This window comes from Variovorax sp. GW458-11-26-14-LB1 (assembly GCF_059423965.1).
On the sequence record NZ_JBWKYW010000002.1, the window covers coordinates 113583 to 170570 of the forward strand.

General features: G+C 69.0%; 49 protein-coding genes (2 of these 49 running past the window's edge). 18 read left to right on the plus strand and 31 right to left on the minus strand.

The window, feature by feature from the left end; genetic code table 11:
- The 7 genes from AC07YS_RS01935 to AC07YS_RS01965 all read right to left on the minus strand — a co-directional run.
- Positions 1-52, minus strand: partial view of a TolC family protein gene (locus AC07YS_RS01935; RefSeq protein ID WP_495267059.1) — the 5' portion only. It extends 1436 nt beyond the left edge of the window; 52 of the gene's 1488 nt are visible here — the first part of the coding sequence; it begins with the start codon at positions 50-52; its stop codon lies off the left edge, out of view.
- An 18-nt stretch (positions 53-70) separates the two neighbouring features.
- The gene (locus AC07YS_RS01940; RefSeq protein WP_495267058.1) at positions 71-1387 is read right to left on the minus strand and encodes an HlyD family type I secretion periplasmic adaptor subunit; all 1317 of its coding nucleotides are present in this window, start codon (positions 1385-1387) and stop codon (positions 71-73) included.
- 29 nt (positions 1388-1416) lie between these two features.
- Complete coding sequence (locus AC07YS_RS01945) at positions 1417-1818, minus strand: ATP-binding cassette domain-containing protein (RefSeq protein ID WP_495267057.1); 402 nt, start codon at positions 1816-1818, stop codon at positions 1417-1419.
- 115 nt (positions 1819-1933) lie between these two features.
- Positions 1934-6565, minus strand: a complete 4632-nt coding sequence (locus AC07YS_RS01950) for an Ig-like domain-containing protein (RefSeq protein ID WP_495267056.1) — start codon at positions 6563-6565, stop codon at positions 1934-1936.
- Positions 6566-6956: 391 nt separating this feature from the next.
- Positions 6957-8597: a 3-(methylthio)propionyl-CoA ligase gene (locus tag AC07YS_RS01955; RefSeq protein ID WP_495267055.1), complete on the minus strand. Its 1641-nt coding sequence runs from the start codon at positions 8595-8597 to the stop codon at positions 6957-6959.
- Between the two features lie 44 nt (positions 8598-8641).
- The gene (locus tag AC07YS_RS01960) at positions 8642-9856 is read right to left on the minus strand and encodes an ABC transporter substrate-binding protein (protein WP_495267054.1); all 1215 of its coding nucleotides are present in this window, start codon (positions 9854-9856) and stop codon (positions 8642-8644) included.
- A gap of 68 nt (positions 9857-9924) precedes the next feature.
- Positions 9925-11163: an ABC transporter substrate-binding protein gene (locus AC07YS_RS01965; protein ID WP_495262384.1), complete on the minus strand. Its 1239-nt coding sequence runs from the start codon at positions 11161-11163 to the stop codon at positions 9925-9927.
- Positions 11164-11337: 174 nt separating this feature from the next.
- On the opposite strand from AC07YS_RS01965, the gene AC07YS_RS01970 reads away from it, so the two are divergent.
- The 7 genes from AC07YS_RS01970 (at position 11338) to AC07YS_RS02000 (ending at position 17905) form a co-directional block, all read left to right on the plus strand.
- The gene (locus tag AC07YS_RS01970) at positions 11338-12591 is read left to right on the plus strand and encodes an acyl-CoA dehydrogenase family protein (protein ID WP_495267053.1); all 1254 of its coding nucleotides are present in this window, start codon (positions 11338-11340) and stop codon (positions 12589-12591) included.
- Between the two features lie 22 nt (positions 12592-12613).
- Positions 12614-13708 carry an acyl-CoA dehydrogenase family protein gene (locus AC07YS_RS01975; protein ID WP_492686508.1) on the plus strand — a complete coding sequence of 365 codons (1095 nt, stop codon included), beginning with the start codon at positions 12614-12616 and terminating at the stop codon, positions 13706-13708.
- A gap of 11 nt (positions 13709-13719) precedes the next feature.
- Entirely contained in the window at positions 13720-14919 is a 1200-nt protein-coding gene (locus tag AC07YS_RS01980; RefSeq protein WP_495267052.1) for a CaiB/BaiF CoA transferase family protein, read from the plus strand.
- A 2-nt stretch (positions 14920-14921) separates the two neighbouring features.
- Positions 14922-15590, plus strand: coding sequence for a nitroreductase (locus tag AC07YS_RS01985; RefSeq protein ID WP_495267106.1), 669 nt, complete (start codon positions 14922-14924; stop codon positions 15588-15590).
- A 14-nt stretch (positions 15591-15604) separates the two neighbouring features.
- On the plus strand, positions 15605-16135 hold the full coding sequence (locus AC07YS_RS01990; RefSeq protein ID WP_495267051.1) for a hypothetical protein: 531 nt from the start codon (positions 15605-15607) through the stop codon (positions 16133-16135).
- Between the two features lie 289 nt (positions 16136-16424).
- Complete coding sequence (locus AC07YS_RS01995; RefSeq protein WP_307584393.1) at positions 16425-16874, plus strand: hotdog family protein; 450 nt, start codon at positions 16425-16427, stop codon at positions 16872-16874.
- Positions 16875-16915: 41 nt separating this feature from the next.
- Positions 16916-17905 carry a Bug family tripartite tricarboxylate transporter substrate binding protein gene (locus tag AC07YS_RS02000; RefSeq protein WP_495267050.1) on the plus strand — a complete coding sequence of 330 codons (990 nt, stop codon included), beginning with the start codon at positions 16916-16918 and terminating at the stop codon, positions 17903-17905.
- Between the two features lie 22 nt (positions 17906-17927).
- On the opposite strand, the gene AC07YS_RS02005 is transcribed toward AC07YS_RS02000, so the two are convergent.
- From AC07YS_RS02005 to AC07YS_RS02015, 3 genes are read right to left on the minus strand one after another with little or no spacing between them, the layout of a single operon-like run.
- Positions 17928-18914 (minus strand): Bug family tripartite tricarboxylate transporter substrate binding protein, encoded by a 987-nt coding sequence (locus AC07YS_RS02005; RefSeq protein WP_157755190.1) that lies wholly within the window; start codon positions 18912-18914, stop codon positions 17928-17930.
- A gap of 40 nt (positions 18915-18954) precedes the next feature.
- On the minus strand, positions 18955-21075 hold the full coding sequence (locus AC07YS_RS02010) for an acetate--CoA ligase family protein (RefSeq protein WP_495267049.1): 2121 nt from the start codon (positions 21073-21075) through the stop codon (positions 18955-18957).
- A 20-nt stretch (positions 21076-21095) separates the two neighbouring features.
- Positions 21096-22088: a tripartite tricarboxylate transporter substrate binding protein gene (locus AC07YS_RS02015; RefSeq protein WP_495267048.1), complete on the minus strand. Its 993-nt coding sequence runs from the start codon at positions 22086-22088 to the stop codon at positions 21096-21098.
- 201 nt (positions 22089-22289) lie between these two features.
- On the opposite strand from AC07YS_RS02015, the gene AC07YS_RS02020 reads away from it, so the two are divergent.
- From AC07YS_RS02020 to AC07YS_RS02035, 4 genes are all read left to right on the plus strand, one after another.
- The gene (locus AC07YS_RS02020) at positions 22290-23843 is read left to right on the plus strand and encodes a long-chain-fatty-acid--CoA ligase (RefSeq protein ID WP_495267047.1); all 1554 of its coding nucleotides are present in this window, start codon (positions 22290-22292) and stop codon (positions 23841-23843) included.
- A gap of 87 nt (positions 23844-23930) precedes the next feature.
- Positions 23931-24296, plus strand: coding sequence for a hypothetical protein (locus tag AC07YS_RS02025; RefSeq protein ID WP_354344656.1), 366 nt, complete (start codon positions 23931-23933; stop codon positions 24294-24296).
- Between the two features lie 28 nt (positions 24297-24324).
- On the plus strand, positions 24325-25146 hold the full coding sequence (locus AC07YS_RS02030; RefSeq protein ID WP_495267046.1) for a helix-turn-helix transcriptional regulator: 822 nt from the start codon (positions 24325-24327) through the stop codon (positions 25144-25146).
- A 35-nt stretch (positions 25147-25181) separates the two neighbouring features.
- Positions 25182-26135: a DMT family transporter gene (locus AC07YS_RS02035; protein ID WP_495267045.1), complete on the plus strand. Its 954-nt coding sequence runs from the start codon at positions 25182-25184 to the stop codon at positions 26133-26135.
- Between the two features lie 22 nt (positions 26136-26157).
- Here the strand turns inward: AC07YS_RS02035 and AC07YS_RS02040 are convergent, their stop codons facing one another.
- The gene (locus AC07YS_RS02040; RefSeq protein WP_495267044.1) at positions 26158-26385 is read right to left on the minus strand and encodes a hypothetical protein; all 228 of its coding nucleotides are present in this window, start codon (positions 26383-26385) and stop codon (positions 26158-26160) included.
- A gap of 380 nt (positions 26386-26765) precedes the next feature.
- On the opposite strand from AC07YS_RS02040, the gene AC07YS_RS02045 reads away from it, so the two are divergent.
- The 5 genes from AC07YS_RS02045 to AC07YS_RS02065 all read left to right on the plus strand — a co-directional run bounded on the left by AC07YS_RS02045 (position 26766) and on the right by AC07YS_RS02065 (position 30381).
- On the plus strand, positions 26766-27086 hold the full coding sequence (locus AC07YS_RS02045) for a hypothetical protein (protein ID WP_495267043.1): 321 nt from the start codon (positions 26766-26768) through the stop codon (positions 27084-27086).
- Between the two features lie 285 nt (positions 27087-27371).
- Positions 27372-28031, plus strand: coding sequence for a hypothetical protein (locus AC07YS_RS02050; protein ID WP_495267042.1), 660 nt, complete (start codon positions 27372-27374; stop codon positions 28029-28031).
- A 311-nt stretch (positions 28032-28342) separates the two neighbouring features.
- On the plus strand, positions 28343-28828 hold the full coding sequence (locus AC07YS_RS02055) for a DUF2846 domain-containing protein (protein WP_495267041.1): 486 nt from the start codon (positions 28343-28345) through the stop codon (positions 28826-28828).
- Positions 28829-29517: 689 nt separating this feature from the next.
- The gene (locus AC07YS_RS02060; RefSeq protein WP_070062806.1) at positions 29518-29967 is read left to right on the plus strand and encodes a helix-turn-helix domain-containing protein; all 450 of its coding nucleotides are present in this window, start codon (positions 29518-29520) and stop codon (positions 29965-29967) included.
- Between the two features lie 21 nt (positions 29968-29988).
- A complete protein-coding gene (locus AC07YS_RS02065) occupies positions 29989-30381 on the plus strand; it encodes a VOC family protein (RefSeq protein WP_495267040.1) in 393 nt (130 codons plus the stop codon).
- Between the two features lie 42 nt (positions 30382-30423).
- On the opposite strand, the gene AC07YS_RS02070 is transcribed toward AC07YS_RS02065, so the two are convergent.
- From AC07YS_RS02070 to AC07YS_RS02125, 12 genes are all read right to left on the minus strand, one after another.
- Positions 30424-31455, minus strand: coding sequence for a phosphotransferase family protein (locus AC07YS_RS02070; RefSeq protein WP_495267039.1), 1032 nt, complete (start codon positions 31453-31455; stop codon positions 30424-30426).
- Positions 31452-32261 (minus strand): enoyl-CoA hydratase-related protein, encoded by an 810-nt coding sequence (locus AC07YS_RS02075; protein WP_495267038.1) that lies wholly within the window; start codon positions 32259-32261, stop codon positions 31452-31454. The genes AC07YS_RS02070 and AC07YS_RS02075 overlap by 4 nt, the downstream gene beginning before the upstream one ends.
- Before the next feature lie 37 nt (positions 32262-32298).
- Positions 32299-33516 (minus strand): ABC transporter substrate-binding protein, encoded by a 1218-nt coding sequence (locus AC07YS_RS02080; protein WP_495267037.1) that lies wholly within the window; start codon positions 33514-33516, stop codon positions 32299-32301.
- A 70-nt stretch (positions 33517-33586) separates the two neighbouring features.
- Complete coding sequence (locus tag AC07YS_RS02085; protein ID WP_495267036.1) at positions 33587-34870, minus strand: acyl-CoA dehydrogenase family protein; 1284 nt, start codon at positions 34868-34870, stop codon at positions 33587-33589.
- A gap of 3 nt (positions 34871-34873) precedes the next feature.
- Positions 34874-35248, minus strand: a complete 375-nt coding sequence (locus AC07YS_RS02090) for a DUF6285 domain-containing protein (RefSeq protein WP_495267035.1) — start codon at positions 35246-35248, stop codon at positions 34874-34876.
- Positions 35248-36264, minus strand: a complete 1017-nt coding sequence (locus AC07YS_RS02095; protein WP_495267034.1) for a phosphotransferase family protein — start codon at positions 36262-36264, stop codon at positions 35248-35250. The genes AC07YS_RS02090 and AC07YS_RS02095 overlap by 1 nt, the downstream gene beginning before the upstream one ends.
- Entirely contained in the window at positions 36254-37285 is a 1032-nt protein-coding gene (locus AC07YS_RS02100) for a branched-chain amino acid ABC transporter permease (RefSeq protein WP_495267033.1), read from the minus strand. The genes AC07YS_RS02095 and AC07YS_RS02100 overlap by 11 nt, the downstream gene beginning before the upstream one ends.
- A gap of 4 nt (positions 37286-37289) precedes the next feature.
- Positions 37290-38162, minus strand: coding sequence for a branched-chain amino acid ABC transporter permease (locus AC07YS_RS02105; RefSeq protein ID WP_056577629.1), 873 nt, complete (start codon positions 38160-38162; stop codon positions 37290-37292).
- A 13-nt stretch (positions 38163-38175) separates the two neighbouring features.
- Positions 38176-38895, minus strand: coding sequence for an ABC transporter ATP-binding protein (locus AC07YS_RS02110; protein ID WP_495267032.1), 720 nt, complete (start codon positions 38893-38895; stop codon positions 38176-38178).
- Entirely contained in the window at positions 38892-39710 is an 819-nt protein-coding gene (locus AC07YS_RS02115) for an ABC transporter ATP-binding protein (protein ID WP_062478152.1), read from the minus strand. The genes AC07YS_RS02110 and AC07YS_RS02115 overlap by 4 nt, the downstream gene beginning before the upstream one ends.
- A 95-nt stretch (positions 39711-39805) precedes the next feature.
- Positions 39806-40984, minus strand: coding sequence for an acetyl-CoA C-acetyltransferase (locus AC07YS_RS02120; RefSeq protein WP_495273874.1), 1179 nt, complete (start codon positions 40982-40984; stop codon positions 39806-39808).
- A 118-nt stretch (positions 40985-41102) separates the two neighbouring features.
- Positions 41103-42260 carry an acyl-CoA dehydrogenase family protein gene (locus AC07YS_RS02125; protein WP_495267031.1) on the minus strand — a complete coding sequence of 386 codons (1158 nt, stop codon included), beginning with the start codon at positions 42258-42260 and terminating at the stop codon, positions 41103-41105.
- A 168-nt stretch (positions 42261-42428) separates the two neighbouring features.
- Here AC07YS_RS02125 and AC07YS_RS02130 point away from each other — a divergent pair, with 168 nt between their 5' ends.
- Positions 42429-43220, plus strand: coding sequence for an enoyl-CoA hydratase (locus tag AC07YS_RS02130; protein WP_495267030.1), 792 nt, complete (start codon positions 42429-42431; stop codon positions 43218-43220).
- A 138-nt stretch (positions 43221-43358) separates the two neighbouring features.
- On the opposite strand, the gene AC07YS_RS02135 is transcribed toward AC07YS_RS02130, so the two are convergent.
- The 7 genes from AC07YS_RS02135 to AC07YS_RS02165 all read right to left on the minus strand — a co-directional run bounded on the left by AC07YS_RS02135 (position 43359) and on the right by AC07YS_RS02165 (position 51934).
- The gene (locus AC07YS_RS02135) at positions 43359-44633 is read right to left on the minus strand and encodes a hypothetical protein (RefSeq protein WP_495267029.1); all 1275 of its coding nucleotides are present in this window, start codon (positions 44631-44633) and stop codon (positions 43359-43361) included.
- Positions 44634-44964: 331 nt separating this feature from the next.
- Positions 44965-45747, minus strand: coding sequence for an SDR family NAD(P)-dependent oxidoreductase (locus tag AC07YS_RS02140; protein ID WP_062478161.1), 783 nt, complete (start codon positions 45745-45747; stop codon positions 44965-44967).
- 59 nt (positions 45748-45806) lie between these two features.
- Positions 45807-47957 (minus strand): fatty acid oxidation complex subunit alpha FadB, encoded by a 2151-nt coding sequence (gene fadB, locus AC07YS_RS02145; protein WP_495267028.1) that lies wholly within the window; start codon positions 47955-47957, stop codon positions 45807-45809.
- Positions 47958-48046: 89 nt separating this feature from the next.
- Positions 48047-48463: an EthD domain-containing protein gene (locus AC07YS_RS02150; RefSeq protein ID WP_495267027.1), complete on the minus strand. Its 417-nt coding sequence runs from the start codon at positions 48461-48463 to the stop codon at positions 48047-48049.
- Complete coding sequence (locus tag AC07YS_RS02155; protein ID WP_495262420.1) at positions 48460-49287, minus strand: acyl-CoA thioesterase; 828 nt, start codon at positions 49285-49287, stop codon at positions 48460-48462. The genes AC07YS_RS02150 and AC07YS_RS02155 overlap by 4 nt, the downstream gene beginning before the upstream one ends.
- The gene (locus AC07YS_RS02160; protein ID WP_495267026.1) at positions 49284-50696 is read right to left on the minus strand and encodes an enoyl-CoA hydratase-related protein; all 1413 of its coding nucleotides are present in this window, start codon (positions 50694-50696) and stop codon (positions 49284-49286) included. The genes AC07YS_RS02155 and AC07YS_RS02160 overlap by 4 nt, the downstream gene beginning before the upstream one ends.
- 29 nt (positions 50697-50725) lie before the next feature.
- Complete coding sequence (locus AC07YS_RS02165) at positions 50726-51934, minus strand: acetyl-CoA C-acetyltransferase (RefSeq protein WP_495267025.1); 1209 nt, start codon at positions 51932-51934, stop codon at positions 50726-50728.
- 138 nt (positions 51935-52072) lie between these two features.
- On the opposite strand from AC07YS_RS02165, the gene AC07YS_RS02170 reads away from it, so the two are divergent.
- The gene (locus AC07YS_RS02170; RefSeq protein WP_095746849.1) at positions 52073-54811 is read left to right on the plus strand and encodes a winged helix-turn-helix domain-containing protein; all 2739 of its coding nucleotides are present in this window, start codon (positions 52073-52075) and stop codon (positions 54809-54811) included.
- A 60-nt stretch (positions 54812-54871) separates the two neighbouring features.
- On the opposite strand, the gene AC07YS_RS02175 is transcribed toward AC07YS_RS02170, so the two are convergent.
- Positions 54872-56988, minus strand: partial view of an autotransporter domain-containing protein gene (locus AC07YS_RS02175; RefSeq protein WP_495267024.1) — the 3' portion only. 1723 nt of this gene lie beyond the right edge of the window; the window shows 2117 of its 3840 coding nt (coding positions 1724-3840); its start codon lies beyond the right edge, outside the window; it ends in the stop codon at positions 54872-54874.

A 56988-nucleotide genomic window follows, 5' to 3' on the forward strand; every position in this document is an offset into this window, starting at 1 on the left:
ACAGCAGCGCGCACACGCCCGGCTGCATGGATTTGTTCTTCTTCGTTTTCATGATGACTTCGACTCCTGCTCAGCGTTCGCGGAACGCTTCGCGCGCCTTGAGCACCGGCTTCAGCAGGTAGCTCAAAACTGATTTCTCGCCCGTGCGGATCTCGACCGTGGCGGTCATGCCGGGAATGATGGGGAACTCCTTGTCGCCCGCGCTCAAGGAGGCTTTGTCGGTGCGCACCAGCAGGCGGTAGTACGAGGTGTCGCCGCGCGCGCCCTGGCGTGCCTTCTCGTCGTCCTTCAGCGTGTCGGGGCTCAGGTGCTCCACCGTGCCGGTGAGGCCACCGTAGATGCCGTAGTCGTAGGCCGAGATCTTCACGGTGGCCGGCAGCGTCGGGCGGATGAAGGCCACGTCCGAGGGCTTGATCTTGGCTTCCACCAGCAGCTGGTCTTCCAGCGGCACGATCTCCATGATGTCCGCGCCCTGCTGGATCACGCCGCCGATGGTGTTCACGCGGATGTTCTTCACGGTGCCCTTCACGGGCGCCTTGATGGTGGTTCGCTTCATCACGTCCTCGCGCGCGCCCATGTTCTCCTTGGCCTGCGCCAGCTCGCCCTCGAAGCGCGTGAGCTCGGCGTTGGCCTCGGCCCGGTACTTGTTCTGGCGCTCGGCGATCTGCAGGCGGAACTCGTTGGCCTGGCGCTTCATGCGCAGGACTTCCACTTCCGACATCAGGCCGCGCGCCGACAGCGGCTCCGACAGCGAGATCTCGCGCTCGGCCAGCTGCAGGCTGCGCTGCAGCGCGCCCACGCTCTCGTTGAGCGTCTGGCGGCGTGCGTTGTAGGCCTGCGTCTCGTCGCGCACGATCGAGTCCACGCCCAGCACGTCCGGCGGAAACGCCAGCGGCTGTGCATAAGCCTCGGCGCGCAGGCGGGCAATGGAGCCCTTCAGCGCCTGCACCTTCGAGAGCCCTTCGCGGTACGACGCACCCGCGCGCGTCGGGTCGATCTCGAGCAGGATCTGCCCGCGCTCGACCACGTCGCCTTCGTGCACGTTCATCTCTTCCAGGATGCCGCCTTCCAGGCTCTGGATGATCTGCTCGCGGCTGGCCGGAATCACGCGGCCTTCGCCCTGCGTGATCTCTTCCACCTTGGCAAAGTGCGCCCACACGCCGCCGACCACGAGGATCGTCGCAATGAGGTACAGCACCGCCAGGCTGCCCGGCGTCTTCTGCACCAGCATCGCCTCGCGCAGGTCCTTCACGAAGGGCGAGTCTTCGTGGCGTGCCTGGCCGCTCGGGCCCGGGCGCTTCGCGGGCAGCTTCGCCACGGGGGCCGGCACCTTCGCCGGCAAGGCCGCGCCGGGCATGGGCCCCGCGGTGGTTTCATTCGTGTTCATGGCATCGTTTCCTTGCATCGGGTACGCGCTCACGCGGGCACCGCTTGTTCGTTCGGTTCATTGCCGGCCGCGCCGCGCAGGCGCGCCAGCACGGCGTCTTTCGGTCCGTCGAGGAACACCTTGCCGTCGCCGTCCATCACGACGATGCGATCGACCAGGTCGAGCACCGACAGCCGGTGCGTGGCCACCACCAGGGTCTGGCCCTGCGTGACGTGCGCCATGCGGCGCAAAAATTCGTGTTCGGTCTGCAGGTCCATCGAGCTGGTGGGCTCGTCCATCAGCAGGATGCGCGGGCGCAGCAGCAGGCAGCGCGCGAGCGCCACCAGCTGGCGCTGCCCGCCCGACAGGCCGTGGCCGCCCTCGCCGATGGGCATGTCGTAGCCGCGCGGATGGCGCGCCGCAATCGCGTCGATGCCGGTGATGCGCGCCACGTGCAAGAACTCTTCCGTGGTGGCCGAGGGGTGCCCCGCACGGGGGCACGCATGAAAAATGAATGAGAAAAAAGTGGGCCCTCGACGCCACGGCCGGGCGACGGGCCCCGTCGGCTTAAAGGATGGTCACGTGGACCTTGTCCTCGACCAGCAGTTCGGCCGTGCCGGCCAGGTTGGTGTAGACGTGGTACGTCACGCCGCCCACCGTGGCATTGCTGCCCTGGGTCCAGCCGTCGTCGCCGTGGGTGCCGCCGAGCAGGTCGACTTCGCCATTGGCGCCGTTGACCAGCATCTGCACCTTGCCGTCGGCCACGACCATGTCGCGCGCGCCACCGGCCAGCACGTCGTGCGTGCTCAGCGCCAGCGTGTTGCCGCCCGACCCGAGGTCGAACTTCTCCACGCCCTGCACCTTCGGGCCGAGGGCCGACAAGTCGATGTGCATCGCCTTGCCGTGCATCACCAGGGTGTCGATGCCCAGGCCGCCGTCGATGTGGGCGAAGTCGCCGCTGTGGACGCGGATGACGTCGTCGCCCGCACCGCCATGCACCGTGTCGCCCGTGCCCACCTTCATGAAGGTGTCGTTGCCCGCGCCGCCTGCGAGGCGGTCGGCGAAGCCGAGTTTGGCGATGAACGTCTCGTCGCTTTCGGTGTAGACCTGGGCCGGGCTGTCGATGATGTTGTCGTCCGTCATCTCCACAGGTTCGAAGACACCGAAGGTGCCGGCGGGGTAGGCCCAGAAGTGACTGGTCTTGTTGACGGGGACGGAGACAAAAGCCGTCAGGTTGCCCGCCGCATCTTCGAACGCCACCTTGATCGGGATTCCCGCCGGGATGGGGAGGTCCCGCCACACGCTGGTGATCGTTCCATCCCTGTGGCCCTCGGTGACCTGGAGGTAGTAGTCCTTCTCGATGTTGTTTTCGACGTAGCGAATGACGACCCGAGCCGCGTCCTTGACCCCGGGATTCTCAGCGACTGGAATGTCGAGGGCCCACCAGTACCACAAGTGGGCGTACGACAGATAGATGCCGCCCTGGGCAAGAACCGGCGGTGCCGTATCCACCGTGAACTCGAACGCACCCGAGGGCGCACTCGTGTTGCCCGCCTGGTCCGCCCCCGCCACCGTGATGCTGTGCGCACCTTCGCCCAGCGCCTTGGCCGGCGTGTAGGTCCAGTTGCCCGAGGCGTTGGCCTGCACGCGGTCGATCTCCACGCCCTTGTCGTAGATGATCACGGTGCCGTTCGCATCGGCCTTGCCGCTGAAGGTTGGCTTGGCGTCGTTGGTGGTGGTGCCGCTGGCAATGGCGCCTGTGATGGCCTCCACGTCGTCGATCACCGACACGATGGTCGGCTTGCCCGGCGGCGTGGTGGCCACCGTGAAGCCGAAGGCATCCGACGCCACGCTGGCGTTGCCCGCCTTGTCCACCGCCGTCACCGTGATGGTGTGCACGCCATTGCCCAAGGCCGTGGCCGGCGTCCAGCTCCAGTTGCCCGACGCATCGGCTTGCACCTGCGTGAGCTTCACGCCCTTGTCGTAGATGACCACGGTGCTGTTGGCCTCGGCCTTGCCCGAGAAGTCGGGGCGCGCGTCGTCGGTGGTGCCGTTGAGTGCCACGCTGCCCACGATGCTGCCGACGTCATCGACCACCGACACGATGGTCGGCCTGGCCGGCGGCGTCGTGTCCACCACGAAGTTCCAGCTGCCGCTGGCCTCGCTGGTCTGGCCCAGCGGATTGGTGGACGTGGCGGTGATGCCGTGCGCACCCTCGGCCAGATTGGCCAGGGGCGTGAAGCTCCACTGGCCCGAGGCGTCGGCGACGACCTGGCCCAGCAGCGTGCTGCCGTCGTAGAACTTGACCGTGTGGTTCACCTCCACACCGTTGTTGAAGACGATGACGGTGCTGTTGGCCTCGGCCTTGCCCGTGACCAGGGGCTGGGTGTCGTCGGTGAAGTCGCCGCTGTACAGGTCGCCCTGCTCGCCGCCCACGTCGTCGTACACCGACACGATGACCGGCTTGGGCGGCGGCACGGTGGACACCGTGAAGCCGAAGGCATCCGACGGCGCGCTGAGGTTGCCCGCCTGGTCGACGGCCTTCACGGTGATGGTGTGCACGCCGTTGTTCAGCGCCGTCGTCGGCGTCCAGGTCCAGTTGCCCGACGCATCGACAGGCACGCGCTTGACCTCCACACCCTTGTCATAGATGACCACGGTGCTGTTGGCTTCGGCCTTGCCCGTGAAGACGGGGCGCGGGTCGTCGATGACGCCGTTCAGCGTCACTTCGCCCTGGATGGTGCCCACGTCGTCGACCACCGACACGATGGTCGGCTTGGCCGGCGGCGTCGCGTCGACGGTGAAGTCGAACGCGGCCGAGGGCGCGCTCACGTTGCCTGCGGCGTCCGTAGCGGTCACGGTCACGTTGTGCGCGCCGTTGCCCAGCGGCGTGGTCGGCGTGACGCTCCAGTCGCCCGCGGCGTTGGCCGTGGTCTCGCCCAGCAGCGTGCCGCCGTCGTAGACCTTCACGGTGCTGCCCGGCTCGGCCTTGCCCTTGAACTGCGGCCGGGTGTCGTCGGTGACGCCGCCCTGCACCACGTTGGTGGTGAGGCTGCCCACGTCGTCGAGCACCGCCACGATGGTCGGCGCGCCCGGCGCGGTGAAGTCGACGGTGAAGTCGAACACCGCCGTCTTCGCGCTCTCGCCGTGCGCCGCCGTGGTCACGGTGGCGCTCAGTTCGTACGCGCCTTCGCGCAGCGCGGTGGCCGGCGTGAGGCTCCAGTCACCGTTGGCGTCGGCCACGACCGAGCCCAGCACGGTGGTGCCGTCGTACACCTTCACGGTGCCGCCCGGGGTGGCCTTGCCGTGCAGGGTCGGGGTGGCGTCGTCGGTGACGCCGCCCTGGGCGATCTCGCCGAGGATGTCGCCGGTGTTGCCCGTGGGGTCCATCTCGATGGCGGTGAACTCGTTCTTGCCTTGCAGGAGCGGCGTGCTCACCTGCAGCGTCCACTTGCCGTCGGCCTCCACGATCGCGCGGCCGAGCTCGCGGCTGCCCGTGCTGTCCTTGACGGTCACGATGATGGTGTCGCCGGCCGTGCCGGTGCCGCTGAGCAGCGGACGGCTGTCGTCGGTCTTGCCGCCCGAAGCCACGTTGCCCGTGACTTCGCCCACGTCGTCGGCCACGCCCGTGATGGCCAGCTTGCTGGCATCGGGCGGGGTCACGTCGATCTCGAAATCGAAGGGGTCGGAGGGCTTGCTCTCGTTGCCGGCCGGGTCGCGCGCGATGACGGTGATGGAGTGGTCGCCCTCCTTCAGGTCGGTCGAGGGCGTGAAGGTCCAGGCGCCGTTCTCGTCCACGTCGGTGGTGCCGATCACGGTGTCACCGTCCTTGATGACGATGGTGTCGCCCGGCGTGCCTTCGCCATGGAACTCGGGCTGGCGGTCGTCGGTGACGCCACCCGGGGTGATGGGGCCCTGGTACTCGCCCATGTTGTCGTTGGCGCCGCCCACCTGGGGCTGCGCGGGCGGGGTGATGTCGACGACGAAATCGAACGGGTCGGAGGGCTCGCTCTCGTTGCCCGCGGGGTCGCGCTCGACGATGGTGATGGAGTGCTCGCCCTCGCTCAGGTCGGTCGGCGGCGTGAAGGTCCACACGCCGTCCCCGTTCACTTCGACGCGGCCGATTTCCTTGCCGTGGTCCTGCACGATGATGGTGTCGCCCGGGGTGCCCTGGCCGTTGAACTCGGGACGCTGGTCGTCCGTCGCGCCGCCCGGGGGCACGCGGCCCTTGATGGGGCCCACGTCGTCGATGACGGCGCCGGGGCCTTCGCTGCTGCCGCCGTCCCACTCGGGCTTGGGCGGCGGGGTGGTGTCGACGGCGAACTCGAACGGGTCCGAAGGCTCGCCTTCACGGCCGGCCGGATCGCTCTCGGTGATGGTGATGGAATGGTTGCCCTCGCTCAGGTCCTTCGGTGGCGTGAAGTGCCACGCGCCGTTGCCGTCCACGAGGGTCTTGCCGATTTCTTTGCCGTTGTCGTACATGGTGATGGTATTGCCGGGGGTGCCGGTTCCGAAAAAATCAGGTCGCGTGTCGTCGGTCTGGCCGCCGGGTTGGATCTGGCCCTGGATGGGGCCGACGTCGTCGTAGGCACCGCCAATGCCGTCGAAGCCGGGCTTGCCGGGAGGACGCACGTCGGGCGGGGGCAGCACAGGCGGAAGGCTGGGCGCGGTCGCGCCATCGCTGCCGCTGGCCGCGGCAATGGCGCCCAGGCCGAGCGCGGCCAGGCCGCCGGTCATCAGCAGGGGCAGCATGCCGCCGAAGACGTCGTTGCCGGCGGCCGCTTCGGTGCCGGCCAGGTACGGCGCACCCGCGCCGTACGAATCGCCGCCCAGCGCCACGGGCGCCGACTGGCCTTCGGCCAGCGCGTAGATGTCGCCCGCGCCATCGGTGCGCGCATACGCATACAGCTGGCCGTCCTCGGCCACGCCATACAGGCCCACGGGTTCGGACTGCGCGTAGTAGCCCTCGAGCACCAGGCCCGGGCTCGTCTCGCCTTCGAGCGTGATCTGCAGGTCGTTGCCCACGCGCGTGAGCGTCACGTTCTCGGGCGCAAAACCGTCATCGCCCTTGAGCAGGTACTTCGCACCCTTCTGGACCTTGATGCGGACCGGCGCCTTGCCGTTCGTTGCCGCTTCCACCGTGTGATCGATGTTCCTGCCGTTGCTGTTGACGACGACCTTCGTCTTCTTCGTTGCCATGTGATTCCTAGTGCTGGAGAGATAAATCGGGACCGGACGAGCACGCGAAATGCACGCGACTCGATCAAGCGGTTTCTTGATCGATGACTTTAGGAAGGCGGTCCCGTTCGATCCATCGGACGAGTCCGAAAGCACTAGCCCCCGGGATAGGCGCAGGGCGAAACTGTGAACAAAGCCCCCGGAAGTACCTACAAAGCAGAAAGGCCCTTGCAAGTCGACGACTCGCAAGGGCCTTGGGGGGAAAGAACGTGGTGGGTGAAAAGTGCCGGGGAAAATCCAGCCTGCTCAATCAGTGAGCAACGTGGTGCGAAGCCGCGCCAATGCTCGCTCTGCTGGCTCGCCTCCTCAAGCAACCCACAGAGTTATGCACAGAAAGAACGAACAACTGTCATCAAGTTGACTTGGCCGCGACGTAGCCCTTGAACTGCTCGCGCAATTTGGTCTTCAGCAGCTTGCCGGTGGCTGTATGCGGCAGGCTGTCGACGAAAGCCACGTCGTCGGGCAGCCACCACTTGGCCACGCGCTGCGAAAGAAAAGTGAGCAGTTCCTCGCCCGTGACCTCTGCGCCTGCACGCTTCACGACGATCAGCAGGGGCCGCTCCTGCCACTTCGGATGCGCGATGCCGATCACCGCCGCCTCGGCCACGGCCGGGTGCGCGCTGGCCGCGTTCTCCAGGTCGATCGACGAGATCCACTCGCCGCCCGACTTGATGACGTCCTTGGCGCGGTCGACCAGCTGCACATAACCGTCGGCGTCGATGTTGGCCACGTCGCCGGTCGGAAAGAAGCCCTCGGCATCGAGCACGTCGCCGCCTTCGCTGCGGAAGTAACCGCTCGCAATCCACGGGCCGCGCACATGCAGGTGGCCGAAGGCCACGCCGTCGTGCGGCAGGCGCTGGCCGTTCTCGTCGACGATCTTGAGCTCCACGCCCCACACGCCGCGGCCCTGGCGCATCTTGACCGTCGTCTGCTCCTCTTTCGGGAGCGCGAGGTGCTTGGGCAGCAGGTTGCCGATCACGCCGATGGGGCTGGTCTCGGTCATGCCCCAGCCTTGCACGAAGTCGGCGCCGAAGTCGCGCTCGAAGCGCTCGATCATGGCGCGCGGCGTGGCGGCGCCGCCCACGCCGATGCGCTTGAGGCCGATGGCGCGGGTGTCGATCTCGGGGTGGGCGTCGAAGTACTGGAACAGCATGAGCCACACGGTGGGCACCGCCTGCGAGAAGCTCACCTTCTCGTCGCGCATGAGTTCGTACAGGCTCTGGCCGTCCAGGTGCGGGCCGGGCATGACGAGCTTGGCGCCCACCATCGGCGCCGAGTACGGCATGCCCCAGGCGTTGGCATGGAACATGGGTACGGCCAGCAGCAGCGTCATCTGCGAGCACACGCCGAAGGTGTCGGGCGCGCATTCCATCAGCGAATGCAGCACGGTGGAGCGATGGCTGTACAGCACGCCCTTGGGGTTGCCCGTGGTGCCCGACGTGTAGCAAAGCGACGAGGCCGTGCGCTCGTCGAACTCGGGCCAGGTGTAGTCCTCGCTCTGCGCGCCGATGAGCTCGTCGTAGCACAGCAGGTTCGGCACGTCGATGGCCGGCATGTGGGCGCGGTCGGTCATGGCGACGAAGGCGCGCACGCTCTTGAGCTTGGGCGCGAGCTTCTCGACCAGCGGCGCGAAGCTGGTGTCGAAGAACAGCACCTTGTCTTCGGCGTGGTTGACGATGTAGTCGATCTGCTCCGGAAAGAGCCGCGGGTTCACCGTGTGCAGCACCGCACCCGAACCCGACACGCCGTAGTACAGCGCCAGGTGCCGATACGTGTTCCACGCCAGCGTGCCCACGCGGTCGCCGGGCGCCACGCCCAGCGCCTTCATCGCGTTGGCCACCTGCTTGGAACGCCGCTGCACCTCGCGGTAGTTGGTGCGGTGCACCGGGCCTTCAACGGTGCGCCCGACGATCTCGACGTGGGGGTGGAAGGTGGCCGCGTGATCGATCAGCGACGAGATCAGCAGCGGGCGGTCCTGCATCAGTCCGAGCATGGTGTGTGTCTCCTGTGGTTCTTTTGAGCGTGCTTCTGCGAAGGCTACTTCACGGCGATCGAATCGCCCATGGGCTCGAACTCCTTGCCGTTGAACTGCACCAGCTGCAGCGTGTTGAACGGAAAGTAGTCGGTGGCCGAGGTGTTCAGCGCAATGCCCGGCAGCAGCATGCCGGTGCGCATGTTCTTCAGCGTGGTGGCCTGCTTGAGCACGTTCTCGCGCGTGAGGTTGTCGCCCGAGGCCTTGAGCACCGTCTCCATCGCCTGCGCCACGCCGTAGCCGTACACGCCGGCGGCGTTGTTCACGTCTTCGTTGGGGGCGTACTTCTTCATGAAGGCCAGGAACTCCTGCGTGGCCGGGTCGTTGGCCCAGCGCGGCTGCGCGGCGTCCTTGAAGAAGGCCATGGCCATGATGCCCTTCGACTTCTCCAGGCCCGCGGGCTCCAGCGTCATCTTCACGTAGGCCGACACGTAGGTGAGGTACTGCTGCTTGGGCTTCCAGCCGATGTCCCAGGCCTTGCGGATGGCCTGCGCGGCGAAGCGCGCGGTGGCGAAGTTGACGAACACGTCGGCGCCCGACGACTGCAGCTTGATGATCTGCGAATCGACCGTGGGGTCGGCCACCTCGAACGAGGCCTCGGCCACCACCATCGAGGCCTTGTCGCCCAGGCCCTTCTTCAGGCCCTTGAGCAGGTCCTTGCCGAAGTCGTCGTTCTGGTAGAGCACGGCGATCTTCGCGTTGGGCATCGTCTTCAGGATGTTCTTCGCGTAGAGGCTGCCCTCGCCCTCGTAGCTGGGCATGTAGGGCGTGGTCCAGGGGTAGGCCTTGGGGTCGTTGAAGCGGTCGGCGCCCACGCCCAGGAACAGGTGCGGCACCTTCTTGGCGTTCATGTAGCGCTGGATCGCGGCATTCGATGCCGAGCCCAGGTTGCCGTACACGGCGAGCACTTCGTCCTGCTCGACCAGCTTGCGCACCACCTCGGTGGTGCGCGGCGGCGTGTACTGGTCGTCGTAGCTGATGAGCCTCACCTTGCGGCCGTTGATGCCGCCCTTGTCGTTCACCATCTTGAAGTACGCCTCGTTGACCTTGCCGACGATGCCGTACGACGAAACGGGGCCGCTGTAGGGCATGGCCATGCCGAGCTTGATCTCGGTGTCGGAGGCACCGGTGTCGTACTTCTTCTGCGCAAGGGCCGCGCCGGCGGTGAACAGGAGGGCCGCGCCGCCCAGGGCGGCGGCCAGTCGAACGATGGAGGTCATGGAAGCTTCAGTGGAAACAAAAAGGGGAAATGAATGGCGGGCCGACAGCGCGGCCCGCGTGACGTCGATCAATCGCCGAGCACTTTGCCGAAGGGCTCGTAGCGCGTGCCGTTGAAGCGCACCAGCTGCATGCGCTCGATCGGGTAGAAGTCGGTCGGCGAGGTCTTCACCTCGATGCCCGGGTAGAGCATGGGCGGGCTGTACTGCAGGTTGGCCGCCACCTTCATGATGTTGGCGCGCGTGAGGTCGTCGCCCGCCTTGCGCAGCACCTGCTCCAGCGTCTGCGCCGACGAGTAGCCCAGCACGTTGAGCGAATCGCTCAGGTCGCCCGAGGGGTAGTACTTGCTGAACCAGGTCTTGTAGTCCTCGTACTCCTTGGCGCCCTTCCACATGTCGTCCGCCGGGTCGCGCAGGTAGGTGGCCGAGATCACGCCCACCGCGTTCTCGGGGCCGGCCGGCTTGATCACCGCCGACACCGACACCGACACGCTCGACAAATACTGCGTGGGCTTCCAGCCGATGTCGGCCGCCTTGCGGATCGCCTGCGCCGCGAACTTGGGCGTGGTGATGCTGAAGAAGGTGTCGGCGCCCGAGGCCTTCAGGTTGACCATCTGGCTGTCGATGGTCGGGTCGGTCACCTCGTAGGTCGACTGCGCCACGATCATCGTCTTGGCCTTGTCGCCCAGCGCTTCGAGAAAGCCCTTCAAAAAGTCCTTGCCGAAGTCGTCGTTCTGCATGAGCACGGCGATCTTCGCGTTGGGCTTGGTGCTCAGGATGTGCTGCGCGTAGATCTTGCCTTCGGTCTGGTACGTGGGCTGCCAGCCCATGGTCCACGGGAAGGCCTTCGGGTCGCCGAAGCGCGTGGCGCCCGTGGCCACGAACAGCTGCGGCACCTTCTTGGCGTTCATGTAGCGCTGGATGGCCAGGTTGTGCGCCGTGCCCAGCGGGCCGAAGAGCACCAGCACTTCATCTTGCTCGACCAGCTTGCGCGCCTGCTCCACCGTCTTCGATGGGTTGTAGGCATCGTCCAGCGAGATGAACGTGACCTTGCGGCCGTTGATGCCGCCCTCGGCATTGAGCTTGGCGAAGTAGCCCGCCGCCGCCTTGCCGATGGTGCCGTAGGCCGACACCGGGCCCGAGTACGGGACGATGTGGCCGATCTTGATCTCGGTGTCGCTCGCGCCCGGGTCGTAGCGCTTCTGGGCCTGCGCCGTGAAGGCCGTGGCGAGGCCGAGCGTGGCGGCGAGGCCGGCGCCGAGCAGGCGGCGGCGCGTGCCGGGGCGGGCGGAAAAGAGGGAACGTGTCATGGTGTTGTCTCCGTCGTTCTCGTGAAAAAGAAGCTGCGGCCGCGGGCCTCTCAACGGCCTTGTATCGATCTCTTTCGGACCTCGTGCGGCGTTCGGGCTGGATGGTAGGCAGCGCCTCCTGCGCGTCACATCGTCGGAACGGACGATTGAGAGCGGCTGAGGGTTGCCCCTAGCATGGGCCTCGACACGGAGACACACCCACCGCCGCGCAACGCGGCGGGCACCGAAGGCAAGCACCGCATGGACCTCACGCTCAATCCCCGCTACGAAGCCTTTCGCGACGAGCTGCGCGTGTTCCTGGCCACGCACGGCCACCGCTCGGCCTTTGCGCGCACCGCCGAACGCCCCGACGCCGACGCCCTTGCGTGGCAGCGCCTGCTGCTGGACCACGGCTACGCGGGCCGCACGGTGCCGCGTGAGTACGGGGGCCACGGCGCGGCGCCCGACGTCATGGCGTCGCACCTCATCACCGAGGAGTTCGCGCGCGCCGGCGTGGCACCGCCGCTGGGCAACCAGGGCATCTCGATGCTGGTGCCCACCCTGCTCGAGCTGGGCAGCGAGGCGCAGCGGCGCGAATGGATCGGCCCCACCTTGCGCGGCGAGGTGGTCTGGTGCCAGGGCTACTCCGAGCCCGGCGCGGGCTCCGACCTGGCCTCGCTGCAGACGCGCGCCACCGAAGACGGCGGCGACTTCGTCATCAACGGCCAGAAGATCTGGACCTCGACCGCGCACGTGGCCGACATGATCTTCTGCCTCGTGCGCACCGAACCCGGCGCCGCGAAGCATGCGGGCATCAGCTATTTGCTGTTCTCGATGAAGACGCCCGGCATCGAGGTGCGCCCGCTGAAGACCATGACGGGCCACGCCGAGTTCAACGAAGTCTTCTTCACCGACGTGCGCGTGCCGCAGCACCAGATCGTGGGCCAGCGCGGCGACGGCTGGAAGGTGGCCAACGCCACGCTCAAACACGAGCGCGGCTCGCTCGGCAACCCCAACCTCACGACCCAGCGCTACCAGGAGCTCGCCACGCTGATGCAGGCCGAGACCGTCGACGGCTCGCGCCTCATCGACCAGCCCGTGCTGCGCGACCGCCTGATGCGGCTGCAGGGCCAGGTGCTGGCGCAGAAGTGCCACGGCCTGCGGCTGCTCACGGCCGCGGCCACCGGCGAAGACCCGGGCCTGGCCGCGCTGGTCGTGAAGCTGCAGGGCTGCGAGCTGCGCCACCAGCTGGCCGCGCTCGCCATCGACGCGCTGGGCGAGCTGGGCCTGTTGATGCCCGGCAGCGCGCACCTGCGCGCGCAGGCGCTCTGGCAGGAGCGCTACATGTTCGACCTGGGTTTGATCATCGGCGGCGGCACCGCGCAGATCCAGAAAAACATCATCGCGGAACGCGGGCTCGACATGCCGCGCGAACCGCGCCTGGCTTGAGACAAACGGAAAGAAGCACCTCATGGAATTCGCCCTCTCCGCCGACCAGAAGCTGCTGCAGGACAGCCTGCGACGCGCGCTCGAACGCGCCTGCCCGCTCGACCGTGTGCGCCGCGTCGCGGCCGACGACCTGCCGCTGGACCGCGAGGTCTGGCGCACGCTGTGCGAGGTCGGCGTGCCGGCCCTGCTCGTGCCCGAGGCCTTCGGCGGGCTCGGCCTGTCGCTGCTCGACGCCGCGCTGGCCGCCGAAGAGCTGGGTCGCCATGTCGCGCCCACGCCCTTCCTCGGCACCGCCGTGCTCGCACCGCTCGCGCTGCGCGAAGCCGGCAGCGCCGCGCAACAGGATGAATGGCTGCCGCGCCTGGCGGCCGGCGAATGCATCGCCGGCGTGGCCATCGCCGAGGCCGTGGCCGGCGCGCGCGATGGCGCGGGCGTGACGGCCCATGCCAACGGTACGCTCGACGGCAGCGCACTCTTCGTGCTCGACGCGGGCGCCGCCGATGTGTTCATCGTGGCCGACCGCGCCGGCGGCCTGCACCTCGTGCGCGCCGATGCGCAAGGCCTCACGCGCGGCGCGCTGCGCAGCATCGACGCCACGCGCCCGCTCGGTGAGTTGCACTTCGCACAGGTGAAGGCAGAACGACTTCCCAACAGCGGCCCCGCCACGCTCGCGCGCCTGCGCAGCGCGGGCTGGGCCCTGCTCGCCGCCGACACGCTCGGCGCGGGCGAAGCCATGATCGGCCAGGCCGTGGCCTACGCCAAGGAGCGCCGCCAGTTCGGCCGCGTGATCGGCTCCTTCCAGGCCGTGAAGCACCTGTGCGCCGAGATGGCCGCCGCGCTGGAACCCGGCCGCGCGCTCGTCTGGTACGCGGCCCACGCCTTCGATGCATTGCCCGAAGAAGCCGCGCTGCTCGCCGCGCACGCCAAGTCGCACCTGAGCGAAACCGGCACCTTCGTCGCCCGCACCGCCACCGAGGTGCACGGCGGCATGGGCATCACCGACCTGCTGGGCCTGCATTACTGGTTCAAGCGCATCGGCTTCAACCGCCAGCTGCTCGGCGGACCTGAGCGCGTGCGCCACCTCGCCGCCGAAATGCAGGGCCTTGTCGCCGCATGACCTCCACACCCATGACCACCACATCAGCCGCCCCCCGCATGCTCGAAGGCCTGCGCATCGTCGACCTCACCACGGTGATCTTCGGCCCCTACTGCACGCAGATCCTCGCGGACCTCGGCGCCGAGGTGGTCAAGGTCGAGCCGCCCGAGGGCGACAGCATCCGCATCATCGGCACGCCGCCCGTCACGCCGCTGATGAGCCCCGTGCACCTGCGGCTGAACCGCGGCAAGCGCTCGGTCGACTGGGACCTGAAGAGCGAGGACGGTCGCGCCGCGATGCGCCGCCTCATCGAGACCAGCGACATCTTCATCCACAACGTGCGCAGCGACGCCATCGCGCGCGCGGGCCTGTCGTACGACGACGTGCGCGCCATCCGCCCCGACATCGTCTACGTGCACTGCACCGGCTTCGACCAGCGCGGGCCGTACGCCGCGCTGCAGGCCTACGACGACATCATCCAGGCCGCCTCGGGCATCGCCTCGTTGCCGCCCAAGGTCGACGGCAACCCGCAGCCGCGCTACGTGCCGATGACCATGGCCGACAAGGTCTCCGGCCTGCACGCGGCGTATGCCGTGCTCGCCGCCGTGGTGCACCGGCTGCGCACCGGCGAGGGCCAGCAGGTGGAGGTGCCGATGTTCGAATCGCTCGCCAGCTTCAACCTCGTGGAGCACCTGTGCGACAAGACCTTCGTGCCGCCCACCGGCCCCGCGCTGTACCCGCGCCAGATCGACCCCATGCGCCAGCCCATGCGCACGCGCGACGGCTACATCGCCATTGCGCCCTACCTGGACGACCGCTGGCTGCGCTTCTTCGAGGCCGCCGGCCACCCCGAGGTGCTCGAGGCGCCCGAGCTGGCCGACAAGGCGCTGCGGCGCAAGCACATGAGCCGCATGTACGAGGCCGCCGCCGCCATCCTGCCCGAGCGCACCACGGCCGAATGGCTCGACATCCTGAAGAAGGCCAACGTGCCCGCGATGCGCGTGAACGACATCGCCGACCTGCCCGACGACCCGCAGCTGCAGGCCGCCGGCCTTTTCCGACAGCGCACGCATCCGACCGAAGGCGCGTATCTTGAAGTGCGCCCGCCGGTGCGCTTCTCGGGCTATGCCTACGCCGACCTGTCGCATGCCGCGACACCCGGCCAGCACAGCGCCGAAGTGGCACGCGAGCTGGGCGTGACCCTCATGAACGAACGAAAGAACGCCGCATGACCATGACTGTCTACGACGCCGTCGCGAGCCGCCGCTCGGTGCGCGAATTTCTCGACCGTCCCGTGCCGCCCGACACCATTCGCCGCGTGCTGCAGGCCGCGCTCCGCGCGCCCTCGGGCGGCAACCTGCAGCCGTGGCACCTGCATGTGGTAGGCGGCGAGCGCCTGGACGACCTCAAGGCCCTCATGCGCACCCGCGTGCAGGAAACGCCCGGCGGCGAAGGCAGCGAGTACGACATCTATCCGCGCGAGCTGGTGGCACCGTATCGCGACCGCCGCTTCGCCGTCGGCGAGGCGATGTACGCGCGCCTGGGCATTCCGCGCGAGGACAAGACCGCGCGTTTGAAATGGTTTGCGCGCAACTTCCAGTTCTTCGGCGCGCCGCTCGCGCTCTTCTGCACCGTCGACCGCCGCATGGGCCCGCCGCAGTGGTCCGACCTCGGGATGATGTTGCAGAACGTGATGCTGCTGCGCGCCGAGGGCCTGGACAGCTGCCCGCAGGAATGCTGGGCCATCTACCCGCAGACCATCGGCCGCTTCATCGACCTGCCGCCCGAACGCATGCTCTTCACCGGAATGGCCATCGGTTATGCCGACCGCGACAAGCCCATCGACGCCCTGGAGACCGAGCGCGCGCCGCTGGACGACGTGGCCGAGTTCATCGGCATCTAGGAAAGCAGTTGCACATGGACGATTGGGAAAGCGCCTGGGCGCCGATGGTGGCGCGCGTGGGTGAAGACTTCGCGAACGGCGTGATCCGCTGGGGCGTCGACGTGATCGAGGCCGGCGCGGTGCGCCGCTATGTCGAGGTGCTGGAGTTCGACTGCCCGCTGCACCAGGGGCCCGACGCGGTCGCGCCATCGACCAGTCTCGCCAGCCTCACGCTGCCGCCCATGTGGGCCCCGGGCCAGCCGCCCGTGTTCACCAGCGAGGCGCGCAACGCCGAACCCGAGCGCAGCCCGCTCAAGGGCACGCGCCCCGAAGGCATGCCGCCCACCACCGCCTACATGGCGACCGACTACGAGGTCGACTACCTGCAACCCGCCCGCCTGGGCGACCGCCTGGGAAGGCGCGGCAACCGGCTCGTGCGCTGCGAGCCCAAGGCCACGAAGGTCGGGCGCGGTGCGTTCACGACGTGGGAGTACGACATCGTGAACCAGCGCGAGGAGGTCGTGGCGCGCTGCCGGTTTGGCATGTACCACTACGTGCCGCACTGATGCCCCGCTGTCTCGCGCTCTGGCGCACTCACGCCGACGGGGCACCTTGCTCCGCGAATGTCCTCCGGCCTTCGGCCTCCCCCTTAATTTCGCTGCGCAAGGCACCCCATCGACGTGAGCGTTTTGCGCAACGGTCGTTGATCGGCCGCACACCAGCGCTGCTTCCCGTGCATAGGGCACTGGGTGCTTCCCGCAGCGAAATCAAGGAGGAGGCCGCAGGCCGGGGGACATTCGCGGAGGGAAGTACCCGGTGGCCTGTGCACGCGCCCTGAACAAGGAAAGCAACAAGATGAACTGGCAAGAACAACGCCGCTGGAACGAAGTCAACGAGGGCGACCCCTTGAACCCCGTGCCCTTCCCCCTCACCGTCTACCGCCTCGTGATGGCCGCCGGCGCCAACCGCGACTTCAACGCCATCCACCACAACACCGAGCACGCCCAATCGACCGGCGCCCCGGAGATGTACGCCAACGTGATGCTGCTGCAGGGCATGTGGGAGCGCGCGATTCGCGAGTACATCGGCACGGCCGGCGTGCTGCATGCCATCCGCGGCTTTCGCATGAAGTCGTTCAACACCGCGGGCGACACCGTCACCGTGCGCGGCCAGGTCGAACGCAAGTGGATCGACGACAGCGCCGACGCCGCGCACCGCCACCGCCTCGACCTGCGCCTGTGGAGCGAGAACCGCCACGGCGTGTCGGTCGGCCCCGGCCTCGCCGTCGTGAGCCTGCCGCCCTGACATCGCACCCACATAGAAAAACCATCGGAGACAAGACAGACATGCACAACAGCAGATTCACCCGCCGCCACGCCCTCGCGCTGACCGCCGCCCTGGCCACCGGCAGCAGCGCCTTCGCGCAGCAGCCACCGAGCAGCTGGCCCGACAAACCCATCCGCATGATCGTCCCCTACGCCGCAGGCGGCGGCACCGACGTGTTCGCGCGCATCGTCGCCGAGGGCCTGGGCAAGCGGCTCGGCCAGAGCGTCATCGTCGACAACCGCCCCGGCGGCAACGGGCAGATCGGCATCACCGCCGTGCAGCGCGCACCGGCCGACGGCTACACCGTGCTGTTCTCGCTCACCTCCATCATCCAGAACCCGCTGCTGTACCCCAACGCCGGCTTCGATCCGTTCAAGGACTTCGTGCCCGTGTCGGAGGCGGGCCGCCTGCCCATCGTCTTCACCGTGAGCAACAAGCTCGGCGTCGACACCCTCGACGGCTTCGTCAAGCTCGCGCGCGCCGCGCCCGGCAAGTACTCGTACGGCTCCTACGGCAACGGATCGAGCGCCCACCTGTACGCCGAGGTGCTGCAGGACGCCGCGGGCATCCAGCTGCTGCACGTGCCCTACAAGGGCGAAGCGCCGGCCATCACCGACCTGCTCGGCGGCACCGTCGATGCCGTGTTCGTCTCGGCCAAGGGCGTGGGCCCGCACGTCGCGGCCGGCAAGGCGAAGTCGATCGCCGTGGTCGGCACCGCACGCGCCCCGCTCGCGACCGGCGTGCCCACCTTCAAGGAACAGGGCTTCGCCGGCATGGAGTCGGTCGGCTGGTTCGGCATCTACCTGCCCGCCGGCACACCGCAGCCCATCGCGCAGCGCCTGTCGACCGAGGTGGCCCAGGTGGTGCAAAGCCCCGAGCAGGCGGCGCGCATCGAAGGCCTGGGCGTGATCCCGGTCGGCAGCACGCCCGCGCAGCTCACCGCCACCATGCGCGCGGACCATGCGCGGTGGAAGCAGGTGATCCAGGCCAAGAACATCCGGCTCGATTGAGGCGGATGCCCTGCGGCCCGGTTCACTCCAGCCGCAGGTTCATGTCCTTGATGAGCCGCGACCACAGCAGGTTCTCTCTGCGCACCGCCGCCATCAACTCCCCCGGCCCTTCCCCCGAAGGCTCCAGCCCCAAACCGATCATGCGTTCCTGCAGATCAGGCTGCGCCACCGCCTGGCGCACCGCGCCGGCGAGCTTGTCGATGGCCGGTTGCGGCGTGCCGGTGGGCGCGAAGAAGCCCCAGAAGCCGCCGTGCTCGTAGCCCTTGAAGCCCTGCTCGGTGAAGGTGGGAATCTGCGGTGCGAGCGGCATGCGGCGCGTGCCGAACACGCCCAGCAATTTCGCGCGGCCCGACTTCGCGTGCGGCAGCGCCTCGCCCATGGTGACGAAGCCGCCCTGCACCTGGCCGCCGAGGATGTCGATCATCAGCGGCGCGCCGCCCTTGTACGGCACGTGCGTCATCTGCAGGCCCTCGTCGCGCATCAGCTTCTCGCCGTAGAGGTGGCCCGACGAGCCCTGCCCCGCCGAGCCGAAGCTCAGCTTGCCGGGCTGCGCCTTGGCCATGGCGACGAACTCGCGCATGCTCTTCGCAGGCACGCCCTCGCCCACCGCGAACACGAGCAGGCCGTAGTTCGACAGCGACACGGGCGCGAAGTCCTTGAACACGTCGTAGCCGGGCTTGGCCATCAGCAGCGGCGCGAGCACGAAGGAGTTGACGGCGAACAGCAGCGTGTGGCCGTCGGCCGGCGCCTTGGCCACGAAGGATGCGGCAATGGCACCGTTGGCGCCCGGCTTGGGGTCGATCAGCACCGGCTGGCCCAGCGGCTTGGCGATGCGTTCGCCGATGGTGCGCGCGATGCCGTCGACCAGCCCGCCGGCCGCCGACGACACGATCACCTTGATCGGCTGGGTCGGGTAGGCGTCGGCCGCCTGCGCCTTCGGCAAGGCACCGAGTGCGGGGGCCAGCAGTCCGCTCGCGCCCCATTGCGCGAATCGACGTCGTTGCAGCATGAAGAGGTCTCCTGTTGGTTTTCTTGACGATGAAAGTCGTTCAGCCGGCCGCGCCCCACACGGCCAGCGCATCGAGCGCCTCGACCGTGCGGCCGTCCACCCGCAGCGGGTTGACTTCGAGCGAGACCAGCTCGGGCCCGAGCGCGAGCGCCGCGTTGCCGATGGCGGCCACGGCTTCGGCGATGGCGTCGCGGTCAGCCGCGGGCGCGCCGCGCCAGCCGTCGAGCAGGCGCGCGCCGCGCAGCTCGGCCAGCATGTCCTTCACCTCGGCGGGCGTCACGGGCAGCAGGCGCAGGCTGGTGTCGCGCAGCGCCTCGACCCAGATGCCACCGAGCCCCACGGCGAGCGCCGGGCCCCACTGCGGATCGCGCACGGTGCCGACGAACAGTTCGAGCCCGCCCTGACGCATCGGCGCAACGAGGATGCCGTCGATCTCGGCCTCGGGCCGCGCGGCGCGCACGCGCGCGTCCATCGCCTGCCAGGCGGCACGCACCGCGTCGGCACCCTGCAGGTTGAGCGCCACGCCACCGACCTCGGTCTTGTGCGCGATCTGCGCCGAGGCGATCTTCAGAACGACCGGGCCGCCCAGCTCGTCGGCGAAGCGCGCGGCCTCGTCGGCGCTGCGCGACAGCCGCACGGGCACCACGGGCACGCCGCGCTGCGAGAGCCACTCGAGCGTCTCGCGCTCCGAACGCAAAGGCTGCGCGGGCGGCGTGGCCGGCACCGCGGCAGCGACACCTTGCGCGCCTTGACGCCGGCGCAGCGTTTCCGACCAGCGGCGCACCGCCCCCGCCGCGCTCATCGCATGGTGGATGCCGCAGGCGATGTGGCGGATGCCGGTCTCGGCGATGAGCTCGCGCGACCGCTCGCTCACCTGCATCACGTAGTGGCTGCAGACGATGGCCGGCACCGGGCTGGCGGCCAGGCCACGCGCCACCTGTGCCAGCACAGCGCGGTTCAGTGGCGTGTCGTTGGCCGGTGCGTTGGGCACGTCGGCCACGACGATGGCAGCGCCCAGCGCGGGGTCGCGCACCAGCGCCTCGAGTGCGTTGCCGAACAGCTCGGGCTGCAGCATGGCCGCGCCGGTCACGTCCAGCGGGTTCTGCGGCGTGCCGTAGCCCGGCAGCACCTCGCGCAGCGCGGCCTCGGTGGCGGGCGCGAGCGGCGTGAGCACCAGGCCTTCTTCCTCGGCGCGCTCGGCAAAGATCTCGCACATGCCGCCCGACATCGACACGGCCGCCAGCCCGCCGGCCGCGAAGGGCCCAGTCATGCTCGCGAACGCGGCGGTGAACACCAGGTCTTCGATGGAGCGCACGCGCATCAGGCCCAGGCGCTGGCACATGGCGTCGAACACGCGGTCGTCGCCCACCAGCGAGCCGGTGTGGGCCTGCGCGGCCTGCGCCGTGATCTCGCTGCTGCCCATCTTCAGCACGACGATGGGCTTGGCCACGGCCAGCGCGCGCTCGGCCGCGGCGGCAAAGCGCTGCGGGTCGCGCACGGTCTCGGCGAACACGGCGATGGAACGCGTGTGCTCGTCGTCCACCAGGTAGTCGATGACCTCGGCGATGTCGATGTCCGACTCGTTGCCGGTCGACACCATGCGGCTCAGGCCGATGCCGTGCACCTGCGCCATGAACGACAGCTGCCCCGCGAGCGCACCGCTTTGCGACACGATGCCCAGCGTGCCCGCCGGCAGCGGCTCGCGCAGCGAGGCGGTCCACACGGCCGAGCGATCGACGAAGTTGACGAAGCCCAGGCAGTTCGGCCCGAGGATGCGCAGGCCGCGCGAGCGCGCCTTGGCCGTGAGCTGGCGCTGGCGCTCGCGGCCTTCCTCGCCGGCTTCGGCGAAGCCCGAGCTCAGCAGCACGGCGTTGCCGATGCCCGCGCGCTGCAGGTCGGCCAGCGCGTCGTCGAGCGCGTCGGCCGGCACCATGAGCAGCGCCGTGTCGACCGGCTCGCCGATGGCCTCGGCCGAGGTGGCCGCCGCCATGCCATGAAAGCTGCCGCCGCGCCGGTTGACCGGGTAGAGCTGGCCCGCGTAGCCCAGCGTGCGCAGGCTGGCGAGCGCCGCGTTGGACCACACCGAGCGCTCGGTGGCGCCGACGAAGGCGATGGCCTTGGGGTGGAGGAAGCAGTGAAGAGAAGAAGAGGAAGAAGTCATGGCGGGAAGGAAGGTCGGGTTCAGTCGTCGAGCTTGATGCGCAGGTCGCTCACGAAGCGCTTCTCGTCGGCGTAGGTCTTGTGCGCCCAGGCCGTGTAGGCGGGGCTGTCCATGTAGAACCTGACGTAGTCGTTCAAGTCGAGCGTGCGCAGGAATTCGGGGTCGTCCACGGCCTTGCGGAAGGCCTCCTGCAGCGCCTGCACCACCTTCGGGTCCATGCCGCGCGGGCCGGCGATGCCCCACGAGCCGTTGGCCACCACGTCGTAGCCCAGTTCCTTCACGGTCGGCACGTTCAGCCGCGTGGGCGAGCGCGCTTCGTTGAAGGTGGCCAGCAGGCGCACGCGCCCGCCCGCCACGGCGGCGCCGAAGCCGGCCTCGGAGACCGCGTCCACATGGCCGCCCATGAGGGCGTTGTACAGCTCGGCCGCGCCCTTGAAGGGAATGAAATTGAACTTCACGCCGGCCAGCGCGGCCAGCCGCTCCATCGACACGTGCGAAGTGCCGCCGCGCCCCGTGGTGCCGTACGACACCTCGCCCGGCTTGGCCTTGGCCGCGGCCAGCAGCGCGTTCAGGTCTTTCCACGGCGCCTCCTGGCGCACCGTGATGCCCAGCGTGGCGGCCGTCACGTTGGCCACGTAGGTGAAGTCGGTGGCCGGGTCGTAGCTCACCTTCTGCAGGTGCGGCAGCCGGTACAGCGAACTCAGCATGAGCGACAGCGTGTAGCCGTCGGGCGCGGCCTTGCGCGCCATGGTGGTCGGCGCCAGCGTGGCGGCCACGCCGGGCTGGTTGAGGATCACGATCTGCTGCTTCAGCTCGCGCGAGGCCGCCAGGGCCAGCGCGCGCGCCTGCACGTCGGTGGCGCCGCCCGCGGGGTACGGCACCAGCAGCGTGATCGGCTGCTTGCCGAACAGGCCCTGGGCGCGCGCCAGGAAGGGCAGCGCGGTGCCCGCGGCGGCGAGCGCGGCGCCGTGGATCAGGCGGCGGCGCGCCGGGTCGGTCGGGAAGAAATGCATGGCTTGTCTCCGGTCGGTCGAACAGTCGAATCGTTCGTTCTTCGGCGATGGTCGCGCGCAGCCCTGTGCCGGTCACCGTCGCTTCGGACGACTTTGGCCGCCAGGGCGCATTCGATCCCGTCGCTTCCGACGATGCCGGCGCGGCGCGTCCCTTCCATACTCGGCGCACAACAACGAACCGACCGACGGAGACCGCAGTCCATGGACCTCACCCAGCCCCTGCACAAGGCCCTGCAGGAACGCCCCGGCGCCACCGCCCTCGTGTGCGGCGAGCGCCGCAGCACCTTCGCCCAGTTCGTCGACCGCGTGGCGCGGCTGGCGGCCGTGCTGCAGTCGCTGGGCCTGCAACCCGGCGACCGCGTGGGCCTGCTGGCGCTGAACTCCGACCGCTACGTGGAGTACCTCTACGCCACCTGGTGGGCGGGCGGCGTGATCAACCCCGTCAACATCCGCTGGAGCGCGCGCGAGGTCGCGTACTCGCTGGACGACTGCGACACGCGCATCCTGCTGTCGGACGCACACTTCGGCGCCGTGGCGCAGCAGCAGCGCGAACTCTCGCGTTCGCTGAAGACACTGGTGCACTTCGGCGACGGCCCCGCGCCCGACGGCATGGCCGACGCCGAGGCGCTCATGGCGCAGGCGCAACCCGTGCCCGACGCGCGGCGCGGCGGCGCCGACCTGGCCGCCGTGATGTACACCGGCGGCACCACCGGCCTGCCCAAGGGCGTGATGCTCACGCACGGCAACCTCTACACCGGCCAGCTCTCGGCCAACATGGCCGCCACGCGCCCCGCCGAGGCCGTGGGCCTGAACATGGCGCCCATGTTCCATGTGGGCGGCACCGGCCTCACGCTGCAGCTGATGATGCGGCTGTGCACGCAGGTCATCATCCCGGCCTTCGACGAAGTGAAGGTGCTCGAGGCCATCCAGAACGAGCGCGCCAGCGAGACCTTCATGGTGCCCACCATGCTCAAGCGGCTCATCGAGCACCCGCGCTTCGGCGAGTTCGACACCACGCCGCTGCAGCTGGTGCTGTACGGCGCCGCGCCCATCGACGACGCGCTGCTGCTGCAGGCCATCGACAAGCTGCCGCGCGCGGGCTTCTGCCAGCTCTACGGCATGACCGAGCTGTCGCCCGTGGTCACCGTGCTGCCCACGTGGTGCCACCAGCCCGACCAGCCGGCCGCGCGCCGCCGCTCGGCCGGGCGGCCCGTGCCCATCGCCGAAGTGCGCATCGTCGATGCCGAGGGCCAGCCCGTGCCGAACGGCACCGTCGGCGAGATCGCCGCGCGCGGGCCGATGGTGATGGCCGGCTACTGGAACAAGCTCGAGCAGACCGCCGAGGTGCTGCGGGGCGGCTGGATGCACACCGGCGACGGCGGCGTGATGGACGCCGACGGTTTCGTCTACGTGGTCGACCGGCTCAAGGACATGATCGTGAGCGGCGGCGAGAACATCTACTCGGCCGAGGTCGAGAACGCCATCACGCAGCTGCCGCAGGTGTCGATGTGCGCCGTGGTCGGCGTGCCCGACGACCAGTGGGGCGAGCGCGTGCATGCCGTGGTCGTGCTGCGCGCCGGCGAAGCCTTGAGCGCCGAGACGCTGGTGGCGCACTGCAAGACGCTGATCGCCGGCTACAAGTGCCCGCGCAGCGTGGAGTTTCGCGAAGAGATTCCGCTGTCGCCGGCGGGGAAGATGCTCAAGTACAAGCTGCGCGAGCCGCACTGGGAAGGGCGCACGCGCAAGGTGGGGTGACGCGCCGGCGGGTGTGTCTGGGTGTGTACGGGTGTGTTTCACCTGCTTGGGGTATGGTGGCGGGCCGCCACCTGCACCCACTGCGACATGCACCGCCGCCTCCTCGCTCTCGCCCTGCCCTGCTTTCTGCTCCTTGGCCTGTCGCCCGCCTTTGCGAACGGCAGCCTGCAGTGCGACGGCCGGCCGTACGCGGTCGAGATCCAGTTCAGCCTCTCGACCGGCCAGCTGACCGAGCTGATCGTGGCGAACACCGCCTCCGGTGCCGACGAGACCGAGCGCTTCAGCCTGCAGCAGCGCTTTGTCGACCATCGCCGCCAGTTCATGCGCGCGCGCGGCACCGGCCTGGACCGTCCGCAAGTAGCCGTGGCACTGCGCGTGGCCGGCGCGACCGGCACGCTCAGCTACCGCGGCACGCAGTACGAGCTGCGCTGCAACTGGACCGCGCTGGGCTGACCCACCCTTTCATGCGTTCACGCTTCGCATGCCGCAAGACCGCACCCTTCTCTATGCCGGACGCGGGTTCGAGGTGGCGCATGTGCGCCTGCACGCGCCGCAGGGGCCGGCGTGGAGCGACCTGTACACCGTGGCCTCGCCGCGCGTCGTCTTCCCCATCGGCCGCACGCGGCTCGACGTGCGCTCGGGCGATCACACCTGGCTGACCGACGCGCTCACCGCCATCCGCTTCGGCGATGCCACCGCCTACCGGCTGCGGCCCGAGACCGCGACCGTGCGGCACAGCCTCGTGGTCAGCGGCCAGGTGTCGGTGAGTCCGGCCCACGGTGAAAGCGCGGCGGGCGTGAGCGTCTGCCTGCTGACGCCGCTGGCGCTGTACCGCATGCACGCGGCACGGCGCCAGCTGCCGGACACCGACGGCGCACAGGCCGCGGCCCTGGTGGCCGCGCTCGTCGCCGAGCTGGGCAGCGCGCCGCACCAGGCGCCCTGGCATGGCGCCGTCGCGCGCGCACGGCAGCTGCTGCTGTCCGAAGGCAGCGGCCCGGGCGCGCGGCCTGCTCTCTCGCTGGACGAACTGGCCGAGGCCGTGTCGCGCTCGCCCTTTCACCTGGCGCGGCGCTTTCGCCAGCAGACCGGCCTGAGCCTGCACCAGTACCGCCAGCACCTGCGGCTGGCGGCGGCGATGGAGCGGCTGGCCGACGGCGAGCGCGACCTGGCCGGGCTCGCGCACGACCTGGGCTACTGCAGCCAGAGCCACCTGGGCGCCGTGTTCCGGCGCGGCGTGGGCGTCACGCTCGGCGAGGCCCGCCGCGTGCTCGGGCCGGCGGGCGCAGCAGGCGCACGAATCTGATAGCTTTCGCGCCGGCCGGGCCACAGACTGGCCCGATGACGACATCGCCTCGCACCCTCTGGACCGGCGCGCTCGCCGCGCTGGCCGCCGCCCTCATCGGCAGCGCCTGGCAGCTGCTGTCGCGCCACGGCGTGACCGCCACCGCGCTCGGGCCGATGGACCTCGCGCTGCTGCGCTACGGCATTCCCGCGCTGCTGCTCAGCCCGCTGTGGCTGCGCGGCAGGCTGGTGCCGCCGGGTGCGTCGCGCGGCGCGCTCGTGCTGCTCGTCGTCGGCAGCGGCCTGCCCTTCGGCCTGCTGGTGCTGGCCGGTGCGCAATGGGCGCCCGCCAGCCACATGGGCATCTTCATGGCCGGCAGCCTGCCGCTGTTCACCGCGCTGGGCGCGTGGGTCTACCGGGGCGAGCGCGTGCACGGCCTGCGCCTGCTCGGGCTGGCCGGCATCGCCGTCGGCATGGCCGTGTTCGCGGCGGGCAGCTTCGGCGAGGGCTTGCGGCAACAGCACTGGCGCGGCGACCTGCTCTTTCTGCTGGCGGCCCTGCTGTGGACCGTCTACTCCCTGGCCTTCGGCCGCTGCGGCATGAGCGCATGGCAGGGCGCGGCCTTCGTCAACGGCGCATCGACCCTGCTGCTGTTGCCGCTGCTGTGGCTCGCCGGCCCGCCGCGACTGTTCGCCGCGCCATGGACCGACATCGCGATGCAGGCCGCAGGGCAAGGCGTGGTCGCCGGCCTGCTGGGTCTGGTGGTCTACGGCGTGGCGATCACGCGGCTGGGCGCCGCACGCGCCGCGCTGTCGTCCGCGCTCGTGCCCGTGCTGACCACGCTCGGCGCGGCGTGGTGGATGAACGAGCCCGTCACGCGCCCCGCGTTGCTGGCGCTGTCGTTCGTGGTGCCCGGCGTCGTGCTCGCGAGCGGCGCGCTGCGGTGGCCGGTGCCGGCGCCACGCGACAGCGAACGCAAGACCCCAGGGGAGAATGCGACGACGCCGTGAGGTGGTGTGACGCCTCCGTGCGCTAGCGGCACAGATCGGCTGCAGCGGCGTTCAGTTGCGCGATGAAGTCAGGAAGAGGAACGCGTGAGCCCAGGCTTCCGTCTTTCGCGGGGAACGCAACGCAGAGCTGGTCCCGGCCTTCCTCGCGGTCGAGCAGCAGCAAGAACTGGCCATCGAAACTCAGTTCCGCGACGAGGTGTTCGTGCGCCGTTTCGCTCAGGATGGTGGTTTCCCATTTCTCGTTTTTCATGTCTGCTCTGCGGATGAAAGATGACGATGCCGTGCGCTGAGGGTTGAGGCCCGACAGGGCCGGATGATAGGTCGGCAGGCCTGCGAATCCGCCCTCGAACGTCTCGCGTTGGCCATGGCTATACTGCGCCGGTCACGTCATCAACATGGCGTGATCGGGATTGGCGTCCCGATGAAATCACTGCGACGTAAAGCCGCAGCCACCCCGCAGGGTCTGCGGCTTTGTCGTTCGTGCTTCCTGTTTAGGCGGCTCGATGGGCGGGCGCGAGCCCGGCCGGTTTCACGCAAGTGGTTTCCCGGTACGCCAACCCGTCGAGCTGCCGCCCTCAATTGGCGTTGGGTGCGTCGGTTTCAGTAAATCGAAACCCTTGGAGGCCATTCATGGCTGCATCTGCATCTCCCCGCGCGTGCGCGCACGCGTCTTCGCTTTCTCCATCTTCTGAAACCGCCAGTGCCGAATCGCTCGCGCTGCAGGCGTGTGATGACGTCGACAGTCTGCATGCGGTGCAACGCGCCTACGCGTGTATTGAAAAGCTCATCGTTCCGCAGCGTGTGGGGGATACGGAAGAAGTCTTTCCGACACGGACGGAGTTGGGGGCGTTGGTGCGGTTGGTGAATGAGGAGCTGCAGCGGCGGATCGAGGCCGCTGATGCCACGACTCAGGCACTGCGTGCGGCGCTTGGTGAAGGCGGTGTGCGATAAGCCGCTTCGCCCCCAACATGGAATCTCCAGCGAGATGGCCCAAATCTTTAAGGCGAGGCACACCTGTTCGGCTGGTCAAAATCTAGCACTCAACAATGGAAACGGGCATATCGCATTTCGAGTTGGGAAGGCAGAATCCGGCCAACATTAAGCATTCGAACCAGGGATCAGTCTCAGCCACAATCTTCTTAGTGCGAGCAGTGCCTCCGATGCTGACGAATCGACACTCAAAGCAACGCGCGTTTGAAGTACTTGATCCCCTTTTGAAATAGTTCGATCCATCCCATGCCCGTTCGATATCGACTTGCGTTGTGCTGTGTTGCAGCGCTTTCCGCTGGATGCTCCTCCATCCCGGACTATCAGCAACCCGAGGGAGAAAGTGCAGCCAAGTTGCGCGTGGTCGTTCCCAATCCGGAGCAGTTTGCGCTTCGTCTTGCAACGGTCGATCTAACTGCATGCAAGCCCGCCGCCGATATCGGCTGGGTTAGCGGAGGCGCAAGGGTTGATACGGCACGATTGGGCATGCTCGACACTACGATGCCGCGAGATGGCGTCCTTGAGAGGCGAGTTGCACCAGATCGTCCGATGGCGGTCATGCCGTGGATGACCGTTGCGCTGTTCGATGCAGCAACAATCCTCTTCTCGATGAATCCGGCTACGCAAGGGGCTATTCAGAAAGCCCAGGCAGGCGTCTGCGCAGTGCCGGTCTTTTCCCCAAAGCCTGGCGAAGAATATGAGTTGTCGATCAAGATGGCAGCGGGTGGTAGGTGCACCATAACGCTCAGCTTACTCTCGATCGATGAAGGAAAAGTCTCACGCACCCCTGTGAAGGAGACGGGCTGGGTATCGCTCCCAGCGGGAATGCTTCCAGCAGAGAAAAAACTGATGGAATGCGACAAAAATCAACCGCAAGCCACTGCATCTTCGGCATCACGAGCTGCTTAGTGAACGACTGCTCTGTGGCAATGTGTACTGCCGCTATGGGCCCAAAGCAGAAGTAGCTTGCGCTCAATAGCCGTCAATTGCCACGATTGGCCTGGTCCGTTTAATTCTCGAATGGTCGCATGCTAAGTCGTCCTCCGGGCCAGTAGCGTAGCGGTTCGCCGTCACCAGGCAGGTTGGGCATGCGCATTGGAGGTCGGATAACATTGCTGCGCCTCGTGGATGGGTGGAGCGCTGAATTTGATCAGAACTGCAGGTAGCTTTCACACCGTCAGACCTCCTACTAACAATAAGGTCTCAATTAAAAAATGAAGATGGGAAAAATGCTCAAGCGCACTGACTCGCGCACCCTCTTGGGTCGCCTTGCAGTGGTCGTAGCCTTGCCTCTGATACTTGGTGCTTGTGGCGCCTACGGACCGGCGTTCACCGAACCTTCGGCTCCGAATCCAAACCAGGGCGCGATCTATGTTTATCGGATGACCGCGTTTGGGGCTGGCGCATCAAGGCAGCCGGTGCTGGTCGATGGCGTCCAGATTGCGGTGCTGAAGAACGGCGGGTACTTTAGGCGCGAGCTCACGCCTGGTGATCACACGTTGGAGGTTAAAGGCTACGGGCCGGCAGCAATTAACTTCAGTGTTGAACCTGGGAAGACACTCTTCTACAGGTACACCATCGAACATCAAAGCTCTGAGCATATATACGGGTCGCTCGCCTTCAAGCACAAATTTGCTAGTTCTCTTGACAGCATTCCTCCAAATATCGCCCTCATAGAGCTGAAACAAACCCAAGGGCTGGATTGAACGCAGTCACTGGTATCTATTTCCGAATGGAACCCCTTCGAAGTCAAGCATGCACTTGAAGACATTCGCTACCGTTGTTCTGTTGACCACCCTGGTATCAGGTTGCGCAACGGCAGTGCCCCCAAAGTTGATTGGCAAAGGTCGTGTTCTTGAGGTTGTCGCCTTGAATGAGGCGACGCTCCAACGTCATCGAGTCAATGTGGCAGTCGCATTCGTGATCCCAATACCATCGTCTACGCCGGTAGCTACACCGTGGCGCTTGTACACGGTGCGACTGCTTGACGGCACCGAGGTAAAGAAGGTGGCTGAGGGGCAACTGCTTATCGGAACATGCGTGACGCTTCGCGAGCAAGCTGCGCCCGCCCACGTTGTGACCAAGGCCGACCACGAGATCGCAACGATTTCCCCCAGTGAAGGCTGCTAACAGGCTTGGGCAGGTCGCTCCTCAATTGTGAATGACAGGTTCTGGCCGATAGTGCTATCCCGAATGCTCGCACAAAGCCTCTCAACCTGATAAGCACAGGTTTGGCAAAACGCCGTGGCAAGCAGCCATCGAGAGCGGGGATTCGGAGTTCAACGAAGAAATTCGTAGCTCATCGAGGCTCAAACATCTGTTGCCCCATAAACGACGGCATCCGCCTACAGCACACCCCCTCCATTTGTGCCCCCAAATTGAGCACAATCCCCCCATGCCAAACATCGCCTCCATCCTCAAAGCCGAAATCTCCCGTGTCGCTCGCAAGGAAGTGCGAGCGGAAATCGAAACCCTCAAGAAGGCCTCCGTCGCGCACCGGGCATCGATTGCCGACTTGCGCCGTCAGGTGAGCGCGCTTGAAAAGGAATTGCGCAAGGTCGCCAAGGGCTCCGCGCGCCAGGCGCCGGCCGCCGCCGGTGCTGCGGGTGACGACGCCGACGCAGGCGGCCCGAAGCGCCGCTTCAGCGCCAACCGGCTGGCCGCGCACCGCGCCAAGCTCGGGCTGTCCGCGGCGATTTATGGGCAGCTGGTCGGCGTGTCGGGCCAGACGATCTATCACTGGGAACAAGGCAAGGCGCGCCCGCGTGCGGCGCAGCTGGAGCGACTGGCCACGGTGCGGGAACTCGGGGCGCGCGAGATTGCCGAGCGGCTGGAAGCACAGTAAGTAAGCAACGCGCCCTCGCCCATGAAACTCGGCTATACCATCGTCTACGTTCCCGACGTCGCCCAATCGCTGAAGTTCTTCGAGCAAGCCTTCGGACTGCCCACGCGCTTCCTGCATGAATCGGGCACTTATGGCGAGCTTGAAACTGGCGAGACCACGCTGGCGTTCGCCGCGCACGCGCTCGGTGATTCCAACTTTCCGGGCGGGCATGTCGCCGCTTCGGAATCCGCGCAACCGCTGGGCATGGAGCTGGGCCTCGTGACGCCCGACGTTCCCGCCGCGCACAGCCGTGCAATCGCGGCCGGCGCCTCGCAGCTGTCGGCACCGGTGACCAAGCCCTGGGGACAGGTGGTCTCGTACGTGCGCTGTCCCGACGGCACGCTGGTCGAGTTGTGCTCGCCCATCGGCGGGTGACGGGCGCCCTTCCCTGCCCCGCGCCAGCCGGTCAGCGGCCGGCTAATCGATCAACGCCACCGCCCGCCGCGCAAACCCCGCGGCCTGCGCGCCCACCTGCACCGCATCGGCCGCCGCCGCGCTGCCGCTCTTCGCACGCGCGGCGATGCCCTCGAGGATCACGGCAAAACGGAACAGCGAGAACGCCAGGTGGAAGTTGGTCACCGGCTCGGCGCAGCCGCCGGCCTGCTGGTAGTGGGCGATGTACTCGGCCTGCGTGGGAATGCCTTCGGCCGCGAGGTCGATGCCCTGCATGCCTTCGAACTCGTCGGCGCCGGTGTGCCAGGCCATGCAGTTGTAGGCCACGTCGGCCAGCGGGTGGCCCAGGGTCGACAGCTCCCAGTCGAGCACGGCGATCACGTGCGGCTCGGTGGGGTGGAACATGAGGTTGCCGAAACGGAAGTCGCCGTGCGCAATGGTGGTCTGGTCGCCCGGTGGCAGGTTGGCCGGCAGCCAGGCGATGAGGCGCTCGATGTTGGCGTCTTCGCGCGTGCGCGAGGCTTCCCACTGGCGGGTCCAGCGCGCGATCTGGCGCTGGAAGAAGTTGCCGGGGCGGCCGTAGTCGGTGAGGCCGACGGCGGCAAGGTCCACCGCGTGCAGGCGCGCCAGGGTTTCGGCCATGGCGAAGTAGTACGCGCGGCGCTCGGCGGGTGCGATGCCGGGCAGTGCGTAGTTCGACAGCACGCGGCCTTCGAGCTTCTCCATGACGTAGAAGGGCGTGCCCACCACGGCGCGGTCGTCGCAGTACAGCACGGTGCGCGGCACGGGCACGTCGGTGGCGGCCAGCGCGCGCAGCACGCGGTACTCGCGGTCGACCGCGTGGGCCGAGGGCAGCAGTTCGCCGGGCGGTTGCTTGCGCAGCACCAGCGCGCGGTTGTCGAAGTCGACGAAGAAGGTGGGGTTCGACTGTCCGCCGCCGATGCGCGCCAGGCGCATCGGGCCTTCGAGCTCGGGCAGCGCCTGCCGCAGGTGGCGCTGCAGGCGGTCGGCGTCGAACTCGATGCCTGTTGGGGTGGCGTCTGCAGCTGCGCTCATGGCCGGCGGAACACGGGCTCGCGTTTCTCCAGGAAGGCTTTCACGCCTTCGGCGAAATCGGGCCGGTCGATCAGCTCGCGCTGGCGCTCGGCCTCGTGGCGCATCTGGCCGACGAGCGACTGGCTCGCGGCCGATTCGTACACGGCGCGGATCTCGTGCGCCGCGTGCGCGGGCAGGCGCGCGAGCCGCTGCGCGACGGCCACGGCCTGGGCGCGCAGTTCGGTGTCGTCCACGCAGGCCCACACGAGGCCCCATTGCGCGGCCTGTTCGCCCGACAGGCGCTCGCCGAGCAGCGACATGCCGACGGCGCGCGCACGGCCCACGAGCCGCTCGAGGAACCAGGTCGTACCCAGGTCGGGCACGATGCCCAGGCGCGGCATGAAGGGCAGGTAGAAGTAGGCCGATCGCGCGACCAGAACGACGTCGGCGGCCAGCGCCACGCCCACGCCGGCGCCCGCGGCGGGGCCGTTGACGGCGTTCACCACGGGGAAGGGCATGCTGCGCAGGTCTTCGATGAGGCGGTTCGACATCGCCTCCATCGCGTCGGCCGTGCGCTGGCCCAGGCTGCCGGGCGCGCTGGCGTCCATGCTGCCCAGGTCGGCGCCCACGCAGAACGATTTGCCGACGCCGGTGAGAACCACGGCGCGCACCTCGCCCTCGTCGCGCAGCCGTGCGAGCCGCTGGCGCAAGGCCTCCTGCAGCGGCTGGGTGAGCGGGTTGAGGCGCGTGGGAATGTTGAAGCTGAGGATGGCGACGTCGCCGTCTCGCTCGTACAGAAGGGGGTCCTGGTCGTCAGGTTGGCTCATGGGTGGGCTCCGAAGGGCGTGAGTAGGCAAAGGAGGTTCACTTCATGTTCAGCGCGGGCCCGACCGGGTCGAGGTCCACGCCGTTGAAGCGCACGGGCTGCATCGACGCATAGGCGTGCAGGTCGGCGGCCGAGTTGGCCATGGCCACGCCGGGCAGCAGCATCGAGATGCGCGGGCTCTTGAGGGTGCTGGCGGCCACGCGCACGCTCTCGCGCGTGGGGTTGGCGCCGGCCTCGCGCAGCACGTGCGCCATGAGTTGCGCCACGATGTAGCCCGACACGCCACTGCCGTTGCTCGGATCGACGCCGCTGGCGTGGGTCTTGAGCAGCTCGAGGTACTCGAGCACCTCGGGGTCGCGGCTCCAGCGCGGGCTCATGGGCTCCTTGTAGACGGCGAGCGCGACCACGCCCTTGGCCTTGTCGGCGCCCGCGGGCTCGAAGGCCATCTTCACGGAGGCGGCGGCAAAGTTGAGGTAGCGGTCGGGCGTCCAGCCCACGTCGGCGACCTTGCGGATGGCCTGCGCGGCGGTGCGCGCGGTGGCGGCCATCACGAGCACGTCGGCGCCCGACGACTTGAGCTGCACCACCTGCGAATCGACGGTGGGGTCGGTCACCTCGAAGGTGGCCTGCGCCACGATCTTGGCCTTGCCCTGCTTCGACAGGCCTTCCTGCAGGCCCTTGAGCACCTCGCGCCCGAGGTCGTCGTTCTGCATGAGCACGGCGATCTTGGCGCCGGGGCGGTTGTCGATGATGTGGCGCGCGAACACGCGGCCCTCGCCCTGGTAGCTGCCGAGAAAGGGCACGGTCCACGGGTACTTGGCGGCGTCGTCGAACTGCGAGGCGCCCGACTGCACGAACAGCTGCGGCACTTTCTTGGCGTTCATGTAGCGCTGGATCGCCATGTTGGGCGCGGTGCCCAGGTTGCCGAAGATGGCGAGCACCTGGTCTTCCTCGACGAGGCGGCGCGCCACCTCGACGGTCTTGGGCGGCGAGTACTGGTCGTCGTAGATCAACAGGCGCACCTTGCGCCCGTGGATGCCGCCTTGCTCGTTGAGTTTCTTGAAGTAGGCCTCGGCCACCTTGCCGACCACCGAGTAGCCCGACACGGGCCCCGACAGCGGCATGGGCATGCCCAGCACGATCTCGGCGTCGCTCACGCCGGCCTCGGGCTTCTTCTGGGCCAGGGCCGGCAGGCTGATGCAGAGCGTGGCAAGGCCGGCGGCCAAGGCCGTGCGGCGGGAAAGCGGATGAACCATGTCGCGTGTCTCCTTCTGTGTTGCTGAGTGGCCGGATGGCCTGCGTCGTCAGTCGTCGTCGGAAAGCGGTTCAGGCCGTGGCCCGGTTCGGCCCCATGTAGCCGAAGAGGTGGCCCGCCACCTTGCGCATCTGGATCTCTTCGGAGCCCTCGGTGATGCGGTAGCGACGGTGGTGGCGGTAGATGTGTTCGAAGGGCTTGTGGCGCGAGTAGCCGATGCCGCCGTGCACCTGCATCGCGCGGTCGGCGGCCTCGCACACCAGGCGGTTGGCCCAGTAGTTGCACATCGAGACTTTGTCGGACAGCTGCTTCTCGACCTGCGGCTTGGGCATCTGGTCCATCTGCCACGCGGTCTTGCGGATGAGCAGGCGCAGCATCTCGACCTGCGTGGCCAGCTCGACCAGCGGAAACTGGATGCCCTGGTTGCGCGCCAGCTCCTCGCCGAAGGGCTTGCGCTCGCGCGCGTACTTCACGCTCTCACGCACGCAGTAGTCGGCTGCGCCCAGGCTCGACGCGGCCTGGCGGATGCGGTTCTCGTGCACGAAGTGCTGGGCAATGGCCAGGCCGCCGTCGAGCGGGCCGAGCACGGCGTCCTCGGGCACCCACACGTTCGTGAAGCTCACGCGCGGGTGGTCGGTGGGCATGTTGAAGGTCCAGAGGTACTCCTCGATCTTCACGCCCTCGGCCTGCGCGGGCACGAGCAAGGCGCTGATGCCGCGCGCGTCGCCGTCGCGCCCGCTGGTGCGCGCGAACAGCACGCAGTGCGTGGCAGTGTGCATGCCAGTGGTCCACATCTTTTCGCCGTCGATGCGAAAGCCGGCGCGGCCGTGGCGTGCTTCGGGCACGGCGCGCGTTTCCATGTGGGTGGCATCGGAGCCATGCTGCGGCTCGGTGAGACCGAAGGTGAGGCGCACGCGCTCGTCGAGCATGCCCTGTATGAGTTCGTCGCACTGCGCGGGCGTGCCGAAATCGCGAATGGCGAGCACGAAGGGGTTGTTGGCGACGATCGAATGTTCGTTCTGCAGGTCGTTGTGCAGCCCCAGGCCGCGCGCCGCAAAGTGCTCGCGGATCACGGCCATCCAGAGGTTGCTGCCGTCGCGCCCGCCGAACTCGGCGGGCAGCGCAAAGCGCAGGTGGCCCGCGCGGTCGGCGCGGCGGCGCGCCTCGGCCAGCAACGCTTCCCACTCGGGGCGCGGCAGGCCGCCGTTCTCGAAGTCGGTGCGGGCCCATTCGCGGCGGTGGTCGAAGAAGCGCTCGTTGTCGTCCTGCGCCTGCAGTGGTGCGATCTCGCGGTCGATGAAGGCGTCGAGCTCGGCGAGGTAATCGACGAGGTCGCGGGGCAGATCGAAGTCCATGGCTCAGTCCTTCTTTTTTGTGCCGGCGGCATAGCCGGGCTGGTCGATGGCGAGCTTGTCGCGTGTGGTCTGGCGCAGGTGGTCGATCAGGCCGGGGGTGGCGCAGTCGAGTTCGCCTGTGGCGATGCGGGTGCAGAGCAGGCGGTTGGCTTCGGCCAGGTCGGCAGGTGCGCCGGGGCCCAGCAGCGCGTGCAGTCGCATCAACTCACTGGCCTGCGCGACGGGGCCGAGCTGCACTTCGCGCCGCACGATGTCGAGCGTGTTCGCGGCCACGCGCGCGTGGAAGGCGACCTGCCCTTCGGTGGCCGGCACCACCTGCTCGCGCAGGAAGGCGGCGACGGCCTCGAGCAGCTCGGCGATGTCGGGGCGGTCCTGCATCAGGCGGCCTCCCCCTCGGGGGCGAGCAGCGCCAGCAGGTCCGACTCGGCCTCCGACGCGCGGCGGCCGATGGCGGCCTTCTCCACATCGCGCTCGCGACCGCTGAGCCAGGCATGCACCATGGCTTCGCAGACGATGCCCCACTTGAGCGTGCCCAGCACCTCCCACCAGCGCACGCGTTCCGCATCGACCTGCCCGCCTTCGGCCGTGTAGCCCTCGAACAGCTGCTCGCGCGTGCCGAAGCCGCCCACGGGCAGCGCGCCGTGGCCGAAGCGCCAGGAGCGCACGCACATCCAGCCGAGGTCTTCCATCGGATCGCCGAAATGCGCGAGCTCCCAGTCGAGCACGGCGCGCAGGCCCTCCTCGCCGACCATCAGGTTGCCGTTGCGGAAGTCACCGTGCACGAGCACCGGCACTTGCACGTCGGCCGGCGCGTGCGCGCGCAGCCAGCGGAACGCGAGTTCGAACACGGGGCGCTCGGTGCCGTGGCTGCGGTGCAGGCCGAGCTGGAAGTCGAGCTCCGCGCGCGCGGCGGCCGTGCGCAGCGTCGGCAGGTGGTGCGCGGGCAGGCGGTGGATGCGCGCCATGGCCGCGCCGCACTGGCGCGCGAGCACGCGGCGCGCGCCGGCCAGGCGTTCGTCGCGCACGATGCGGCGGCCCAGGGTCTCGCCCTCGATGCGGTCCATGACGAAGCCTTCGCCGAGCCCGTCGGCCGGCTGCAGCACATGGCGCACGCCCGGCACGGGCACGCCACCTGCGCGTGCGGCCTCGATGAGCTGCGCTTCCGCAGCCAGGCCCGCGGTGCCCAGGGCGCGCGCGCCGCTGGCATCGGCCGCGCGGCGCAGCACCAGCGGCCGGGCATGGCCCGCGCCGGTCGTCGTCACATCGAAAGCCCAGGTCTGCTGGCTGGCGCCGCCCGAAAGCCGGCGCACGGCCTGCACTGCGTGGCCATCGGGCACGAGCCGCCTGACCAGCCGCTGCAGTGCGTTCGCGATCAGCGTCGCGTCATCGTGCACGGGCGAAGCGTGCCTGGAGCTTGCGCAGCAGCCCGACCACGCCGCCGGGCATCGCGAACATGAAGGCGATCAGCACCACGCCGTACACCGCCCAGGGCGCGGCCTTGGAGACCTTCTCGGCCAGCGAGGGCACGAACATGATGAAGATCGCGCCGAAGATCGCGCCGTACAGCGTGCCCACGCCGCCCACCACGATGCCCACCAGCAGCGAGATCGACAGGAAGAGCGTGAACGAATCGGGCGCCACGAACTGCACCGCAATGGCCGACAGCGCGCCGCCCACGCCGGTGTACGCGGCCGACACGCCGAAGGTCATGGCCTTGTAGTGGCTGTTGTCCACGCCCATCGCCTCGGAGGCCATGGCGTGGTCGCGGATGGCGCGCATGGCCCGGCCACTGCCGCTTTGCAGCAGGTTGTGGGCAATGAAGAACATCACGACCGCGACGAACAACGAGAACAGGTAGAGCCACTGGTCTTCGTTCAGCGGCAGGCCGAAGGGCGCGGCGGGCTTCATGAGCACGATGCCCTGCACGCCGCCGGTCCAGGCCTCGAGGTGCTTGTACTTGAGCAGCTGCGGCATCGCCACGCCGAGCGCGAAGGTGGCCAGCGCCAGGTACAGCCCTTCGAGCTTGAGCGCGGGCCGCCCGAACAGGTAGCCGACGATCAGGCACACCACGGCCGCCGCCGGCACCGTGAGCCAGTACGGCACGCCCGCATGCTCCATGAGGATGCCGGTGGTGTAGGCGCCAATGGCATAGAAGGCGCCGTGGCCCAGCGAAATCTGCCCGTTGTAGCCCGTGAGGATGTTCAGGCCCAGCAGCGCAATGGCATACGAGATCACCATGGTCGCCTGGAACAGCTGGTAGCCGCGCGCCACGAAGGTGATGCCGATGGCCAGCACGATCAGCAGGCCGACCCACATGAGCGGCGAGCGCGAGGGCTTGGCGCTGGCGCGTGCATCGGCCGCCCCGGCGAGCGGTGCCATGGCGGTCGGCAGGGAGGAAGCTTGGGGAGAGTTCATGCGATCAGACCCGGGTGACCAACTTGCGGCCCATGAGGCCGGAAGGCTTGACGATGAGCACGCCGACGATCAGCACCAGCGCCACCGACAGCTTGAGTTCGGTGCCCACCACGTAGGTGCCGATGAGGTTCTCGAGCACGCCGACGATGAAGCCGCCGAGCACCGCGCCCACGGGGCTGTCGATGCCGCCGATGAGCGCGCCGGCAAAGGCGTACAGCAGCACGCCGGTCATCATGTGCGGGTCGAGGAAGACCACGGGCGCGACCATCATCCCGGCCACCGCGCCGATGGCGCCGGCCAGGCCCCAGCCCAACATGAGCATGCGCCCGACGTTGATGCCCACCAGCCGCGACGAGGCCGCGTTCTGCGCCGCGGCGCGCATCGCCAGGCCCAGCGGCGTGAAGCGGAAGAACGCGAACAGCAGCAGCACCACCAGCAGCGTGACGCCGATGGCGCCCATCTCGTGGGCCGACATCATGGCGCTGCCGAACCACGCGTCCGACGGGAACGGGCTCGGGAACTGCTTGATGGTGTAGCCGAAGAGCCAGCCCGCCAGGCTGTGGAAGATCACCAGGAGGCCGATGAACACCACCACCACCGACAGCGCCGGCTTGTCGTGCATGGGCCGGATGACGGTGAACTCCACCACGGCCGCGAGCACGAAGGACAGGGCCACGGTCGCCACGAAGGCGGCCCAGTACGGCAGGCCGGCCTGCATGAGGCTCCAGGCGATGAAGGTCGAGAACATCGCCATCTCGCCCTGCGCGAAGTTGATGTGGTGCGTGGCCTGGTAGATCATCACCAGCGCCAGCGCAACGCTGGCGTAGATGCCGCCGGTGGCCAGGCCCGCCAGCAGTTGGTGCAGGAATGCATTCATCGGTGTGAGGCCCTTATTCGCCCAGGTAGGCTTTGCGCACGGCGTCGTTGCGGCGGATGTCGGCGGCGGTGCCCCAGAGCACGATGCGGCCGGTTTCCAGGAGGTAGGCCGAGTCGGCCAGGTCGAGCGCGAGCCTGGCGTTCTGCTCCACCAGCAGGATCGACACGCGCTCTTCCTTGTTGATGCGCCGCATGATCGAGAAGATGTCCTTCACGATGAGCGGCGCGAGCCCGAAGGAGGGCTCGTCGAGCAGCAGCAGGCGCGGCTTGCCCATGAGCGCGCGGCCGATGGCGAGCATCTGCTGCTCGCCGCCCGAGAGCGTGCCGGCCTGCTGGGCGCGGCGCTCCCGCAGGCGCGGGAAGTAGTCGAACACGCGCTCCATGTCGGCGTCGATGCCGTCCCTGCTCGCACGCGCGTACGCGCCCAGCCGCAGGTTCTCCTCGGTCGTGAGGCCCAGGAAGGTGCCGCGCCCGTCGGGCACGTGGCCCACGCCGGCCTTGGCGATCTGCTCGGTGGAGCGGCCGTCGATGCGCTGGCCGGCCAGCATGATGCGGCCCTCGGTGCTCACCATCATCTGGCACAGCGCGCGCAGCGTGGTGGTCTTGCCGGCGCCGTTGGCACCCAGCAGCGCCACGACCTGGCCGGTGGGAATGTCGAGGTCGATGCCCTGCAGCACACGCGTCGGTCCGTACGCCGCATGCAGCCCGCGCACTTCGAGAATGTTGGTCGTCATGCCATCGCCTCCGCTTCTGCTTCCTCGCCCAGGTAGGCGCGGATCACCTCGGGGTGCGCGCGCACCTCGGCCGGCGTGCCCTCGGCGATCTTCTTGCCGAAGTTCAGCGCCACCACCTTGTCGGACACGCCCATCACGAGGCTCATGTGGTGTTCGACCAGCAGCACCGTCACGTTCAGGCGGTCGCGGATGTCGCGGATCAGCGTGCCCAGGCTTTCGAGTTCTTCGTGGTTCAGGCCGCAGGCCGGCTCGTCGAGCAGCAGCAGCTGCGGCTCGGCCGCCAGTGCGCGCGCCAGCTCGACGCGCTTTTGCGTGCCGAAGGGCAGGTCGGCCACTTCGCGTTCGGCCACGGCCTCGAGGTCGAGAAAGTGGATCAACTGGTCGGCCCGCGCCCGTGCCTGCGACTCGATGGCCGCCACGCCGGGCAGCCGGAAGGCGTTGCGCAGGAAGCCCGCGTGGTGCTTGCTGTGGCAGCCCACCAGCACGTTGTCGCGCACGGTCATCGTGCGAAACAGCGCCAGGTTCTGGAAGGTGCGCCCGATGCCCAGGCCCGCCATGCGGTGGCGCGGCAGGCGCGTGAGCGGATGGCCGTCGAACTCGATGCGGCCGGCGCTGCACTCGTACAGGCGCGAGAGACAGTTGAACAGCGTGCTCTTGCCCGCCCCGTTCGGCCCGATGAGGCCGCAGATCTGGCCCCGCCGCACGTCGAACGAGACGCCGTCGAGCGCCACGATGCCGCCGAAGCGCACCGACACCGCGTCGATGCGCAACAGGGGGGTGTTCTCTTTGTCTCCGCGATCGGTGTCATGAATCATGCGTCGATCTCTTTTTGTGAGGGAACGGAAAAGGTCAGCGCCGCCCCCGCGCGGGCGCTGCCAGGTGGCGGCGCAAAAAAGGCCGCCCGGCTTCGTCAGAGCCGTTCGATGATGGTCACATTCGCCATGCCGCCGCCTTCGCACATGGTCTGCAGGCCGTAGCGCTTGCCGCGCTGGCCCAGGGCGTTCACCAGCGTGGTCATCAGCTTGGTGCCCGAGGCGCCCAGCGGGTGGCCCAGCGCAATGGCGCCGCCGTTCACGTTGATGCGGGCCGGGTCGGCGCCCAGCGCCTTCAGCCAGGCGATGGGCACGGGCGCGAAGGCTTCGTTGACTTCGTACAGGTCGATGTCCTCGATCTTCATGCCGGCCTTTTGCAGCGCGCGCTGCGTGGCGGGCAGCGGGGCCTCGAGCATGATGACCGGGTCGTGGCCCAGCACGCTCATGTGGTGGATGCGCGCCAGCGGCTTCACGCCCAGCGTCTTCAGGCCGCGCTCGTTCACGACCATGAGGCCGCTGGCGCCGTCGCAGATCTGGCTGGCGGTGGCCGCCGTGCAGCGCCCACCTTCGGCGATGAGCTTGACGCCGGCGATGCTCTCCAGCGTGGCGTCGTAGCGGATGCCTTCGTCGGTGGTGTGCAGCTCGCCGGTCTCGGTGCCGTCGGCCATGCGCACGGCCACGGGCACGATCTCGCGCTCGAAGTGGCCGGCCTTCGTGGCGGCGATGGCGCGGTGGTGGCTTTCGAGCGCGTAGCGGTCGAGCGCGTCTTTCTCGATGCCGTAGTTGCGCGCGATCATCTCGGCGCCCGTGAACTGGCTGAACTGGATGCCGGGGTAGCGCTTTTCCATGCCGGGGCTCACGTAGAAGCCCAGGTTGTTCTTCAGCGGCAGCGTGGTGGGCAGGCCCATGGGCACGCGGCTCATGCTCTCGACGCCGGCGGCGATGACGATGTCCATCGTGCCCGACATCACGGCCTGCGCCGCGAAGTGCAGCGCCTGCTGCGACGAGCCGCACTGGCGGTCGACCGAGGTGGCGGGCACCGACTCGGGCAGGCGCGAGGCCAGCACCGCGTTGCGCGCCACGTTGGAGGCCTGCTCGCCGGCCTGGCCGACGCAGCCCATGATGACGTCTTCGATCAGCGCGGGGTCGGCATCGGTGCGCTCCACGAGCGCGTTGAGCACCTGGGCGGCCAGGTCGGCCGGGTGCCATCCAGCAAGGCGGCCGTTGCGGCGGGCGCCGGCGGTGCGCGCGGCGGCGACGATATAGGCTTCGGGCATGTGAAATCTCCGGTGATGGGTTCGGTTCGGCAGTCCAGCGCATTGTTGGCGCCGCGCCGCCGCGCAGCGTCGTCGGAACCGACGATTTTGGGCGGCGGCGCCTTGCGCCCCTACGCTCTCAGGCCTTGGCGAGGCGCTTGGCCATGCTCCAGCGGTGCACTTCCGACGGGCCGTCATAGATCCGGAAAGCCCGCATGTCGCGGAAGATGCGCGCAGCCACGGTCTCGTCCGACACGCCGCTCGCGCCGAGGATCTGCACCGAGCGGTCGACCACGCGCCATTCGGCCTCCGAGCACAGCACCTTGGCCACGCTCGACTCGTGCCGGCCCTTGCCGCCCTGGTCGAGCACCCACGCGCAATGCCAGATGGTCAGGCGCGAGACGTGCAGGTCCATCTCGTTGTCGGCCAGCATGAAGCCCACGCCCTCGTGCTCCACCAGCGCATGGCCGAAGGCCTGGCGGCGGCGGGCATAGTCGGCGGCGAGCTCGTGCACGCGGCGCGCGGCGCCGAGCCAGCGCATGCAGTGCGTGAGGCGCGCGGGCGCCAGCCGCACCTGCGCGTAGCGAAAGCCCTCGCCGATGGCGCCCAGCACGTCGGTGGCCGGCACGCGCAGGCCGTCGAAGCGCACCACGCCGTGGCCGCCGGTGAAGCAGCTGTCGAGCGCGTCGATCTGCCGTTCGATCACGATCTCGGGCTGGTCCATGTCGGCCAGGAACATGGTCGACGAGCCGTCCTCCATGCGCGCCATGATGATCGCGAAGCCCGCGCCGGTGGCGCCGGTGATGAACCACTTGCGCCCGGTGATCACGTAGTGGTCGCCGTCGCGCACCGCCACGGTCTGCATCATCGACGGGTCGGAGCCGGCGCCGGGCGGCGGCTCGGTCATGCAGAAGCACGAGCGCACATGGCCGTCGATGAGCGGCTGCAGCCAGCGCGCCTTCTGCGCCGGCGTGGCCACCACCTCCATCAGGTGCACGTTGCCTTCGTCGGGCGCGTGGATGTTGAGGGCCACCGGGCCGAGCGGCGAGTAGCCCGCCTCCTCGAACACGATGGCCTTGTCGACGTGCGACAGGCCCAGCCCGCCGTGTGCCTTCGACGCATGCGGCGTGAGCAGGCCGGCGCGGCGTGCGCGCGCCACCAGCTCGTCGCGCAACGCCTCGGCGGGGCCGTGCGAATCCTGCCGGGGGTCGGATTCGAGCGGAATCACCTCCTCGGCGATGAAGCGGCGCGTTCGTTCCTGCAGGTCGAGCTGGGCCGGGGTGAGGCTGAAGTCCATGGGGACGCTCCTTCTTTCTCTCTCAAATTCAAGGATGGACGGATTGAAGACAATGCGGCGCATGGTGCCGACGCGGGCGCGGGTTTCGAGTCGTGAGCGGGACAAGCCTGCCGGATTCGTCCGTTCCGACGATGCCGCGGCCCGGCCTGCGCCCAACACTGACACGCCATGAACACACCTGCAACCGACAACGACGCCGACATCCTCCTGCTCACCCGTCCGCAGGACGGCTGCGCCTGCCTCACGCTGAACCGCCCGCAGGCCATGAACGCCCTGTCGCTCGCGCTGCGGCGCGCGCTGGTGCGCACGCTCGACACGCTCGCGCAGGACGACAGCGTGCGCGTGCTCATCCTCACCGGCGCGGGCCGCGCCTTCTGCGCCGGCCTCGATCTGCGCGAGATCGACCCCGGCGCCATCACCGGCGACGCCGGCACCGACGTGGCCACCGCGCTCGCGAACTTTCCGCGCCCGGTGATCGGCGCCGTGAACGGCGCGGCCATCACGGGCGGCCTCGAGGTGGCGCTGGCCTGCGACCTGCTGATTGCGTCGAGCGAGGCGCGCTTTGCCGACACCCACGCGCGCATCGGCGTGATCCCGGGCTGGGGGCTGTCGCAGCGGCTGTCGCGGCTCATCGGCATTGCGCGTGCCAAGGAGATGGCCTTCAGCGGCAACTTCGTCGGTGCCGAACAGGCCGAGCGCTGGGGGCTGGTCAACCGCGTGACCACGCCCGAGCAGCTGATGCCTCAGGCGCTGGCGCTGGCCGCCGACATCGCGAGCGCGCTGCCCGAGATGCTGCCGGTCTACAAGCGCCTGATCGACGACGGCCATGCGCGCAGCTTTGCCGAAGGCATGGCGCTGGAACAGGCCGCCACGCGCGAGTGGGCCGCCTCGCTCACGCCCGAGGTGCTGCGCGCGCGGCGCGAGGCGGTGCAGGCGCGCGGGCGGGCGCAGAAGGGCTGACGACGGCCCTTCGCCCTTGCCTCAGCGCGGGCTTCACGTTGTCGGGGTCGCCCTGCAGCCGCGGCGTGTTGAAGATGCCCGCGACGATTTTTGATAGCCGCGCTGCCCAGGCGAAAGGCGGCTCGGCGACTCAACGCATCAACGGGAGATGCCGATGATCGGCAGGGAGAACTGGCTCATCCGGGGCCGCGATTCCCGACTTCCGTCCCTGGTGGAAATGGCCTTGTCAACCACGGTCGCTGCTGCTGCGGCGGTTGTTTCAATTGCGTTGACGGCATCTTTCGCGCTCTTTGCAACGCTCGGGTCTGGGCTATTCAGGTCCGGCAACGCCTTGGCCGTGCCCGCGGCGCTCTTCGCTTGCGCAACCAAGCTCTTGGCCTTTTCCAGATCACCACCGCTGCGGACCTCCTCAAGTGCCCTTCTCATCGTTTCGATGATCGTTGATGTCTTGCGTGCAACCTCCGAGGCGCCCACTCGATTCGCGGCGGCACTCTTGCTCTCCGCGTCCCTGATCTTGGCGTCCGCACTGGCCTTGGCAGACGTCGTCGCTTGCTGCAATTGCGTCGTGCTCGCGGGCGGTGCGGCGCTGGTCAGAGCCGACTTCCACCGACTTGCCACCTTGGAATTCTTCAATCCCAGCGGAAGAAAGATGTTGGAAAGACCCGCGATCCTAGTCGTGTCCAAGGCAACGCCGCTTGCGAGCGTCAGGTTTCCATCCTCCGGCTTCAGGAAGCGCCCGTAGATCCTGATCGCATCGCTCTCGGAGACGGGTTTGCCAAGCTCGCGCTCCAGCTGAGCCAAAACGCCAAGGACTTCAAGATCGGCCCCGTTGTCAGGTGCGATCTCTGCGACGACCTGAGCCTTGCTGAGTGCGTCGTTGACAAGTGCACGGATTTTTGCCGGCCGGCAGATCGACTGATAGCCCAGCAGGATGTGCATGGCATTCATATGGTCGAGCACCGTCCCCTGCAAGCCCGTGTTGACCTCTCTCATGAAGAGTTCTTGCGACGCATGAACGAGCTTGACGATCGAGGTTCCCGCGTCAGCGAAGAGATACGCCGTCGAGTACGCGTCCATGCTCGCACCCGCGAAGCTGAAGGCGGAAGCCACGCCAGCAATTTGCTTGGCGGAATTGCCGGTAATACCCATCAATGCCGATGAGACCCCGCCGAGAAGATTGGTCTGCTGCCGCACGTGGCCTGCGGCTTGGTTGCTCTGACCGATGGCGTCCAGGTACTCCTCGCAGCGAAGCTCGATCAGAATCCGTCCCGCGTCAAGCAGGGCCAGGGCGTCCTCGGAAGTGGCGGTGAGCTCGGCACTGGTCTTGTACCGCTCGTAGAAGTCCTCCACGGCGTGCGAGAGAACCGTCTTGCTCTCCGGCAGTGAAACCTGCGCGAAGGTCGGTTCTGGCATGGTCGCCTTCAACGACGAGCATCCCCCCAGTACCACGACCACGCAGAGGGACAGAACACGGCGCACCCACGCGGAACTCCCGACGATTCTTGTTCTCATGGTTTTCCTTGAAGCTGCGATCCCCCGATCGCAAGGCGATGCTAGTGATGGCCGAAAAGCAGAACATCCCACGTTCAGGGGACGCATTTCCTCAGGCCATCCGCTATTCGCGTTGGCGCGCGGCGAGTTCCCACACCTTCCCATGTGAGGAACGCGCACCCCGAGTCATGCATTCAAGGTCATTCCATGTCTGGCATCTGCCTCAACAGAATCTGTTCGAGGCCTGCGGTACTCAGCGCGGCGCCATCCGGATCGCGCCGTCCAGCCGCACGCTCTCGCCGTTGAAGTAGCCGTTGGTGATCATCAGCTCGGCCAGCGTCGCGTACTCGGCCGGGTTGCCCAGGCGCTTGGGGAAGGGCACCGAGGCGGCCAGCGCGGCCTTCACGTTGTCGGGCGCGCCCTGCAGCAGCGGCGTGTTGAAGATGCCCGGCAGGATGGTGTTCACGCGGATGCCCTCGCCCATGAGGTCGCGCGCGATGGGCAGCGTCATGCCGACCACGCCGGCCTTCGAGGCGGTGTAGGCGGCCTGGCCCATCTGGCCGTCTTGTGCCGCGACCGAGGCGGTGTTGACGATGGCGCCGCGCTCGCCGTCTTCCAGCGCATCGAGCGTGAGCATGCCGGCCGCCGACTTGGCGATGCAGCGGAAGGTGCCCACGAGGTTGATCTGGATGATGCGGTCGAAGTTGGCGAGCGGAAAGTGCTTGATCTCGCCCGAGGCCTTGTCGCGGCTCGCGGTCTTCACCGCGTTGCCGGTGCCGGCGCAGTTGACCAGCACGCGCTCCTGGCCGTGCGCGGCACGCGCCTTGGCAAAGGCCGCGTCGACCTGCTCTTCCGACGTGACATCGACCTTGCAGAACACGCCGCCCAGTTCCTTGGCCAGGGCCTCGCCCTGCTCCACGTTGAGGTCGAACAGCGCGACCTTCACGCCGTGGCTGGCCAGGCGGCGCGCGGTGGCGGCCCCCAGGCCCGAGGCGCCGCCCGTGACGACGGCGGCAATGCTGGAATCGAGTTGCATCTCTTGTTGTCCTTGGATAGAGAGAGAAAGGAAGAAAGAAAACCGAAAACGCCTGCCGTTCAGACCGGGTAGTAGCGCAGCTTGCGCGCCGCCATCTCGCGCATGCGCGCCGTGGGCACATACGGCGCGCCGAGCGCCGCATGCTTGTCGCACAACGCGACCACGCGGTCCAGCCCGAGCCAGTCGGCGTACTTGAGCGCCCCGCCCGCATAGGCCGGAAAGCCCACGCCGAGCAGCAGCGCCATGTCGAGCTCGGCCGGCGTGGCGACCACGCCGTCTTCGAGCGCGTGCGCGGCCTCGACGACCATCGGCAGCATCATGCGTTCGACGATCTCCGTGTCCGCGAAGTCGCGCCGCCCTTGCGGCTGCAGCGTGGCGACCAGCGCATGCGCCTCGGGCGCGGCCGACTTGCGCGGGCGGCCCGTGGGGTCGTTCTCGTAGCGGTAGAAGCCGGCGCCGTTCTTCTGGCCGTAGCGCTTGTTCGCCACCATCAGCTTCACGGCATTGCGCTCCAGGGCCGGCATGCGCTGCGGGTAGCCCGCGGCGATCACGTCGCCCACGTGCGCGCCCACGTCCATGCCCACCACGTCCTGCAGGTAGGCCGGGCCCATGGGCCAGCCGAAGGCCTCCATCGCGCGGTCGACCGCCTCGAAGTCGGCGCCATCGGCCACCAGCTGCACGAAGGCGTTGATGTACGGCGTGAGGATGCGGTTGACCAGGAAGCCCGGGCAGTCCTTCACCACGATGGGCGTCTTGCCCATGGCCACGGCATAGCCCACGGCTGTGGACACGGCAGCATTGCTCGTCTTCGCGCCCTGGATCACTTCCACCAGCTGCATCACCGGCACGGGGTTGAAGAAGTGCATGCCGACAAAGTCCTCGGGCCGCGCGAGCGGCTGGGCGATGTCGTCGATGCGCAGGCTCGAGGTGTTCGAGGCGATCACGGTGCCGGGCTTGACGCTGCCTTCCAGCGCGGCCAGCACCTTGCGCTTGACCTCGAGGTTCTCGACCACGGCCTCGACCACGCAGTCCACCGTGTCGAAGCCGGCCTCGTCGAGCTGCGGCACGATCGACGCTTGAATGGCGTCGGCCTTGGCCTGCGCGAGCCGGCCGTTCTTCACCTGCTTGGCGAGCTGCTTGCCGGCCTCGGCCATGCCCAGGTCGAGCTGCGGCTGCGCGATGTCCTTCATGCGCACCGGCGTGCCGCGCAGCGCGCTCGTGTAAGCGATGCCGCCGCCCATGATGCCGGCGCCGAGCACGGCCGCCTGCTTCACGGGACGGCCTTCGCGCGCGTGGCGCTTGTAGAGCTTCTTGAGCGCCTGGTCGTTGAGAAAGGCCTGCACCAGCGAGGCGGCGGCCTGCGTCTTCGCGACGCGGCCGAAGGCGGCCGACTCGAGGTCGAGCGCGCCCGCGCGGTCGCGGCTTGCGGCCTCGGCCATCATTTCGAGCGCGATGAGGGCTGCAGGCTGGTGCTTGCCGCTGCGCGCCGCCACCTGCGTGCGCGCGGCCTCGACCAGCGCACCGGCCTCTTGCTTCGGCAGCGCCAGCGGCGCGCGCTTGCGTTGCTGCGCCGCCTGCCAATCGACCTCGCCGCGCACCGCACGCTGCAGCAGCGCGAGCGCACGGTCGCGCAGGGCCTCGGGCGCGGCGACCTCGTCGGTCACGCCCGCGGCCAGCGCGGCCGGCGCCTTGGCCGGCTTGCCGCTCGCCACCCAGTCGATGGCCGTGGCCAGGCCGGCCAGGCGCGACAGCCGCACCGTGCCGCCGAAGCCCGGGAACAGGCCCAGCTTCACCTCGGGCACGCCGACCTGGGCCGTGTCGGCCATCACGCGCAGCGGCGCGAGCATCGCCAGCTCCAGCCCGCCGCCGAGCGCGAAGCCGTTGATGGCGACCACGCTGGGCACGGTCAGGTCCTCGAAGGCGTTGAACAGCTCGTTGCTGGCGCGCACGCCGCGCGCGATGTCGGCCTCGGCCTGCTGGAAGGTGGCGCCGAACTCGGTGATGTCGGCGCCGACGATGAACACGTCTTTCGTGCTCGTCACCAGCACGCCGCGCACATCGGGCGAGGCCGCGATGCGTTCGGTGGCCTGGCGGAACTCGTCGACGGTGCGTGCGTCGAGCTTGTTGATGGCCTCGCCGCGCCGGTCGAAGCGCAGCTCCACCAGCCCGTCCTGCAAGGGCAGGACTTCGATACTTTCGCCTTGGAACAAAGGGGGTCTCCTCGCGGCCGGCGACGCGCCAGCCTGTGGGAAAAAGTTTAGGGACGCGCCCTGCGCGCAGGCATCGTCCGAAGCGACGATTACAGGCGGCCGCGCGCCTGCAGGTAGTCGCGCACCGCCTCGGCGGCGGGGTCGCCGACCACGGCGAATTCGTCGGTGAAGAAGATCGGCGAGGCCGCCAGGTCGATGAAACGGCGCTCGTCCGCGAGCAGCTCGGCGCTCGCGCGGCGGGCTTCTTCGCGCCGCGCACCGGTGCGCGCCTCGAGGCTGTCCCACCACAGCTCGGCCACGCCGTCGAAGGGCGCCGGGCTGCCGCGCGGCACGGCCAGCGGCTGCACGAGTGCGTCGTCGAGCGTGTGCGACTGCACGTAGCGCCGCAGGCCGAGCACCTCGGCACGTTCAGCGACGAGCGGTGCATGCAGGTGTCGCCAGTGGTGCTGGAACTGCGCGCGGTCCAGGTGCGGCAAGCGCCGCAAGCAGAAGACGAGCTTGATCATCGGCGCACCCGGATCAGGCCTTCCTGCGCCACCGAGGCCACGAGCCGGCCGGCGCGGTCGAACAGCGCACCACGGCAGAAGCCGCGCGCATGCTCGGCCGAGGGCGAGTCGGCGTCGTACAGCAGCCAGTCGTCGCAGCGGAAATCGCGGTGGAACCACATCGCGTGGTCCAGGCTCACGCCCTGCACGCCCGGTTGTTGAAACGCCAGGCCGTGCGGCTGCATCGCCACGCCCATGAAGCTGTAGTCGGAGGCATAGGCCAGCATCGCCTGGTGCAGCAGCGGGTCGTCGGGCAGCGCGTCGGCGGTGCGCAGCCAGAGCTGGCTGTGCGGCGGGCGCGGGCCGGCCGTGACGGGGTCGCGCGGATCGACGTAGCGGAACTCGATGGGCCCCTCGACGCGCACGCGCGGGCCGGCGCGCGGCGTGAGGTCTTCGGGCGGTGGCGCCTCGGGCATGGCGCACTGGTGCGACACGCCCTCTTCGCGCCGGTGGAACGAGGCCGACATGTGGAAGATCGGCTCGCCATGCTGGATGGCGACCACGCGCCGCGTGGTGAAGCTCGCGCCGTCGCGGATGCGGTCGACGTCGTAGACGATGGGCGCGGCCTTGTCCCCCGCGCGCAGGAAGTAGCCGTGCAGCGAATGCGCCGCATGCCCGTCGACCGTGCGGGCCGCCGCCATCAGCGCCTGCCCGAGCACCTGGCCGCCGAAGACGGCGGGTGCGCCGATGTCGGTGCTGGTGCCGCGAAACAGGTTCTTCTCGAGCTGTTCGAGCTGCAGCTGCGCGACCAGCGACTGCAGCGCTTGCGCGCGGCCTGGGCTCACGCGGCGTGCTCCGCGGGATAGAACGGCGTGTTCGATTGCGCGCGTTGGCGCAACGCAGCCGTGGGCTTGAAGCGCCCGCCGTGGCGCTCGGCCAACGCATCGCAGCGTGCGACGAAGGCCGCGAGGCCGACGGTCTCGATATACGAGAGCGTGCCGCCGGTCCAGTCGGGGTAGCCCAGCGCGAGCACGGCGCCGAGGTCGGCCTCGACCGGCTGCTTCAGCACGCCTTCTTCGAGGCAGCGCGCCGCTTCGAGCGCGAGCAGCGACAGCAGGCGTTCGCCGACGGCGCGTGCATCGGGTTGCGACGCAGTGGCTTGTTCCGCCGTTGCATCGGCGGTCAACGGACTCTCGCCCAACCCGGCCTGCCGCGCAGCGTTCGCGATGAGCGCAGGCGACACGCCTTCACTCAATAGCGCCACACCTTCACTGCGGTACAGCTGCCGCAGCCGTTCGACATACGCAGCATTGACTGCACTCAAGTCGCCCTTGCGCCGCAGCGCCGCGCCCCGGTTCACGAACAGCGTGCGCATCAGGTTGCGCGCCACCGGGCCGGCCAGCAAGGGGCCGAAGCACTGCGCCTCGACCGCCAGGCCCGCGTCCATCGGCAGCTGCGTGCCTTCGTACACGGCCGACAGGATCGCCAGCGGCGCGGGCAGCTGGTCGTGCGTGTCGCGCCGCACCTGCGCCAGCGTGGCGCCGAAGCTGGCGCCCGCATGCGGTGCGAGTGCGCCCGCGCCGCCCGGCACCTGGAAGCCCTTCACGTCCCACGGCTGCTGGCCGGCGTCGGGGTGGTCGAGCACCCAACGGCGCGCGACCTGCACGAGCTGATCGGCCGGCGCAAGCGCATCGACCATGCCCAGCGCCAGTGCCTCGGCCGGCGCCACGTGCCGGCCCGACAGCAGCAGCGGCAGCGCGCGCGCAATGCCGATGAGGCGCGGCAGCCGCTGCGTGCCGCCGCCCACGGGCAGCAGGCCGACCGTCACTTCGGGCAGCCCGACCACCGCGCGCGGCTCGTCGAGCAGCACGCGGTGGTGGCAGGCCAGCGCGAGCTCGAAGCCGCCGCCCAGCGCCACACCGTTGATGGCCACCGCCACGGGCTTGCCGCAGCGCTCCAGCTCGCGCAACGCGCGCCCGCCGGGTGCGATCGCCTCGATGGCCTCGGCCGCGCTACCGCCCGTGGCATGAAAGCCCACGAGGTCCTTCAGGTCGGCCCCGGCCATGAAGCCGCTGGCCTTGCCCGAGGTGATGACCGCGCCGCGCACGTCGGCGCGCTGCGCGATCTGCGCCACGGCCTCGCGCAGTTCGGCCGTGAAGCCGGGCGTGAACACGTTCATCGGCCGCTCAGGCACGTCGAGGGTGAGGAGCGCGACGCCGTCGGCATCGACCTCGAATCGGATGTGGGAAGGCATAGGAAAAAAGGAAAGAGAAGACGTGCTGCTCAGACGCGCTCGATCACCAGCGCGGTCGACTGCCCCGCCGCGGCGCACAGCGTGACCAGGCCCAGGTGGGCGTCGCGCCGCTCCAGCTCGTCGAGCAGCGTGCCCGTGAGGATCGCGCCGGTCGCGCCCAGCGGGTGGCCCAGCGCGATGGCGCCGCCGTTCACGTTGATGCGCGCGGGGTCGATGTCGAAGTGGCGCGCATAACGCATCGGCACCACCGAGAAGGCCTCGTTCACTTCGAACAGGTCGATGTCGCCGATGGCCAGGCCGCAGCGCGCCAGCAGGCGCTCGGTGGCGGGCATCGGGCCGCCCAGGCTCAGCAATGGTTCGTCGGCGCACGAGGCGCTGCCGACGATGCGCGCGCGCGGCTTCAATCCGTTGCGCGTGCCGTAGTCGCGGTTGCCCAGCAGCACCGCGCAGGCGCCGTCGACGATGCCGCTCGAGTTGCCGCCGGTGTGGATCGGCGCGATGTGCGACAGCTGCGGATAGCGCTGCAGCAGGATGGCTTCGTAGCCCTGCGCGGCCACGCCGGCGAAGGCAGGCTTGAGCTTGGCCAGGTCGGCCATCGTGGTGCCGGGGCGGTTGGCCTCGTCCTTCGCGAGCACGGTGCGGCCGAGCCGGTCGCGCACCGGCACGAGCGAGCGGTCGAAGCGGCCCTCGGCCTGCGCGACGGCGGCACGGCGCTGGCTTTCCATGGCGTAGGCATCGACCGCCTCGCGGTCCACGCCGTCGAGCATGGCCATGAGGTCGGCCGCCACGCCGTTGGGGATGTAGGGGTAGCGCTGGCCCACGGCGGGGTCGGTGTAGACCGCGCCGCCGTCGCTGCCGATGGTCACGCGCGACATCGACTCCACGCCGCCGCCGATCACCGCGTCGGCCTGGCCCGAGGCCACGAGGCCGAAGCCCATCTTCAGCGTGTCGAGTGCCGAGGTGCAGAAGCGGTTGAGCTGGAAGCCCACCACGCTGTCGCCGTAGCCGGCCGACAGCAGCGCGACGCGCGCGATGTCGGCGCCCTGCTCGCCCACCGGCATCACCACGCCCAGGCCCACGTCCTCGATCTGCGTGGGGTCGAGCGCATGGCGTTCGCGCAGCGCCTGCAACACCTGCGTGGCCAGCTGCACCGGCGTGATGGGGTGCAGCGCACCGTCGGCGCGCCCCTTGCCGCGCGGCGTGCGCACGTGGTCGTAGATGAAAACGTCGTCGGTCATGGGCAGGGCGCTGCCCGGGTGCGCAAGGCCACCGGATGCAGGGGAATTCAGTTTGTCTGCGGCCAGTTTAGGAAGCAGAATCGGTTGCCGGAATCGTCGGAAGCGACGGAATTTCCAGGCACTCACTCCCCCTTCGCGATGCCTGCTCCAGCCCCCGTTCCCCCTTCCTCGCTCCGGATTCTCGAGACCAAGCTGAACCCGCCCGCCTTCGTGGCCACGCAGGTGCCGCGCACCGCCATCAGCGAAGAGATCGCCGCCGCCACCGTCAAGCTCGTGCTGGTGCGCGCGCCCGCCGGCTTCGGCAAGACCACCGCCATGGCGCAGATCCGCGAGCGCATGGACGCGCAGGGCATCGCCACCGCCTGGCTCACGCTCGACCGCGCCGACAACGACGTGTCGCGTTTTCTCAACTGCCTGGCCGAGGCCGTGCAGCGCATCGGCGTGGACGAGCCCGCAAGCCACGCGCCCTTCGACGCCGTGGCCGCGCTGGCCGCGCACGACTCGCCCTTCACGCTCTTCCTCGACGACTTCGAGGTGGTGCAGGAGCCCGCCGTGCTGGGCCTCGTGCGCGAGCTGGTGGAGCACCTGCCGCGGCGCGGTCAGATCGTGATCGGCTCGCGCAGCCTGCCCGACCTCGGGCTGGGCCGGCTGCGCGCGCGCGGCCAGCTCATCGAGATCGACACCGACCGCCTGCGCTTCACGCTGGAAGAAACCAGCGCCTTCATCGGCCTGCGCCAGGCGCATGCGCCGCACGCCGCCGCGCAGCCGCCGCAGGCGCTGCCGGCCGACATGCTCTCGCAGCTGCACCGCAAGACCGAAGGCTGGGTCGCGGCCATCTGGCTGGCGTCGATGGCGCTGGAGCGGCACGGCATCGAGACCGGCTTCATCGAGCGCTTCTCGGGCTCCGACCGCGCCGTGGCCGACTACCTGGCCGAAGACGTGCTCGCGCACCAGCCGCCCGAGATTCACGACTTTCTGCTGCGCACCAGCATCCTGCGCCAGCTCGACGCCTCGGTGTGCCAGGCGCTCAACCCGCGCGGCGACAGCGCCGTCATCCTCGAGCAACTGGCCGCCGCCAACCTGTTCCTCACGCCCGTGAGCGGCGATGCCGGCGGCGAGGTGCGCGCATGGCGCTACCACAGCCTCTTTGCCGACTTCCTGCGCGCGCAGCTGGCGCGCGAGCGGCCCGGCGAGCTCGCGCGGCTGCACCTCGCGGCCTCGGGCTGGTACGAGTCGCACGGCCGGCCCGTGCCCGCCATCGACCACGCCATCGAGGGCGGCGACCACCCGCACGCGCTCACGCTGCTCGACAGCTACGCCGAGCAGTTCCTCGAGCAGGGCCGCATGCGCATGCTGGCGCGCTGGTTCTCGGCCATCCCTGAACATCAGCTGCGCGAACATCCGTTCCTGCAGCTCATCGCGCTGTGGGCCACCTGCTTCACGCACGGCCCGTGGGACGCCATGCGGCTGCTCGAGCAGTCGGGCTGCCTCGACAGCCCCATTCCCGAGGTGCGCGCCAACGCCCACACGCTCATTCCGCTGCTGCTGGCCATGGAAGACCAGCACGACGCCGCGTATGAAGCCGGCCGCGAAAGCCTCGCGCGCCTGCCCACCGGGCTGGCCTTTGCCGAGGGCGTGCTGCTCAACGCGATGGCCCACATCCTCGCCGTGCGCGGCGACCAGCGCGAGGCGCAGCGCCTGCTCGAGGCCGCGCGGCGCGAACAGGGCAACAGCACCTTCAACCGCATGTACACCGAGTCGCTGGCGGGCCTGTTCGACCTCACCGAAGGCCGGCTGCGCCAGGCCACCGCGCGGCTGCGCATGGCGGTCGACTCCACGCATGCCGTGTCGTACAACCACAGCCACGGCAACGCCTGGGCCGGTGTGCTGTACGCGGGCGCCGTGTACGAAACCAACCAACTGGTGCAGGCCGAGCACCTGCTGAACGTGTACCTGCCGCTGGCGCGCGACGTGGGCCTGCCCGACCACATGATCCTGAGCCACGTCATGCGCTCGCGCATCGCCTTCCATGCGGGCGACATCGACGCCGCGTTCCAGGCCCTGACCGAACTTGAGTACCTGGGCCACCACCGCCAGCTGCCGCGCGTGGTCGCGGGCGCCAAGCTGGAGCGCGCCCACATGCTGCTGCTGCAGGGCAACGGCCCCGCCTCGCGCGACGAGCTGCAGCGCGCCGACGACCCCGAGCTGTGGGAGCGCGAGCGCCGCCAGCGCCTGCCCGCGCACGACCTCGACTACCTCGCGCTCGCGCGGGCGCGCTGGGACATCGCCTTCGGCGACGCGCGCGCGGCCCTCACCGTGCTCGACGCCGAGCTGCACGCCGCCGTGGCCGCCAACCGCAACCGCCGCGCGCTCAAGCTGCGCGTGCTGCGCGCGCTGGCGCTGCAGCGCGCAGGCGACCTCGCCACCGCCATCGAAGAGATCGGCGCCGTGCTGCAGGCCGCGAGCCAGGAAGGCTTCGTGCGGCTGATCCTCGACGAAGGCCCGGCCGTGGGCACGCTGGTGCACCGCTATGCCGCAGCGATGCAGCAAGAAGCGGGTGCCGTGGCGCCCGTGCTGCGCAGCGACCCGATCCTGGCCGACTACCTGCAGCGGTTGCTGCAGGTGCTGGGCCCGCCGCCCTCGCCGATCGATGCCGAGGCGCCCTCGGGCGATGCGACCAAGGAGCCGCTCACGCGCAAGGAGATCCGCGTGCTGCAGCTCCTGGCCGAGGGCTACTCGAACAACGCCATGGGCGAGAAGCTGTTCGTGTCGGAGAGCACGGTGCGCACGCACCTGCGCAACATCCACATGAAGCTGGGCGCGAAGCGGCGCACGGAGGCGGTGGCGATTGCGCGCAAGCTCGGCGTGATCCGCTAGCCAAAAAAAAAGGGCCCGCCCGCCGACACATGGCAGACGGGCCCAAACCCTCGCCTTTCGTCAGAACGACACGTTCAGATTCGCCTTCACCGACTGGTCGCGCGCCTTGCCGCCGAACTGCCCGCCATACGACACGCCGAAGGTCGCGCGCGGCGAGAACGCGAAATCCAGGCCGAGTTGCAGCACCGCCGCGTTCTTCGCGACCGCCACGCCCGCGATGTCCGAGAAGCCGGTGGCGCCCGGCAATGCGACGCTAGTGAAGGGCGTCAGGTCCCCGTAGGCGCGGCGCCAGCCGACCATGCCCTTGAGCGTGGCATCGACACTGCCCAGGCGCAGCGCGGTCGATGCGCGCAGGCCCAGCGTCGACAGGCCGACGTTCGCGCTGCCGCTGCGCGCCTGCAGCGCCGCCCACGTGCCGCGCTCGGAGAACGCGTCGGTGTGCAGCGTGACGTGCGCGAGGTTCGCGAAGGGCTCCAGTGCCACATCGCCGGCCGCCAGGCTGTAGCCCACTTCGCCGAAGACCTGCGTGGTCGATGCGTCGTGGTTGCTCTTGAGCGAATCCGCCAGGCCCGCCACGCGCGCCTGGCGCGTGGTGTCCACGTCGTGTCGCGCATAGGCCGCACCGGCGCGCAGGGCCCACGGGCCGAGCGTGGTGCCGCCGTACAGGCCCAGGTGGTAGCTGGTGGCATCGCCCGAGGACGAGCGCGCGTCCACGTCGAACTTGCTGCGGCTGTAGCCACCGGTCACGCCCAGGCGCACGTTGTCGCCCACGCGGGTGTCGCCGCCCATCAGCAGGCCGTCGACCGAGCGATCGAGCCGCGCGGCGTTGCCGTCGCCGCGCGCATGGCCGGTCGAATGCAGGGCCTGGCTCCAGAAGACCGTCTCGCCCGTGGTCGGGGCGGCCATGTGCGACTGGCCGGTGCCGTCGTTGATCTTGACCGGCGCCGTGGACGCGCCCGCCGTGCCGGCCGAGGCGCGCAGGCGCTCCAGCGCGGCCTCGCGCACGAAGCGGCTGTCTTCGATGAGCGCGGTCTTCGCGGAGGCATGCACTTCACCCGACAGGCTGTCGAAGCCCGTGCGTGCGGCCGGCACGCCCTCCAGCTGCAGCGCGGCGGCCAGCGCCGGGCTCCATGCGGCGGCGCCATCGAGGTTCACCCCCATCGCACGCTGGTTGCCCGACTGCGCGACCGACGCGAACGACACGCTGTTGCGCATGGCCTCGGTGTAGACCTGCGTCGCGGTGTAGCCCAGCTTCGGCGAGAGAAAGAGGTAGTCCTTGGCCACGCTGAAATCGGCGAAGGTGCCGCTCACGCCGCCCTCGGCGTTGAGCAGCGTGTAGCGCGCACCGAGAACGTAGCCGCCAAGCACGCGCACCGTGCCGCCGTCGAGCGTGGCGTGGCCGCTGACATCGAGCCGGTCGGCCTGCGCATCGGTGCCGCTCAGTTCGGCCTCGAAGGTCGCGCCCGGCGCGAAGCGTGCGTTGCCGGCCACGTGCAGCGTGCCGATGGAGTTGCCCGGCGCCACGACACCGCCCGCCGCGATGGTGGTGCTGCCAACCGTGCCGGTGCCCTGCAGGCGCCCGCCCGACAGCACGGCCATCGTGCCGCCCAGCGTGCCGTTGACCGACAGCATGCCCTGCGCCACCGAGGTCTTGCCGGTGAAGGCGCCGGAGTCGCCGGTGAGCTCGAAGCTGCCCGCGCCCGCCTTGACGAGGCCGCCGCTGCCGCTGAAGCGGCCCGCGAACTGCGTCGAACGGTCGTTGCCGCCGGTGGTCAGCGTGCCGGTGCCCACGGCGACGTCGCCTGCGCCGGCGAGTGAACCGATGGTGGCGTCGAAGCCGTTGAGGTCGAGCCTGGCCTTGCCGGCCACCGTGAACGCACTGGCGCTCGACAGGCCGGTGGCCGAGCCCGCGCGCAGCGTGCCGCCCTGGACCCAGGTCGCGCCGCTGTAGCTGTTGGCGCCGCTCAAGGTGGTGACGCCTTCGCCGGTCGTGCCGCCCGTGGTGCGCAGGTCGCCCGCGCCGGTGATGTTGTAGGTGAAGTCGTAGGCATCGCTTCGGTCGATGGCGAAGCTGGCACCCGCGTCGATGGCCACGTGGCTGGTGATGGAGCCGGTGGTGCCGCCCTCGCCCAGCGCGAGCTCACCCGCCTGGACGTGCGTGTCGCCCGAGTAGGTGT

Coding starts and splice junctions, on each gene's coding strand:
- AC07YS_RS01940 (WP_495267058.1), bottom strand. CDS start 1,387: ATGAACACGAATGAAACCACCGCGGGGCCCATGCCCGGCGCGGCCTTG.
- AC07YS_RS01950 (WP_495267056.1), bottom strand. CDS start 6,565: ATGGCAACGAAGAAGACGAAGGTCGTCGTCAACAGCAACGGCAGGAAC.
- AC07YS_RS01955 (WP_495267055.1), bottom strand. CDS start 8,597: ATGCTCGGACTGATGCAGGACCGCCCGCTGCTGATCTCGTCGCTGATC.
- AC07YS_RS01960 (WP_495267054.1), bottom strand. CDS start 9,856: ATGACCTCCATCGTTCGACTGGCCGCCGCCCTGGGCGGCGCGGCCCTC.
- AC07YS_RS01965 (WP_495262384.1), bottom strand. CDS start 11,163: ATGACACGTTCCCTCTTTTCCGCCCGCCCCGGCACGCGCCGCCGCCTG.
- AC07YS_RS01970 (WP_495267053.1), top strand. CDS start 11,338: ATGGGCCTCGACACGGAGACACACCCACCGCCGCGCAACGCGGCGGGC.
- AC07YS_RS01975 (WP_492686508.1), top strand. CDS start 12,614: ATGGAATTCGCCCTCTCCGCCGACCAGAAGCTGCTGCAGGACAGCCTG.
- AC07YS_RS01980 (WP_495267052.1), top strand. CDS start 13,720: ATGACCACCACATCAGCCGCCCCCCGCATGCTCGAAGGCCTGCGCATC.
- AC07YS_RS01985 (WP_495267106.1), top strand. CDS start 14,922: ATGACTGTCTACGACGCCGTCGCGAGCCGCCGCTCGGTGCGCGAATTT.
- AC07YS_RS01990 (WP_495267051.1), top strand. CDS start 15,605: ATGGACGATTGGGAAAGCGCCTGGGCGCCGATGGTGGCGCGCGTGGGT.
- AC07YS_RS01995 (WP_307584393.1), top strand. CDS start 16,425: ATGAACTGGCAAGAACAACGCCGCTGGAACGAAGTCAACGAGGGCGAC.
- AC07YS_RS02000 (WP_495267050.1), top strand. CDS start 16,916: ATGCACAACAGCAGATTCACCCGCCGCCACGCCCTCGCGCTGACCGCC.
- AC07YS_RS02005 (WP_157755190.1), bottom strand. CDS start 18,914: ATGCTGCAACGACGTCGATTCGCGCAATGGGGCGCGAGCGGACTGCTG.
- AC07YS_RS02010 (WP_495267049.1), bottom strand. CDS start 21,075: ATGACTTCTTCCTCTTCTTCTCTTCACTGCTTCCTCCACCCCAAGGCC.
- AC07YS_RS02015 (WP_495267048.1), bottom strand. CDS start 22,088: ATGCATTTCTTCCCGACCGACCCGGCGCGCCGCCGCCTGATCCACGGC.
- AC07YS_RS02020 (WP_495267047.1), top strand. CDS start 22,290: ATGGACCTCACCCAGCCCCTGCACAAGGCCCTGCAGGAACGCCCCGGC.
- AC07YS_RS02025 (WP_354344656.1), top strand. CDS start 23,931: ATGCACCGCCGCCTCCTCGCTCTCGCCCTGCCCTGCTTTCTGCTCCTT.
- AC07YS_RS02030 (WP_495267046.1), top strand. CDS start 24,325: ATGCCGCAAGACCGCACCCTTCTCTATGCCGGACGCGGGTTCGAGGTG.
- AC07YS_RS02035 (WP_495267045.1), top strand. CDS start 25,182: ATGACGACATCGCCTCGCACCCTCTGGACCGGCGCGCTCGCCGCGCTG.
- AC07YS_RS02040 (WP_495267044.1), bottom strand. CDS start 26,385: ATGAAAAACGAGAAATGGGAAACCACCATCCTGAGCGAAACGGCGCAC.
- AC07YS_RS02045 (WP_495267043.1), top strand. CDS start 26,766: ATGGCTGCATCTGCATCTCCCCGCGCGTGCGCGCACGCGTCTTCGCTT.
- AC07YS_RS02050 (WP_495267042.1), top strand. CDS start 27,372: ATGCCCGTTCGATATCGACTTGCGTTGTGCTGTGTTGCAGCGCTTTCC.
- AC07YS_RS02055 (WP_495267041.1), top strand. CDS start 28,343: ATGGGAAAAATGCTCAAGCGCACTGACTCGCGCACCCTCTTGGGTCGC.
- AC07YS_RS02060 (WP_070062806.1), top strand. CDS start 29,518: ATGCCAAACATCGCCTCCATCCTCAAAGCCGAAATCTCCCGTGTCGCT.
- AC07YS_RS02065 (WP_495267040.1), top strand. CDS start 29,989: ATGAAACTCGGCTATACCATCGTCTACGTTCCCGACGTCGCCCAATCG.
- AC07YS_RS02070 (WP_495267039.1), bottom strand. CDS start 31,455: ATGAGCGCAGCTGCAGACGCCACCCCAACAGGCATCGAGTTCGACGCC.
- AC07YS_RS02075 (WP_495267038.1), bottom strand. CDS start 32,261: ATGAGCCAACCTGACGACCAGGACCCCCTTCTGTACGAGCGAGACGGC.
- AC07YS_RS02080 (WP_495267037.1), bottom strand. CDS start 33,516: ATGGTTCATCCGCTTTCCCGCCGCACGGCCTTGGCCGCCGGCCTTGCC.
- AC07YS_RS02085 (WP_495267036.1), bottom strand. CDS start 34,870: ATGGACTTCGATCTGCCCCGCGACCTCGTCGATTACCTCGCCGAGCTC.
- AC07YS_RS02090 (WP_495267035.1), bottom strand. CDS start 35,248: ATGCAGGACCGCCCCGACATCGCCGAGCTGCTCGAGGCCGTCGCCGCC.
- AC07YS_RS02100 (WP_495267033.1), bottom strand. CDS start 37,285: ATGAACTCTCCCCAAGCTTCCTCCCTGCCGACCGCCATGGCACCGCTC.
- AC07YS_RS02105 (WP_056577629.1), bottom strand. CDS start 38,162: ATGAATGCATTCCTGCACCAACTGCTGGCGGGCCTGGCCACCGGCGGC.
- AC07YS_RS02110 (WP_495267032.1), bottom strand. CDS start 38,895: ATGACGACCAACATTCTCGAAGTGCGCGGGCTGCATGCGGCGTACGGA.
- AC07YS_RS02115 (WP_062478152.1), bottom strand. CDS start 39,710: ATGATTCATGACACCGATCGCGGAGACAAAGAGAACACCCCCCTGTTG.
- AC07YS_RS02120 (WP_495273874.1), bottom strand. CDS start 40,984: ATGCCCGAAGCCTATATCGTCGCCGCCGCGCGCACCGCCGGCGCCCGC.
- AC07YS_RS02125 (WP_495267031.1), bottom strand. CDS start 42,260: ATGGACTTCAGCCTCACCCCGGCCCAGCTCGACCTGCAGGAACGAACG.
- AC07YS_RS02130 (WP_495267030.1), top strand. CDS start 42,429: ATGAACACACCTGCAACCGACAACGACGCCGACATCCTCCTGCTCACC.
- AC07YS_RS02135 (WP_495267029.1), bottom strand. CDS start 44,633: ATGCCAGAACCGACCTTCGCGCAGGTTTCACTGCCGGAGAGCAAGACG.
- AC07YS_RS02140 (WP_062478161.1), bottom strand. CDS start 45,747: ATGCAACTCGATTCCAGCATTGCCGCCGTCGTCACGGGCGGCGCCTCG.
- AC07YS_RS02150 (WP_495267027.1), bottom strand. CDS start 48,463: ATGATCAAGCTCGTCTTCTGCTTGCGGCGCTTGCCGCACCTGGACCGC.
- AC07YS_RS02160 (WP_495267026.1), bottom strand. CDS start 50,696: ATGCCTTCCCACATCCGATTCGAGGTCGATGCCGACGGCGTCGCGCTC.
- AC07YS_RS02165 (WP_495267025.1), bottom strand. CDS start 51,934: ATGACCGACGACGTTTTCATCTACGACCACGTGCGCACGCCGCGCGGC.
- AC07YS_RS02170 (WP_095746849.1), top strand. CDS start 52,073: ATGCCTGCTCCAGCCCCCGTTCCCCCTTCCTCGCTCCGGATTCTCGAG.